Source organism: Tropicimonas isoalkanivorans (genome assembly GCF_900112335.1).
In the GTDB taxonomy this organism is placed as follows: Bacteria; Pseudomonadota; Alphaproteobacteria; order Rhodobacterales; family Rhodobacteraceae; genus Tropicimonas; species Tropicimonas isoalkanivorans.
Genome location: NZ_FOLG01000009.1, coordinates 1 through 55150 on the forward strand (window position 1 = coordinate 1; position 55150 = coordinate 55150).

Consider the following 55150-nt stretch of genomic DNA (forward strand, 5'->3'; position numbering starts at 1 on the left):
CCGTCGTCTGCTCGCCGTGATCAGCGGCCAAGCCGACCATCATCTGGGCAAAGATGCCTTTATCGCTCCAACGCTTCCAACGGTTGTAGAGCGTTTTGTGCGGGCCATATTCCCTCGGCGCATCTCGCCATCGTAAGCCATTGCGATTGATGAAGATAATCCCGCTCAAAACACGCTTGTCATCGACGCGAGGCTTGCCATGGGACTTTGGGAAGAAAGGCTCAAGACGCGCCATCTGCGCATCCGTCAGCCAGAAAAGATCAGACATGTTCACCGCTCGGTTTTCGGACCGTGAATCACGCCCCTACCCGGAAATCAATGGGTCCTGACCCTAGGCCCATAGCCGCCGGTCGCCCTCGACAAATGCTGCACTGCCGCATTCCTGAAAGCGGCCATTCGTCATGCACCGTAGCAAAGACCCGGCCAAGATGGTAGAGATGCGGGACAAAGCAGACGCTCAAGTCCGCAGGTTCAATCCCCATCATTCCTCAAACTTCTGAGCATCCATTATCTTAAGAAAGCGGAGCGCAGCGTTCTGAGCACCGGCGTAAGCTGTGCCATCGGTCGGCGGCGGCTGGGAGGGGGTTTGGATTTGATCTGCGGCACCGGAATCCCGTATGCTGAAGAAGACAGAACGGCCGGGGGAACAAGTGACAATCGACCAATTGGTGAAGTACATCAATGCCAGCACCCATCATCGTTATGTCTACCACTTCACAGACGAGGCGAATTTCAAGTCAATCGGAAAGCACGGTCTGCTTTCAAAGAACCGAATGCGCGCCGGCGGGTGGTGGCCTGCGGCCACAGGAGGGAACAATCTAAGCCACAGTCTGGATGATCATCGAGGAATCTCCGACTACGTCAGCCTGTGTTTCACCAGGAACCACCCTATGAAGTTCCTAGCAAATCGAGATGGTCGGCTACCCAATCCCCGATACTTAGGGATCAGTACAGAAGTACTCAGACTCCCCGGCGTCAGGGTGGCATTTGGCGTAGCGAACAAGAACGATGTTCAAATCCGTGATCTTGCGGACGCTATCCAGTACATGGACCTGGAGGTTCTTTACGCGCAGACGGATTGGCGGAACCCGGAAATCAACAGCCGACTGAGAGAGGCGGAGAAGATGGAACTTTTAATCCCAAACCACGTTCCTGTTGCTCTCATCCCCAAGGTGTTTTGATGGCAACGCGCCCCGTGTTCCTGCCAACCGAGGACGGCCCGCTTCTGGTTAGAGAGCGGAGTTTTGACTTCCCCTGGTCATCTGGGTTTGCAGAAATCCAGAAGAAAAAGAACGTCCGGGCGCTGCACGATGCTGCCTGCCGGGCGGGCATAGACGGCCTCTTGGAAATATCTTCAAAGTCCGACGAGGAACTAGGCCGGAAGCTCAGCGCATTCAGCCTGAAAATCGACATAGGCGGGCAGATGCTGCCGCTTGAGAGCGTGTATCAGGGGTCGAAGGTGTTCAGGGAATCCGGCACATTTACGGAGATCGTGAGCTTCGCGCCGCGAGAGGCCAAGCGGTTCATACGCGAGAATGCCCAAGGCGATCTCATCCGGTTTCACTTGTTCGATCGGGACTTCCCGCTGTCACCCAAGAACGCATTCTATGACTGGCTGTATATTCGGTCATTGGTGGCGCACAGCGACTGGATCCGTAGGAAGGTGCCTTATGAGGCCTTCACGGACATTGAGTTCAATCCCGAAAAACAAGTCAACTGCCAAGCCCGAGCCTTTGCGGAGTACCTGAGCCTACAGCATCGCTCGATGCTAGAGAGGGCGGCGGATGATTTCGACTACTTCGCATCGCTGCTCAGCCCAATCTAACGAGATGGATGCGGCGAACTGAATGCTGCGCGGCGCGCCCGGACACTGTCGTTCGACGGGTGGCGCAGAAATTCGTCCGCGCGATGCTCCGTATTTGGGACACAATTGCAGCTCGCGGCGCCTGCACCCTAATAGGAGCGAGCTCTGGCGTGGCTAATCGCACCACTGAACCCGACCTCGCCGCATCCAAAAGTGCGACCGGCATCCAGTCGTGCGCCACACGGAGGGTGACAATGTCGGCCTGTTCTCTCGGTCAAGTCTAACGTCCCAGCGAGGCTTGGCCTCAGCGATGATTAGGAGTTCGATGATGTCACCGCAACCACAAGGGCAGCGCATGCCGACACACCAGTCTTCACCGTCTTCGCGCGCCAGCACGAGATCACGACGCGGCATGGACTGAGGCAGACTGTCCCCTTCAATTATGATCAATCGCCGCGCGGGTCCGAACCGTGCCCAAACGTCGCGCCACCACTTCCGAATGTCCATCATCAATCCGCCCTCCGCGGCTTAAGTATTGGAAGGCCAAGCAGCGGCTCCATATTACCGCGCGCGAAGAGGTCAAGATTGGATCTGGGAAATGCTGCTTCCGCAGTGAACTCTTCTTCACCCGCAGCCAAGCTGAACTCTGTGCGGGCATAATTACCGTTGGGGTCCAAGCGGAAAGGATAAGCGCGCGCAATGAACTCATTCATCGCTGCCGTCGCGACCCGCATATTAAGCGTAATCACTGACGGGGCCTCTTCGATCATGCCTTTGATGTAACCCGCTTCGAGTTCGTGTTGGTGCGCACCAGGAGCAGTGTGGCGCAGGTACTCAGCGCGTAAGCTGGTGGGTGAGTACACTTGACGATCACGTAGCGTGGAACCGCCTGGCTGAACGTAATCCACACGACCGCATACATCTGCGATCGCCATTCCTCGTGTAGCTTTGCGGAGTGGGATCACCACGCCCATATCGAAGAGTGGAAGCAAGAACGCTTGGGCGATGAAGTCGGCCATCTGGCGAGCTTCAAGCGTATCAACGCAGCAGAATAGCACATCGGCCTGACTGGCCGACAGCACCGCCTCCCGGCTCGTGATGGATGCCGGTATGGCCATCGCGACACCTTCGCCGCGATAACTTGCGACGGCGGAAGCGAACATTTCGACCTTGAGCCGACGCTCCTCGGCATCAGCCCGGGTGGCGTTCAAAATTCGATTCAAATTGTGGGGTTCGATGCGGTCGAAGTCGATCAGGTCAACTCTGCCGAAGCCCAGACGGGCGGCTTGCTCACCTATGATCGAGCCAGTGCCCGACACCCCGATCACCACAGCACGCAGGCGCCCCAGCTCACGGGTCATACCGCTTGTGAATGCGACGGGCCGATCAGCGAATTTGGATGGTGGATGTTCGCCAGTCCAGATTAGGTCGATGTCATCACCGATCACTGACACGAGATTGATTGGCCAGCACGTTCCGTCCTGGGCGTACAGGCGCCCGCGCACCCGCCCATCCGGGATCATGATGGCGGAACCGTGAAGCGAGCCGAGGGCCTCAAACAGGCCAGGCATCACCCGAGCGTCGCTTTTGTCGTCAGCTTCGGAGAAGTCGAACAGGCCGCCAGGATGGGAATGGATCAAGATGAGGGACAGATTCTCCGCCTCGGCCAGATCGATCGCCTCTTCGATCCAAAGACCAGGCCAAACGATGCGGTCGGGTTCACGCAGCGCGCAGTCCTCATAAGGCACGAGGACTGCTTTGCGGACGAGCAGGCGCTGACGAGGGCCCGGCACGCGGGCACAGACAAGAATTGCCGCAGCTTCACAGCCATCGCCAGGGAAGAGATGCCGACGGACACAATCACGCGTCGCTCCGGCGAAGCTGAGCGTCCAGGTCGGCATCATTCCCCGACCTCCTTGCAGAGCGCCGACTCGACGAGCGCCAGATGCGTGACGACATTGTCGGACGAAGGATTCCACTCCGAACCCGGCCCACGATGGCGCGACCAGCCATTGTAGGGAACACCCAGAATCGTTGCCGGAATGTGAGTGCAATCGATCGCGCGGCCCGACACGAGCGCAAGCGCCGGATAGGTGTAAAACATATCGATCTGGGCTGCCGGGTAAGTCGGCGGGATCTCAAGGGCGAGGCGCGTCTGAGTAGCGCTGAATCCGGCCGGAACGGGATAGTGGTGGATGACCAGCCAACGCCTGCCCCCGTCATTCACGGTCTCCCACTCATAGCCGGTGCAATCGAGATAGGCTTCATCCACCTCCAGCACGTCGAAGTCCCGGCGAGGCGCCAGAGGCGCCTCGCCATTGTTAACTTCCTTCGGCGTCAGTCGGATCTTCTCGATGCCCGGGGTGCGCAGATCGACAACATCGGTCAACGCGACTTCGCGCTTCGCCTGACCAGCGACCTTCAAGAAAATGTGCCAGCTTTGGGCGACATCGAAGCCGGCCTTGATCATCGCGTCGCTCACGACGATGGTCGGCGTGTTGGACACGATGGTCACACCCTGAATATTGAGCTTCCAGGACGGCTTCCGGCCTACGAACGCCTCGACCCCGCACCCGTCCAGATCGACCAGGTCCTGATCACCTATCTCGCGATCGGGTTCATCAACACGCTCGAGGTAGACCGCGACGCCTGCGGGCAGCTGCCCGAGCTGGCGAACGATGGCGCCCGAGACGATACGGCAAGGCCACTGGAAGCGCTGACCGTCGATCGTGATGAAGTAGTCGCGATCAGTCTCGACGATCACGAACCGGCCATCGATACGTTTCAGGTCAACGGTCTCGCTCGGGCGAACATCCTCAAGCTCGCCGTTCGCAAGCACCTGCAGCACAACGGCGTGCTGCTTCGGCTTGAAGCCAGCCGCAGCGGCCAGCTGGGCGCCGGTCGGCGTCAGGTCGTCGATCAGCACGTTTCGGTAGGTCAGGGTCTCATCCGCAACCTCGATGCGGCGGCGCTTATCGCGATCCGCGGCGTCTTCGCTCAACTCAGTCATTTCACACTCCAATTTTTCCGGCCAATCGCCGATGCAGCTAAAATGGGAATGCATGCTAAGTCTGTCAAGCACTAACTTTGCTCGCTTGACGGACTTATCGACGTGGCCGATAATCTATACACCGGACTCCGTGTCCGGATCGCGGAGGAGCCCGCATGACCGATGGTGAAACTGATCAAAACGTCCGGCCGACCAACCTTGGCCAGATCATAAAAAAGGCCCGTACCGATCTTCAGATGTCGCAACGCGATGTCGAGGAGGCGACCGGCAAGGAGATTTCGAATGCCTACTTAAGCCAATTGGAGAGCGGAAAAATCACCAAACCCTCTCCGCACATTCTATACGCCCTCTCTACCGTCTTGGCGGTCCCTTACGAGACGCTGATGGAGCGAGCAGGCTATATCGTGCCATCGGCCCAACGCCCTGCCGACGTCAAACATGGGCGTGCCGCAACGTTCGCGGTAGATAATCTAACGGCCGATGAGGAAGCCGCCCTCTTGGACTACCTCGCATACCTACGCACCAAGAAGGGCTGATCATGCGGCGACCGGACGACTGTAGCTTAACCCCAAGTCAGCTCGCCCGCGTTCGCGCTGAGGCCGAGCGCGCGCTGCGAGAAGCGGGCGCGCTCGGGGTCTTCCCGACGCCCGTTGAGGCGATCATGACGGTTGCAAAGGTTAAAGAGGTCAAGGAAGACGTCCTCAACCCCAGTTTCATCGACAAGCTTCGGTCAAGTACTGAGCAGGCGGGCGGTGCCCTCAAACGGGCTTTGGGCAAAGTGATGGGTCTGTTTCACGCCAGCGCCGGTCTGCTCTTCCTGGATCAAACAATGATGGCGGTGAAAAAGCGCTTCGTGCGACTGCACGAGTCCGGACACGGCTTCATGCCATGGCAACGTTCGATGTATGCTTTGGTCGAGGATTGTGAGAATGCTCTGGATCCTGATGCGGCTGAGCTTTTTGATCGTGAAGCCAACGTCTTCGCTGCCGAAGTCCTATTCCAACTCGACAGCTTTCGCGACATAGCCGAGGGCGAAAAGTTCAGTATCTGGACGCCTGTCAAGCTATCGAAGAAGTTCGATGCGTCGATTTATGCGTGCGTGCGACAGTACGTATCCAAGAATCATCGCGCTTGCGCAGTCGTGGTGCTGAACATGCCCGAATTCGTTGAGGGCGATGGCTTCCGCGCCACCCTGCGACGTCCTGTTCAATCCGATAGCTTCACAACAATTTTCGGCGATCACGACTGGAAGCCTTTCTACACGCCCGACGATGATATCGGCGCACTGATACCGATCAACGGCCAAAGGTCTTCCGGGCAAAGGTCTCTTGTCCTGGTGGACCGGAACGGCGACCGCCATGAGTGCGTCGCTGAGTCCTTCACACAGACCCACCAAGTCTTTGTTCTCATCCATGTGACTAAGACGCTAGCCGCGCCGCGACCTATTTTCTTCAAAGCGGTTTAGACTGCCTCCGCACGCATCGCAGCAATGTCGCTGGCAGCTAGGCCTGGGGCGCCTTGGTCCGTTTTTAGTTGCCCGCCTCGGGCTTTAGCGGTTTACCTGCATACTTAGTGACAAAATCAACCTATCGCGCTGGGGCGGCATGGCGGAAATCAACTTCGCAACAGTGTTGCTTGGGGCTGAAGGCTTCACGGAAGGCAACGTCAACGAGACGTATCGTGGGCAGGTTTTGCTGCATGGCGGTGAGATAAGGCAGGCAATAATCAAGGATCTCGATCTGATCCAGCTCTGCAACGAGCTACTCGCCTTCTGCCTGGCCCGTTGGCTTGGCCTACCCATCCCCGACAGTTTCCTTGGGTTGGTCCGTCCCGACATACTGAGCGTGAACAAGGCACCAGCATTGCCCGATGGTTCCCGTTTGGTTTTCGTCAGCACCGATGTGAAGGTGCCGAACGTCACATTTCGGCTTCGCGCGTCTACACCGATTGGTCAACGTGCCATCATCGACCAAGTCTCGAAATGGCCAGACTTAGGCAAACTGTATGCATTTGACGCGTGGATTGCCAACATTGACCGACATTGCGGCAATCTTCTTTTCGGCAGTGTCGGGGATACTTGGCTGATTGATCACGGCCATTGCTTCACTGGACCGACTTGGGGGCCATCTGATCTCGACCCCGCCAAAGAGTTTGCCAGTCGGCTATCCGAGTGGATGACTCCTTTCCTGAGTGCAGATCAAAAGGATACACGACGCACAGAAGCGCAAGCGGTCGAGGCTGTGCTGGCAGGGTTTGATGCCGAGGAACCCACTAACTCCAGCCGCGTGGTGGATCTGATGCCGATGGATTATGTTGACGCGCTGAAGCAGTTCCTGACGCAGCGCAGCGCTCAGGTCACTTTCCATGCCAGCAAAGCGCTTAATGTGCCGGTGATGTTATGACCCTTAACCTGGACACCAGCCGCTTCCCATCACTGAAGGAGAGCGTCCGCGCTCATTGGGCACCGATCCTGCTTGAGCCAATTTCAGGATCTGATGAGAGATTTGTTATTGGTGTTGCTGCAGCGAATGCCACTGGATTTCACGTCGAGCTTGCGAACAACCATGACAAGCTGACATGCTTCTACGGCGAGAACGCGCCCACCATCGTCAACGCAATTACCTTGGCTGGCATGTGCTTGCGTGAGGACCTAGCGGAGCGGTCGATTGCGGCGCTGTTCTCCCCTGACCCTCCGGTTTCCGGTGTTACAATTGGAAGGTGTCGGGAGGCAGAAGGAACTAGCTTAGAGGCTTTGACCCAAAGCTGGATGGCTGCGCTCTCGTCTTTGTATTCACCTCGCACCAGCCATGATGTGCAGTCCTCGACTATCTTGGCGGTAGGTGATGCCGAGGGCCAACGGGCAGGAGACCGTCTTCCCTTTTTGGTATGCGATTTCGTCAAATCCCAACGCGAAGGCTTCGGCGAGTATTTCAGCACTGACATTAGAGAAGCGCGTGCCCGGCGCTCCAAGGGTGGAAGCCACCGCGTCGTCGTTGATTTCGCGGGACCTAGGCTGGTCGCCAATTTCGGGACACTGAAAGCTGGCGCCATCACGAACTCGGTGCATCTGATCAAGCGGCGTCTATGGGACCTAAAGGTCGAGCGAGATCGGGAGCCGCACAAAATCTTGGCTAGAGCACATGAGATGATCCTGCATCGCCCGCCGAAGGATGACCCGCAAGTTTCTGAACAACAGCAAGCCAACATCAGCGAGGCGCTGGAAGACCTTGAACAGCAGGCCGTTCAAGAAGAATTGCGCCTCCTTGCGCTCGATACAGTTCAGTCCATTGGCAACCGTGTTCTGCAATACGAATTGGCGGCATAGTTAAGCCACAAGGCAGTGTTGACACCTTGTCAATCCACAGGAAAGTGGCGCTCACGCCCACCTCGCCGCGTGCTACTTGAGGGACCGCTCTCCGGCTTCACTGAAGCTACCGTGCGGCGCCGCCGTCAGGCTGCTTCCCGCCCTTCGTGTCGTCCAGGCGGGTGCAGTCATGCTGAGGCTCGCTTGAGTGACCGCACAAGGCTGACATTGACTGTAGGCCAAGCCAGGAACAATGCGCCTTGGAAGACGAGCAAATCCTCCTCATCTGCTAGGCAGCTTCAGTAGCGCGGCGCCCGTAGCTTAACGCGGCCACCTACGCCCCTCGAGTCCCTCATCGACGTGCTTCTGCCAAGCCGCCTCGTCACGCTCATACTGTTCGAACTGACTATCCTCATAGGCTTCTGGGTCAGGCGGTGCCGGGATGTTCTCCGGATGGAACTTGTACACCATCTCCCTCGCGACCATCTCATCGACCAGACGCTTGTCGATCATGAGCCCGCGCTCCTGCGCATAGCCGATCGTTTCATTGATGATCTTTTCCTGCCTCGAAAGGGGTATGCCCTTGTAGTCGGTCAGGAGAACGCGAAGCATCCAGATCGTCGTGGACACGACCCGCTCATACCCTTCGCTTGAAGGGCGGCCGGTCAGGATCTCGTTCAGATCAACGCCGGTGTACATGTTGAGGCGAACCAGCGCCTCGGTCGGAATCGATCGCTTCCCGCTTTCATAGGCGTAGTAGCTCCGTGGCGTGATATCCATCATCTCCGCCATCTCGGTCTTCGTGAAGCCTCGCTTCTTCCTGAAGCGTTCGAGGTTGGCGTGGGGCTCCACCGCGAGCGCGGCCGCCAGGGCCTCTTCCTGGCTTTGGGCTTCCTCCTCTTCCTCGAAAGCACGGGCATACTCGTCCGGGTCGACCGGGGTGAACTTGAACGCCATTGTCACGGCCTCGCAGGATAGGAACAATCGTTCCGGCAATTGTGCCCGAAAAAAGAAAGCCTGTGAAGCCGTGCATTTGGCTGGTAGCATCAGCCCGACAGCGTATGAAACCGGAGGCACCGATGTCGGAACTCTTGATGGAAGGGAAAACCCCGGAGAACTGGGCGAAGCAGTTGCTCGAGCACGGTGTGCGGGTGTCGCCGCGCCTCATCCGCACGAGGGCGCGTGAGACCGGTAACTACTACCAGCTCGGCAACCTGATGCTCCTGTCTCCGGAGCAGATCGAGGCACTGCTGATGCCGGGGCGGCCCCAGGCTGACCAGAGAGCCTGAGGAGGCGAAGATGGCGGCAGAGAAGGCACGCATCACGCAATCCGAGCTGACCCGATACCTGAAGGCGTATCGGGATGCCGGGATCCCCATCGGGCGTTCAGAGATCAGCCGTGATGGCACCGTCGTCATCTACACGGCCACGCCGAAGGCGCAGGAGGAGGACAACCCGTGGGATCAGGCCTGAAACGGAGCCGCCAGTATCCCGGCGCGACCTCCTATTTCGACCGGCACGGCAAGCGCCGGTGGCGCTTTCGCAAGGGCGGCTTCTCGGCCGAGCTTGGATCGGATTACGGCTCCGAGGATTTCATCCGGCGATACGAGGCCGCGCTGGAGGGACACCGGACGCGCGGAGGCGTCGGCGCCGGCCGCGCGAAACCCGGCAGTGTCGGGCTGCTCATCTCGAAATGGTACCGGTCGCAGGACTTCCTGGCGCTCGAGGCATCGACGCAGCGCGTTTACCGCGGCGTGGTCGAGAGCTTCCGCCAGCAGCACGGCGACAAGCCCGTGCACCTGATGCAGCTCCGTCATGTGCAGGACCTTCTGGCTGCCAAGGCGGACACGCCTGCAGCGGCCAATAACCTGCGCAAGAGGCTGATCCAGCTCCTGGACTACGCGATCACGCTGGAATGGCGGACCGACAACCCGGCACGCGCCACGAAGCCCTACAAGATCGCCACAGAGGGCTTCCACACCTGGACCGAGGCGGAGATCGCAAAATTCATCCAGACGCATCCTGAGGGCACTGAGGCGCACAGGGTGATGACGCTGATGGCCTACACCGGAGCGGCCCGCGTGGATGCGGTGCAGCTTGGCCCCTGGAACATCAAGGATGGGCGATTTCAGTACCGTCGCCAGAAGACGAAGAAGACCAACGGACGCCTGATCTCGATTCCCGTGCATCCGGACCTGGCAGCGGTCCTGGCCAAGCTGCCGACCGACCGGCCCTACATCTCCACGAGGCGCGGTACGGCGCGCACAGCGGCCGGCCTGGGCAATCTCATGCAGCGCTGGACCCGGGAGGCGGATTTGCCCGCCTGCTCCTCTCACGGCCTGCGGAAGGCCTGTGCGCGGCGACTCGCGGAGGCAGGAGCGACCACGAACCAGATCGCGTCGGTGACCGGTCACAAGACGCTGGCGCTTGTACAGCACTACACGGCTGCGGCAGAACGCGAAGGATTGGCTGATTCAGCTTTCGAGAAGCTGCTCGCACGTCCGAATGGAGAACAAAATCTGGCGAACTTTCCTGATTGGTTCGCCAATATCGACACCAAGTCCCTTAAAGGAAAGGAAAACTGATGTTCAGTGGTGAGCCGTACAGGATTCGAACCTGTGACCCACTGATTAAAAGTCAGTTGCTCTACCAACTGAGCTAACGGCCCATCCGAGGCCCGGTGATTAAGAAACCTTGTCCGCATGGTCAAGCGGAAAAGTCACTTGCTCTTCAAAACCCTCACGGACCTGCGTATATGGCCCGCATCATGCGCGATGCACCTTCTTCCTCCGGCCTGCGATTCTTCAAGATGCATGGCCTCGGCAACGACTTCGTGGTCATAGACCAGCGGAGCGGCAGCGGCGTGGTGTCGCCCCACGTCGTGCGTGCGATTGGAGACCGCCATCGTGGTGTGGGGTTCGACCAGCTCGCACTTATCGAGACCGACACCCAGGCCGACGCGCGTCTGACCTTCTACAACGCCGACGGATCGCTGTCGGCCACGTGCGGAAACGCAACGCGCTGCGTCGCCCGTCACCTGATGGTGGAGACCGGGCGCACCGCAATTTCGCTGCGCACCGAGCGGGGCGTCCTGCAGTGCGAAGACGCAGGCGACGGCCAGACCCGGGTCAACATGGGCCAGCCGATGCTCGGCTGGGCCGACGTGCCGCTTGCGCGCGCGATGGACACGCTGGAACTGCCCCTACCGGGCGCCCCCACCGGCACCGGCATGGGCAACCCGCATTGCACATTCTTCGTGGAGGATGCGGAGGCAGTCGACTTGGCTACCTTTGGTCCTGAACACGAGCACCATCCACTGTTCCCCGAGCGCACGAACGTCCAGGTCGCACATCTCATCGGCCCCGACCATCTGCGGATGCGCGTGTGGGAACGCGGGACCGGCGTCACGCTGGCATCGGGCTCCTCCTCCTGCGCCACGGCCGTCGCCGCCGCGCGCCGCGGTCTGACAGGCCGTCATGTGCGGATCGACCTCGACGGCGGGACGATCGACATCGACTGGCGCGACGACGGTGTGCACATGACCGGTCCCACCGCCCACGTCTTCGACGGCACCCTCACCTCTGCTTTTCTCACCGGGGCCGCCAAATGAGCGACGCGCCCCCGATTTTTGCCACGCTTGGCTGCCGTCTGAACGCCTACGAGACCGAAGCGATGAAAGAGCTCGCGGCCAACGCCGGTCTCGGTCAAACCGTCGTCGTCAACACCTGCGCCGTCACGGCAGAGGCCGTTCGCAAGGCGCGGCAGGAGATCCGGCGCCTGCGCCGCGAACATCCCGACGCGACCCTCGTCGTGACAGGCTGCGCCGCGCAGACGGAGCCGCAGACTTTCGCCGCGATGAGCGAGGTCGACCGCGTTATCGGCAACGCGGAGAAAATGCGCGCAGACACATGGCGTCGCATGGCGGGCCCCGATTTCGTGGGCGAAACCGAGAAGGTGCAGGTAGACGACATCATGTCCGTGCGGGAAACCGCGGGCCACCTGATCGACGGTTTTGGCACCCGGTCGCGCGCCTATGTCCAGGTTCAGAATGGCTGCGACCACCGCTGCACATTCTGCATCATTCCGTTCGGTCGCGGAAATTCCCGGTCGGTCCCGGCAGGCGTCGTTGTGGACCAGATCAAGCGCCTCGTCGAGCGCGGCTACAACGAGGTCGTCTTGACCGGCGTCGACCTCACCTCCTGGGGCGCGGACCTCCCGGCGCAGCCGCGATTGGGCGACCTCGTCCTGCGTATCCTGAAGCTCGTCCCCGATTTGCCGCGCCTGCGCATTTCTTCCATCGATTCTATCGAAGCAGACGCGGCGCTCATGGAAGCTATCGCCACGGAAACGCGGTTGATGCCCCACCTACATCTGTCCCTGCAGGCCGGCGACAACATGGTTCTCAAACGCATGAAACGCCGCCATGCCCGAGAGGACGCCATCCGTTTCTGCGAGGAGGCGCGTGGATTGCGCCCCGACATGACGTTCGGGGCGGACATCATCGCCGGCTTCCCGACCGAAACCGACGAGATGTTTACGCGCTCCCTCGATCTGGTGCGCGAATGCGATCTGACATGGCTTCACGTCTTCCCATACTCCCCGCGACGCGGCACGCCGGCGGCGCGGATGCCCCAGGTCCATGGGACACATATCAGGGAACGTGCCGCCCGCCTACGCGAGGCGGGCGATGCACAGGTTGCCCGCCATCTCGTCCGGCAGATCGGTCAAACGCACCGCGTGCTTCTGGAGGCCCCACGGATGGGGCGCACCGAACATTTCGCAGAAGTCGCCTTTACCGCCGATCAACCGGAAGGAAGGATCGTCTCGGCCCAGATAGCCGGACATGACGGCACGCAGCTACTCGCTTGAGCCTTCCGCCTTGCGTTAATCAATTCCGCCACGTCCCGGCCGCACTCTGCCCCCTTCGCAACCGATGGCAGGCGGCCTATCTTCAGTTCAATAAGTTCCGGAGGTTCCATGCAACTTTACCACAGTCCAGCGTCGCCATTCGTGCGCAAGGTGATGGTCACCCTGCACGAGACGGGGCAGACCGCCGACGTCGAAATCGTCCCGGCAAAAGTCACGCCCATGGACGCCACGAATGCCGCCGTCTCCTGGAACCCGCTTGGGAAGATCCCCACGCTGGTCCGGGACGACGGGCCAGCCCTGTTCGACAGCCGGGTCATCTGCCGGTTTCTCGATGCCCGCGCCGGGGCAGCGCTCTATCCAAGCAACCGGCTGTGGGAAGTAATGACGCTCGAGGCGCTCTCCGACGGCATCATGGAGGCCGCGGTGCTCATGGTCTATGAATCGCGCTGCCGCCCGCAGGAGAAGATCCATGACTTCTGGGTCGAGAGCCAGTGGGCCAAGGTCGCTCGCGCCCTCGACGTGCTGGAAGCGCGCTGGAGCAGCCTACTCGCTGGTCCGCTCCACATCGGTCAGATTGCCACGGGCTGCGCGCTCGGCTACCTCGACTTCCGCCATGGCGGGCGCGATTGGCGCGCGGGTCGCGACGCGCTTGCAACGTGGGAAAAAGGTTTTGCGGCCCGGCCCTCGATGCAGGCGACCTTTCCCACCGAGCGGCCGGCGCCGGCCTAACCCTGCGTCTCCTCGATACCGATCGGTTTGTGCCGCCGCAGAACTTCGCGCGCCTCGGGGGCTGCATCCGCCGAGGTGATGACCTTCACCTCGCCGCGGTCCCGATCGAGATAAACGACCTCGCTCGGAAATCCGGTATCGATCAGGTCTTCGTGGGCATTACGGGCCGTGTCCGCCGAAGCGAACTTGCCGGTCAGCGTCTTTGTCATCACCCCCTCCATGACAAGCGAAATACCCCGGAATGATAGCACAAAACGCCCCCGCCCGCCATTGGCGCGACCTGTCCGTCTCGGTGGCCGAAATACCCCCGCCGGAGGCAGCGGGGCACTGCCCCGCTTCCCGCGCGGCGGTCAGAAACTGTAGCTGACGCCGATGTTGAACGCATTGGTTGTGATGTCGGTTTCCATCTCGCCACCGTTGTCGAGGTCGATGTCGTGGGAAGAGTACGACCCCTTGTACTCCCCGAAGAGCGCCCAGTTCTCGTTCAACTCCCAGGATGCGCCCGCCACCCAGATCGCGGCTGGCCCCGTCACCTGGTATTCGAACGTGTCGCTGTCACCGCGCTCGACATCGACGTGGGGCATCGCGAAGCCCAAGCCGCCACCGACATACGGCGTGATCCGTCCGCTCGCCCATTGGCCCGGCCAGCGGTAGAACACGTTCGCGGTAAAGAGGTTCATCCCATCGGTCAGTTCCAGATCGTCAAATCCGTGTTTCTTACGATCGGAGTCGGAGGCGTAGACCTTCGCGTGGTTGAATTCGAGGCCATAGCCGATGCGTTCGCTCCGCCACCACGTTGCGCGGAAGCCGTAGTACGGCGGCATGTCGGCGGATTTGCCTTCCCAGTCCACCGTAAAATCGAAATCGTTCTGGCCATCGTCGCCCTTTGCCTTGGAGTCTACGGCTTCCTGAAAACCGGTGTAAAAACTGAGTTCCACCTCGGCCGGGGCAGGCGCGGCGACGACTGTGGACGACAGGGCCAGAAGCGCAGCAATTTGGCGATTCATGCTCGTGATTCCCTCTTGCAAGTTTTCGGGCTCAAATCACGCCTGTTCCTCGGGAGGTACAAGCGATTCCCGTCCAAACGGGCCGTCGCAACCGCCCGCCAGACAGGCTCCGACAGCTTTTCACATGCGAAAAATGTGATAACTCATCCACTTTGCGACACCGCGCCGCACCTGCGGGAGTTTGCCGACTGGACCAATCCAAGCCATCCAACTAACTAGTCCTCCAGACCGGTCGCGGCTACCCGCGACCCGAAATTCGTTTGAAGCACGCTACGCCAGCAAAAGGGAGATTGCTCGTGTCCCAAGCAGAAGACCACGACGGCACCCGTCGCGACTTCCTCTATTACGCGACCGCGGGTGCGGGCGCGGTCGCCACGGGCGCCGCTGTCTGGCCCCTGATTAACCAGATGAACCCTTCCGCCGACGTCCAGGCGCTCAGTTCCATCCAGGTCGACGTCAGTTCCGTACAGGAAGGGACGCAGATCACGGTGAAATGGCTCGGCAAACCGGTGTTCCTGCGCTTGCGCACGGAGGCCGAGATCGAGCAGGCCCGATCCGTCGAGATATCCGAGTTGGTCGACCAGGTCGCGCGCAACGCCAACATTGACGGCGCCGCGCCCGCGACGGACGAGAACCGCGCGCTGGACGAGTCCGGGGCCTGGCTGGTGATGATGGGCGTTTGCACCCACCTGGGCTGCGTGCCGCTGAGCGATGCGGGCGACTATGTCGGCCCCAACGGCATCGGCGGCTGGTTCTGCCCCTGCCACGGGTCGCACTACGACACCGCGGGACGCATCCGCAAAGGGCCCGCGCCGCAGAACCTGCCGGTTCCGACCGCGTCCTTCGTGGACGAAACCACGATCAAGCTCGGCTAAGGGAGACAAAGATGGCTGGAATTCCCCACGACCATTACGAGCCGAAGACCGGCGCCGAGAAGTGGGTCGACAGACGCCTCGGCGTGCTCGGCCTGATGTACGACACACTGATGATCCCCACTCCCAAGAACCTCAACTGGATGTGGATCTGGGGCATCATCCTGGCTTTCTGCCTTGCGCTGCAGATCGTCACCGGCATCGTGCTGGCGATGCACTATACCCCGCACGTGGACATGGCCTTCGCCTCCATCGAGCACATCATGCGCAACGTGAACGGTGGCCATTTCCTGCGCTACCTGCACATGAACGGCGCATCGCTCTTCTTCTTCGCGGTCTACCTGCACATCTTCCGGGGTCTTTACTACGGCTCCTACAAGACTCCGCGCGAGATCACATGGATCATCGGCATCCTGATCTACCTGTGCATGATGGGCACCGCCTTCATGGGCTACGTGCTTCCCTGGGGGCAGATGTCCTTCTGGGGCGCGACGGTGATCACCGGCCTCTTCGGTGCCATCCCCTTTATCGGCGAAAGCATCCAGACCTGGCTGTTGGGCGGACCGGCGGTGGACAATGCCACGCTGAACCGCTTCTTCTCCTTGCACTACCTGCTGCCCTTCATCATCGCGGGGCTGACGATCGTGCACATCTGGGCCTTCCACACCACGGGCAACAACAACCCGACCGGCGTTGAAGTGCGGCGCGAGTCCAAGGAAGTCGCCAAGAAGGACACGCTGTCGTTCTGGCCCTACTTCGTGATCAAGGACTTCTTCGCCCTGGCGCTGATCCTGGTGGTCTTCTTTGCCATCGTTGGCTTCATGCCCAACTTCCTCGGCCACCCTGACAATTACATCGAGGCCAACCCGCTCCAGACCCCGGCGCACATCGTTCCCGAATGGTACTTCCTGCCCTTCTACGCGATCCTGCGGGCCTTCACCGCGGATGTCTGGGTGGTGATGTTCGCCAACTGGATCACCTTCGGACTGGTGGACGCGAAGTTCTTCGGCGTGATCGCCATGTTTGGCGCGATCATCGTCTGGGCACTGGTCCCTTGGCTCGACACATCGTCGGTCCGCTCGGGACGCTACCGCCCGATGTTCAAATGGTGGTTCGCCATCTACTGCATCGACTTCGTCGTGCTCACCTGGGTGGGGGCCATGCCTGCCGAGGGGATTTATCCCTACATCGCGTTGGCAGGAGCTACCTACTGGTTCGCCTTCTTCCTGGTGATCCTTCCGCTCCTGGGCGTGCTGGAGAAACCGGAAGCACAGCCTGAAACCATCGAAGCCGACTTCGATGCCCATTATGGCAAGCCCAAAGACGACGCGGCCGCCATGCCGGCCCCGGCCGAGTGACAGAAAGGATCGTTTCGAGATGATCAGAAAAATCGCACTCACCGCGGCCGCGATCCTCAGCCTCTCCGCCGGCGCCTCGCTGGCGGCCGAGGGCGGGCACACCCATGACGTGCCGTTCTCCTTCGAGGGGCCGTTCGGCACGTTCGACCAGATGCAGCTTCAGCGCGGCCTCAAGATCTACACCGAGATTTGTTCGGCCTGTCACGGACTTCGGTACGTCCCGATCCGGACGCTCTCCAACGAGAGCGGACCGGGCCTGCCGGAGGATCAGGTTCGTGCCTACGCCGAGCAGAACTTCGAGGTGTTCGACACGGAGCTTGACGATTTCCGCCCGGCCGTGCCGACGGACCATTTCCCGGCCAATACCTCTGCCGGCGCACCGGACCTCAGCCTGATGGCGAAGGCCCGTGCGGGCTTCCACGGCCCCTACGGCACCGGTCTGAGCCAGCTCTTCAACGGGATGGGCGGCGCGGAGCACATCTACTCCATCCTCACCGGCTACACCGGCGAGGAAAAGGAAGAGGCCGGCACCACCTTCTACGAGAACACCGCGTTCTCGACCGGCTGGATCTCCATGGCACCCCCGCTCTACGGCGATGACGTTGAGTACGACGACGGCCACGCGACCTCGCTGCATCACGAGGCTGAGGATGTGGCCGCCTTCTTGATGTGGGCTGCCGAGCCGAAGTTGATGGCACGCAAGCAGGCCGGCTTTGTCGGCGTGCTGTTCCTCACCATCCTCACGGTGCTGCTCTACGTCACCAACAAGCGGATCTGGAAGCCGGTGAAGAAGAAGAAGAAGGACTAACAGGCCTGCTTTTAGAGATTGTGAAGGCGCCCTCCGGGGCGCCTTTTGCTTTTTGGGGTCGACCAGCCTCCGCAGTGCGGCTTGAGCGTTACGGGAAGGTTGATACCATGCTGTTCAAGCCCGCCAATGACGGGCATTGCCGAAAGGACGCCGACCTTGTTCCGCACCATTGCCGCCCTTAGCCTTCTGGCCGCCACTCCCGCCGTCGCACAGACCGGACCAGCCTTCGATTGCACTAAGGCCGAGAGCGTCGCCGAGGAACTGATCTGTTCCGACCCCGCGCTCTCCGCACTGGATCGGCGTGTCGCCGACCGCTACGCCGCGGCGCTCGAAACCGCGCGTGGCCTGGACGCGGGCGCAGAAGCTGCCGAGGATGAGTTGCGGGCATACCAACGTGGGTGGATCAAGGGGCGGGACGAGTGCTGGAAGGCCGATGACCTGCGCGACTGCGTGGAAACTGCCTACCTCCGCAGGGAAGGGGAACTCGTAGCACAGTGGCTGCTCGAGACGCCCACCGGCATCGCCTTCTGGGCCTGTGACGGCAATCCGGCCAACGAGGTCGTCACCTACTTCTTCGACACCGAATTGCCGAGCGTCCGGTTTGAGCGGGGGGACAGCATCGACACGGGCTTCGTCACGCGCACGGCGTCCGGTGCACGCTACGAAGGCAGCTTCGGACGGTCGATCTGGATGAAGGGAGAGAACGCCACCTACCGAGAGCCCGACCCCGACGGCACCGAGTACACTTGCACGGTTGCGCGGCAGGAATGAGCCGGCCCCACGTAGCCGGCATCGGCAAAGATTGACCTAGCGACAGGTCGGGCGATTTCAGCCGCGCCCCTACGTGACAATTCCCCGGCATCATGCGCATTTGACGGTATGAACCCCTCGCGCGCGATCCTTCAAAAACTGGGCTCGGTGGCCCTCTTCGTCCTGATGCAGAGTCTCATCAAGGCGACGACAGGACATGTTCCGCCAGGCGAGGTAGTCTTCTTCCGATCCTTCTTTGCCCTCCCCGTCATTCTACTGTGGCTCCATCTGGACGGCGGCCTATCCAGCGGTCTGCGGACGGCGAGCCCCATGGGCCAGTTCTGGCGCGGTCTCATGGGCGTCACGGCCATGGGGCTGGGCTTCGCGGCGCTCGGCCTGCTTCCGCTGCCGGAAGCGACGGCCATCTTCTACGCCGCGCCGATCCTCGTCGTCATCTTCGCCAACATGTTCCTCAACGAACGGGTCGGGGTCTTTCGCCTTTCCGCCGTCGCCGTAGGAATGGTCGGCGTGTTGATCGTCTTGTCCCCGCGCCTGACCGCCGCGGCGGACGAGGGGCTCGGTCATGCGGAGGCACTCGGTGCGATGCTGGCGCTCATGTCCGCCGTCTTTGCGGCGCTCGCCCAGATCTTCGTCCGCAAACTCGTGGCGACCGAACGGGCCGCTACGATCGTGCTGTACTTCACCATAACTGGCACGGGCCTGTCGCTCCTCACGGTGTTTTTTGGATGGGTCGTGCCGACTCCGCGCGAAGCCGTCTACCTGATTCTGGCGGGGCTCGCCGGAGGCATGGGTCAGGGGCTGCTTACCTCGGCCTACCGGTATGGCGACGCATCGCTGGTCGCGCCATTCGACTACGCGTCCATGATCTTCGCCGTCGCAATAGGGTACCTGGTTTTTGCCGAAGTCCCGACCGGCACCACGATCGCTGGCGCCGCCATCGTGGTCGCCGCCGGTATCGCGATCATCCTTCGCGAGCACCATCTGGGACTGCAACGCGCCCGCCAACGGAAAGCGTTGACACCCGGCGGGCAATAGGGCCGACCCGAGCGACCCTGTATCACATGGTCAAATGCCACGGCCAAGGTTGCAAAAAAGGACGCGCAGCGGCATCCTGATGACAAAACGTTCCGAGGTTTTCGACAAGCCCCGTCCTATCGCGCAGTGAAGATTGATCTTTGCGGTTCAAGGAGGACGGAGATGACACTTTCTGCCTGGAAACGCACGCTGCTCTGTTCGGTGGCCTGCTTTACTGCCCTTGGGGTCACGGCCTCTGCGGAGCAAGGCGTCGGAATCGCCAACACTGCAACCGAAGACAAGATCGCGGTGGGCATGGCCGAACGGCCCTATTCGCCGTACGCCGACCGCAACTTCCCCGACCGTCCGCTCTTTGGGGATACGCACCTGCACACCGCATTCTCGATGGATGCGGGTGCGTTCGGCGCACGCCTCAACCCGCGAGACGCGTACCGGTTCGCGCGGGGCGAGCAAGTGACGTCCAGCACTGGCCAGCCGGTGCGGCTCTCACGCCCGCTCGACTTCCTCGTCGTTGCCGACCATTCCGACAACATGGGCTTCTTCCCGGACCTCTTCGCCGGCAAGGCCGACCTTCTGGCCAACGAAACCGGCCGCAAGTGGTACGACATGATCATGAATGGTCAGGGTCAGGCCGCCGCGATGGACATCATCGTCGCGTTCTCCCACAACACGTTCCCCGAGGAGCTGATGTATTTCCCGGGGACGCAAGGCTACAAAAACGCCTGGCAGACGACCATTGACGCCGCCGAGGAGTTCAACGATCCCGGCCGCTTCACCGCGTTCATCGGCTACGAGTGGACGTCCAACACCGACGGCAACAACCTGCACCGCAACGTCATTTTCCGCGACAACGGCGACAAGGCGAGCCTGGTGCAGCCCTTCACGGTCTATCCACCCTACGGCAGCGACAATCCCGCTCACCTCTGGGAATGGATGGCGAACTACGAGGATAAGACCAGCGGCAGCGTTCTGGCCATCACGCACAACGGCAATCTGTCCAATGGCATCATGTTCCCGGTGGAGAAGACCTTCGGCGAACCGCTCGATGCCACCTACGTAGAGACCCGCGCGAAATGGGAACCGCTCGCGGAAGTCACCCAGACCAAGGGCACCGGGGAGGCGCACCCGTTCCTGTCGCCCAACGACGAGTTCGCGGACTTCGAGCTGTGGGACAAGGGCAACCTGGATGGCAGCACCGCCAAGACCAATGACATGCTGCAATACGAGTACGCCCGAGAAGCGCTCAAGAACGGCCTGAAGCTGGAGAAGGACCTCGGCACCAACCCTTACAAATTTGGCATGATCGGCAGCAGCGACGCCCATACCGGGCTCGCAGCGATGGAGGAGGACAACTTCTTCGGCAAGACCGTCCCGCAGGAGCCGAGCCCTGAGCGGGTGAAAGCCGCCTTTGTCGATAACAAGGAAACCGGGGTGACGATCTACGACTGGGAGGTCGGCTCCTCCGGCTATGCCGCAGTCTGGGCGGACGAGAATACCCGCACCTCGATCTGGGACGCGATGAAGCGCCGCGAGACCTACGCCACCACCGGCCCGCGCATGATCGTGCGGTTCTTCGGTGGCTGGAATTTTGAGGATGCCGACGCGCAAAACCGTCAGCCCGCCTCAGTCGGCTACGGCAAGGGCGTGCCCATGGGCGGCAACCTGCCCACCGCGCCCGAGGGCGCCACGGCACCCAGCTTCCTCGTTGCGGCAATGAAGGACCCGATCGGCGCGAACCTCGACCGCATCCAGGTCGTGAAGGGGTGGATGGACGCGTCCGGCGCGCTCCAGGAAAACGTCTACGATGTCGTCTGGGCCGGCGACCGCACGCCGGACGCGACGAGCGGCAAAGTGCCGGAGGTTGGGAGCACGGTGGACGTGGCAACGGCTACTTATACCAACTCTATCGGCGAGCCCGAACTCATCACAGTTTGGACAGACCCGGACTTCGATCCTGCACAGCCTGCGTTCTATTACCTTCGTGTGCTGGAAATCCCGACCCCGCGCTGGCCGGCCTATGATGCCGTCCGTCTCGGGGCCGAGCCGCCGGAGGATGCCACGATGACAATCGTGGAGCGCGCCTATACGGCGCCGATCTGGTACACGCCGAAAGGGTGATACCCCCCCCGCGCCCGCCTCGAGGCACCGGGCGGGCGCAATTGCTCCTCGCTACGATCCAGCGCACCCCTCGCTTGGGCCAACACCTTGAACCGGATTGCGACCTGTCCTAGGCCATGCATCGAAGGTCTCGCACCGCCCCACGGAGCCAGCCCCGCCGATGCCACACCGCGCCACAGCCCTTTTTGCAGCAGCCCTGGCCCTGCCCGTCCCTGTGTCCGCTGGCGACCTCATGCCGGTCGGCGGAATGGCCGGATTTTCCCTGGATGCCGCTGATCGTGCGCATGGCGGTGTGAGCACCCTTCTTGGCCATGCATCGACGGACATTCGCGACGGAGCAGTCGGGTTTCAGGCCGACGCAGCGGGCGCCGTATCCTTGGACGGCGACGACGGCTACGCAGGGCTCGCGGCGCGCCCGTACCTGCGCGTCGCCCCGAATGTCTTTGCGGGCCTCTACGGCGCTGTGGGCCTCGAGAGCGGCGCGAGCTACACCCTTGGCACGGAATTCGCTTATGCGCCGGCCCGCGGGTTCGGCGTGGACCTCTTTTTCAGCGACACCGGCGGCAGCCAGTTCGACGAGGGCCACGTCACCAACAAGTCGGTGGATCTGTTCCGCACGACACCCTCCGGTGCACGGTACGGCATCGAAGGCCGAAAGGAGACGCTCAACCGCCCCGGCACATCGGATTCGGATTTCTACGCCTACGGACTGCACGCGGAGATCCCCTTTCGCACGCAAGACCGAGCGATGTTTACCGCCTCTCTGGGCCAGATCCGGTACGACGCCCGCGACGAAACCTATGGCGAAGCGTCCATCGGCCTCCAATGGCTGCTCGGTCCAGTTCCGCGCCGTCCGACCTTCGGCTACCGGCACGGCGTCCTGCCCGGCCTGATCCACAACATCCACTGACCCGCTCCGGCGCCCCGCCAGCGTGGATAGGCCAAAGCGACAGCCCCCTTGAGCCGCTGCCACGGCCCCACTAAACGGGGCGGACAAAGGAGCCCGCGATGTCCCTGAATACTTTCGGCCACCTCTTCCGCGTTACCACCTGGGGCGAAAGCCACGGCCCGGCGCTTGGCGCCACCGTCGACGGCTGCCCCCCGGGGATCCCGGTCTCCGCCGAGGCCCTGCAACACTGGCTCGACCGCCGCCGCCCCGGCACCAGCCGCTTCACGACCCAGCGGCGGGAGCCCGACGCGGTGGAGATCCTCTCCGGCACCTTCGAGGGCGAAACCACTGGCACGCCGATCCAGCTGATGATCCGCAACACCGACCAGCGCTCCAAGGACTACGGCGACATCGCCCAGAAATTCCGCCCCGGCCACGCGGACATCACCTACTGGCAAAAGTACGGCATCCGGGATTACCGCGGCGGCGGCCGCTCCTCCGCCCGCGAGACGGCCGCCCGCGTTGCCGCCGGCGGCATTGCCCGCGCCGCCCTGAGTGCTTTGGCCCCCGGCCTCCGGATTACTGGCTACATGGTTCAGATGGGTGAAAAGGCGATGGACCGCGCCCGCTTCGACCTCTCGGAGGTCGAAAACAACCCGTTCTGGGTGCCCGACGCTACCGCCGCCAACGAATGGGCCGACTATCTTGACAGCATCCGCAAATCGGGCAGTTCGGTCGGTGCCATGGTCGAGCTGCGCGCCTCCGGCGTTCCCGCCGGCCTCGGCGCCCCCGTCTACGGCAAACTCGACACGGACCTCGCCGCGGCCTGCATGTCCATCAACGCGGTCAAGGGCGTGGAGATCGGCGAAGGGATGGCTGCCGCATCGCTGACCGGCGAGGCCAACGCAGACGAGATCACCATGGGGCCGAACGGCCCCGTCTTCAGCTCAAACCACGCGGGCGGCATCCTCGGCGGCATCTCGACGGGGCAGGACATCGTCGTCCGATTCGCGGTCAAGCCTACCTCTTCCATCCTGACCCCACGCCGCACCGTCACAACAGCAGGCGAGGAAACCACGATCGTCACCAAGGGTCGCCACGACCCCTGTGTCGGCATCCGCGCCGTCCCAGTGGGGGAGGCCATGATGGCCTGCGTCCTGCTCGACCACCTTCTTCTGCATCGCGGGCAGGTGGGCGACGGCCCGCGCGGCCAGATCGGCTGATCCCGCGCAATCCTGCCGGATCGGAAGCAACCGCCCGGCTTCTTGTGTCCGCAAATATCCTCGGGGGGGAGCGCGGCCACGCCGCGCGGGGGGGCAGACAGCCCCCCTCCTCGGTCATCAGACGCGACCGCCTATCCCCGAGGCTGATCCTTCTGCGCCGATGACGCCTGCCGCGACAGCTGCACGGCCAGGATACCGGCCATGATGATGACCACGCCCACCGCATCCAAGGGTCCGAGCCGCTCACCCAAAAGGAGCGCCGCCACCGCCACGCCGAAGAACGGGTTCAGGAAGTGGAACGTCGCCGCCTTCACCGCGCCAATTCTGCGCACCAGCAGGAACCAGACCATCGTCGCAATCAGTCCTGGCACGATAACCGTATAGGCAAAGGCCAGAACGAACCCCAAAGACCAGTCGATCCGCCATGCCTCAAGCAGCAACGACGCAGGCATCAGCACCGCCGCCCCCACCAGCATCTGCAGGCCCACGATCATCAGGACGTTTCCGCCCGAAGATGCCCCCCGCACGGAGAGCGTGGCGAAGGTAAGCGCCAGCACGCCGACGAGGCACAGACCGATACCGACGGGATCCGCACCGCCAGCCTGCAAACGACTGCCCATGATCAATGCCACGCCCGTGAACCCAGCCAACAGTCCCACCACGCCCAGGGCGCGCATCCGCTCGCCGAGCACCGCCCAGCTCGCCACCGCCACCAGCAGCGGCATGGTGGAGGCGATGATGGCGGCAAGCGACGCTTCTATCGTCTGCATCGCCACAAAGAACAACCCAAGGTAGAGCGCATTCTGGCAGATGCCGAAGACCACCGTCAGCCGCGCCTGGCTCGTGGTCAACCGCCAGGATTGCCCCTGCGCACGGGCTAATGCCACGGCAAGAGTCCCGGCGATCAGAAAACGAAGGGCAGAAATGCCCAACGGCGGCGCATGAGCGACGATGATCCGCGCCGACGTAAAGGCCGACGACCACATGAAGGCAAACGCCAACCCCATTCCAAGCGCACGCAGATCCATCGCTATTCCCCAGAAGCCCGTCTCGCCCACCTGCCACAGGCAATCCCCGGTGAACAGCGAGAACAGGCGATATCCGGAGAGGCCCGCTCGCCCGCGTCGCGTCCGTCTGGCGCAGTCGCGACCGGTCCCGGCCTAAGGACACCCCACAAAAAAAGGACCGTCCCGGGGGGACGGCCCTCTGGCACAAGCGCAGAAACGTGGAGGGCGTCAGCCGTTCACGGAGTCCTTCAGCGCCTTGGCAATCGTCATCTTCACCACCTTGTCGGCGTCCTTTTCGATCATCTCGCCGGTCGCCGGATTACGGACCTGACGCGCGGGGCGCTCGCGGCAGAAGATCTTGCCGACACCGGGCAGCGTCACCGCGCCGCCATTGGCGACTTCGCGGGTGATGATATCGGTGACCGCGTCGAGCGCGGCAGTGGCGGTCTTCTTGTCGGCTTCCATCGCGTCGGCGATGGCGGCGACGAGCTGCGTCTTGGTCATCGGTTTGGTGGCCATATATGGTCTCCTCGTTGTTGCCCTCTGTCTTGGGGCTTGTCGTACTGATTCTACGTCATGTGGTCTCAGCTCACAACGTTTTGTGGCCGACCTTTCAAGAAAACAAGGGCTTTTGTGCAGGGAATCCCGGATCAGAGGAACGCTGTTTCCTCGAAACTACGCAATTTCCGCGAGTGTAGCCTTTCGAGCGGCATCTCCCGCAACAGTTCCATCGCCCGGATGCCAATGAGCAAATGGCGCGCGACCTGCGTTTTATAGAATTCGCTAGCCATGCCCGGAAGCTTCAATTCGCCATGAAGCGGCTTGTCGGAGACGCAGAGCAGCGTGCCGTAGGGGACGCGGAAGCGGAACCCGTTGGCTGCGATCGTGGCGCTTTCCATATCCAGCGCAATGGCACGCGACTGGCTCAGCCGCTGCACAGGGCCGGACTGGTCGCGCAACTCCCAGTTGCGGTTGTCCACTGTCGCCACGGTGCCCGTTCGCATGATCCGCTTGAGCTCATAGCCCTCGAGCTGGGTGACCTCTTCCACCGCATCTTCCAGCGCCACCTGCACCTCCGCCAGCGCCGGGATCGGCACCCAGACGGGCAGGTCGTTATCCAGCACCTTGTCCTCCCGCAGGTAAGCATGGGCCAGCACGAAATCTCCCAGGGCCTGCGTGTTCCTCAACCCCGCGCAGTGGCCCACCATCAGCCAGACATGGGGGCGCAACACGGCGATGTGGTCCGTCGCCGTCTTCGCGTTGGACGGCCCCACCCCGATGTTGACCAACGAGATCCCGGCGCCGTTCTCCCGCTTGAGGTGGTACGTCGGCATCTGCGGCAGCTTCAGCGGCGCTGGTAGCTCGCCGTCGGACGTCGTGATCTCCACATTCCCGGGGCCGACGAACGAGGTGTAGCCGTTCTCCGGGTCCTTCAGGGCTTCCCGGGCATAGGCTTCGAATTCCTCCACATAGAACTGGTAGTTCGTGAAGAGCACATGGTTCTGGAAATGCTCCGGCGCCGTCGCCGTGTAGTGGCTGAGCCGCGCAAGCGAATAATCCACCCTCTGTGCCGTGAACGGCGCCAGCGCCCGCGATCCGTCCTCGTAGAGGAAATCGAAGTCGTTGACGATATTGTCGTGCGTGGTCGCCAGATCCGGTGTGTCGAACACGTCGCGAAGCTGAAACTGCATCGTCCCTTCTTGCGGCACCGCAAGGCTCGCGTCGTTCAGAACGGCGAAATGCACGGGGATCGGTGTGTCGGACGCGCTGATCATCACCGGCACGCGGTGTGTCTCGATCAACAGACCAACCTGCTGAATAAGGTAGCTTCGGAAGAGGTCCGGCCGGGTGACGGTGGTAGAATAAGTCCCCGGTTCCGGCACATGACCGAAGGCGAGCCGGGAATCGACCGGGGCGAAGCTTGTCGTGGTCAGTCGAATTTCGGGATAGAACGCGCGGTAGCGATGAGGTGGCTGCCCGGACCGGATTACCTCGTTGAACTTCTCCGTCAGGAAACGCGTCGCCGACTGGTAGAGCGCGATCAGCCGGTCCACGGCAGCCGCGGCGTCGTCAAACGTCTCAGCTTGCGGCACTTCGGGAGTGATGATCGGGATCACGCGTCCAAAGCGGGTCATTCCAACACCTCCTCGATGACCGGCACCAGTTCGAATGTACGCACATCGACCAGCCCCTTGTCTGAAATTCTGAGCTCCGGGATCACCACAAGCGCCAGCAGCGAGTGCTGCATGTAGGCGTTGTTGAGCGTGCACCCGGCCTTCCGCATTGCCGCCCCGAGTGCCTCCGCCTTTGCGGCGACCCGTTCGGCCTTGTCGTCCGACATCAGCCCTGCGATGGGCAGCTCCACCAGCGCCTGCTCCTCGCCGTCCGCAAAAAGAACCACACCGCCGCCGACCTCGCCCAGCCGGTTGGCGGCAAGCGCCATGTCCTCGCGAGACGTGCCCACGACAATCATGTGGTGGCTGTCATGGGCCACAGTCGATGCCATGGCCATCGGACCGCTGTAGCCGAACCCCTGCACGAACGCGTTCACCACGCCCCCCGTGCCGCGGTGCCGTTCCACCAGTGCGATCTGACAGACCTCGCCCGTGGCCTCCACCAGCCCGTCCGCAACGGGCAGCTCGGCCGACAGCGCTTTCGTCGGCGCCTGGTTCTCCACCACGCCGATGACCTTCGCGCGAACGTGGTTCGCTCCCGACGGCGCGGCGATCTCAAAATCCGCAGCCGTCAGCGTCTTGCCGAGGTTAACGGAGCTGCGCGCCGCATCCGGCCATTCCAGATGGGGGCAGTCCACCGCGATCTGCCCATCCTCCGCCACCACTTGGCCGCGGGCGATGACCACCTCGATCGGCAATTCGCGCAGATCGGACGACAGGATCACGTCCGCCCGCCGCCCCGGCGCGATGCTCCCCAACTCCCGCTCCAGGCCGAAGTGGCTCGCCGTGTTGACCGTCGCCATCTGCAAGGCCACCAGCGGGTCGCAGCCGCAGGCGATAGCATGGCGCACCACCCGGTTCATGTGGCCTTCGTTCACCAACGTGCCCGAATGGCAGTCGTCGGTGCAGAGGATGAAGTTGCGCGGGTCCAGGCCCCGCTCCGTCACCGCCGTGATCTGCCGCTCCACGTCGTACCAGGCCGAGCCCAGGCGCAACATGGCCCGCATGCCCTGTCGCACCCGCGCGATCGCATCGTCCTCCGCCGTGCCTTCGTGGTCGTCGGCCGGCCCGCCGGCGGCGTATGCATGAAACGGCGGGCCGAGATCCGGTGAGGCGTAGTGCCCGCCCACCACCTTGCCCGCGGCTTGCGTCGCCGCCATCTCCGCCAGCATCTTCCTGTCGCCCGCGATCACGCCGGGAAAATTCATCATCTCCCCCAGCCCGACGATCCCCGGCCAACCCATCGCCTCCGCCACATCGTCGGGTCCGAGTTCGACCCCCGTGGTCTCCAGTCCCGGCGCGGACGGCGCACAGGACGGCATCTGGGTGAAGATGTTGACCGGCTGAAGCATCGCCTCGTCATGCATGAGCCGCACGCCGGCGAGGCCCATCACGTTGGCGATCTCGTGCGGGTCGGTGAACATGGTCGTCGTGCCATGCGGGATGACGGCACGGGCGAACTCCGCAGGCGTCAACATGCCGGACTCGATGTGCATATGTCCGTCGCAGAGGCCCGGAAGCATGTAGCGCCCCTTTGCTTCGATCACCTGCGTTTCCGGCCCGGTACAATGCCCCGCATCCGGCCCGACATAGGCAATGCGCCCGTCGGCAATGGCGAGATCGTGGTTCGGCAGAAGCTCCCGGCTCTGCACATTCACCCAGACGCCCTGTCGGATCACCATGTCGGCCGCTTCGCGTCCCGACGCTACGGCGATCAGGCGGGGGGCGGCCTCGGCCCAGCTCTTCAATGCAGTCTCCGTCATGCGCCACCCTTTCCCGGTTTTTCCCTGCGATGCAAGAGAGCGTCCTACCCGGTATTGCCATAGCCCGAATGCCCCTATCCTGACGACAGGGACATGACATCAGAAGGACCGACCATGCACGACGATACAGACCTGGACCGCTTCGTCGCCGCTCAGGACAAGGCGGGCGCCTGGGCGGAGGCGATGGCCGAGATCGACGCGGGCCGCAAACGCAGTCACTGGATCTGGTTCGTCTATCCGCAGCTGCGCGGCCTGGGACGCAGCCACATGGCCACGTACTACGGCATCGCGGGCGCTGAGGAGGCCCGCCGCTACCTCGCCCACCCCGTTCTCGGCCCCCGTCTGCAGGAAAGCTTCGCCCGCCTCATGCCACATGCAGCGCAACGTCCCGAGAACGTGCTGGGAGAGGTGGATGCCATGAAGCTTCGCTCATCCGCCACGCTCTTCGCCGCCGTAGCCTCGGATCCCCGCCCATTCGATTCGGTTCTGGAAGCATTCTTCGGCGACGAGCGCGATCCGGCGACGCTTGAGCGACTCACGCGAACCGCGTGAAAGGCCGAAATCACTCTCTCTAAAGGTGTTCCCCGAGCCGGCGCACCAGATAGATTTTCCGTGCAGGCAATATAACGATTTACCGCCGCATCTCCTGCAAATAATTGATCTGGCTCATTTTCAAAACTGGCTCTTGGATATAGGATAATCACAGGGAGCCCGCCGGATACTTCTACCCGACGATGATGTGAGTGGATGGCTCTCCAAGTGAGCGCCCCTGCGATTTCAGGGGCGCTCCGTATTTCAGAGGCCCGCTTCAGGTACCTAAACAAGCCCAAAGGCGCGGTCACATCTCATCTCTTGTGACAATCCTTGCGGCGTCCGATAACGACGCCATGACCCGGACACTGCTTTCCCTTGGCCACGGCTACTCCGCCCAGGCCCTCGCCCACGCCCTGCAACCACAGGGCTGGCACATCTTCGGCACCACACGGTCGCCGGAGAAAGCTGACGCTTTGGAAACCGAGGGCGTCACTCCCCTGCTCCTGCCTGGCGCCGACCTCGCAGATGCGATCAGCCAGGCCACCCATGTCCTCGCCTCTGCCGCGCCGGACGATGCAGGCGACCCCTTCCTGCCGCAGGTCGCGGACGCGATTCTGGCCGCCCGGCCCAAGTGGATCGGATACCTGTCCACGACCGGGGTCTACGGCGACCACAAGGGCGGCTGGGTCGATGAGACCACCCCCCTGACGCCCGCAACCCGCCGCGGCCGCCTGCGCGTCCTCGCGGAACGCCAGTGGCAAACCTTCGCCGAAGACGCTGGCCTGCCACTCATGATCTTCCGGCTGGCCGGCATCTATGGCCCCGGACGCGGCCCCTTTGCCAAGGTCCGTGCCGGAACGGCCCGCCGCATCGTCAAACCGGGCCAGGTCTTTTCCCGGATCCACGTGGAGGACATTGCCCAAGTCCTTGCGGCCTCCATCGCACAGCCGCGCGCCGGCGCCATCTACAACGTGTGCGACGATGATCCGGCCCCGCCGCAGGATGTCATCGCCCACGCCGCCCACCTGCTCGGCCTGCCTGTCCCGCCGGAAGAAGACTTCGAAACAGCGGAGATGAGCCCGATGGCCCGCAGCTTCTACGCGGATAGCAAGAAGGTCCGGAACGATCGGATCAAGTCCGAGCTCGGCGTCGAGCTGCGCTATCCGAGCTACCGCGACGGCCTCGCGGCGTTGCTTGCAGACGCGCCCTGACTTCTTGTGTCTGAAAATATCCCGGGGTCCGGGGCAGAGCCCCGGTTCCGCCGCTGACACCGGGTGCCCCCGATCAGGCCCCGCACCGGATTGTCACGCCCGCGCCGCGTCCATTCGAGCCACGCCCAGAACGTCAAGCACCTTGGCCTCGATATTCTCGGAATTCATACCGGCGACGGCGTACATGTCCCGCGGGCTTGCCTGGTCGATGAAAATGTCCGGCAGGACCATGGAACGGAAGACCAGGCCATGGTCGAACACGCCCTCTTCGGCCAGCAACTGCGCGACGTGGCTTCCGAATCCGCCGATCGCGCCTTCCTCGATTGTGATCAGCGCCTCGTGGTCCCGCGCCAGTTGCAAGACGAGATCCCGGTCGAGCGGCTTGGCGAAACGCGCGTCCGCGACGGTGGGGGAGATCCCTCGCTTCGACAGCTTTTCCGCCGCCAGTTCCACTTCCTGCAGGCGCGTCCCGAACGAGAGGATCGCCACACGCTTGCCGTGACGCATGATCCTGCCCTTGCCGATCTCCAGGACCTCGCCGCGTTCCGGCATGTCGACGCCGACGCCCTCGCCCCGCGGGAAGCGGAAGGCGATTGGCCCGTCGTCGTGCGCCACAGCGGTCGCAACCATGTGTTTCAGCTCGGCTTCGTCCGCCGCCGCCATCACCACGATCCCCGGCAGGTTGGCGAGGAAAGCGATGTCGAAAGCCCCAGCATGGGTCGCGCCGTCCGCGCCGACGAGGCCCGCCCGGTCGATCGCGAACCGTACAGGCAACCTCTGGATCGCCACGTCGTGCACCACCTGGTCATATCCGCGTTGAAGGAACGTGGAGTAGAGCGCGCAGAAGGGCTTCAGCCCGCCGGCCGCCTGCCCGGCGGCAAAGGTTACCGCGTGCTGCTCGGCGATGCCTACGTCGAAACAGCGGCTCGGGTAGCGCTCGGCGAAAAGGTTCAAGCCGGTGCCATCCGGCATTGCGGCCGTGATCGCGGTAATCCGGTCATCCTCCGCGGCGTGCTGCAGAAGGCTCTCGGCAAAGACGCTGGTGTAGCTCGGCGCGTTGGAAGGGGCCTTCTTCTGCTCACCGGTCCGCACGTCGAACTTCGACACGCCGTGGCCGCGATCCGTGGCCTCTTCCGCCGGCGCATAGCCCTTGCCCTTTTCCGTGATTGCATGGATCAGAACCGGCCCGTCCGCCCGCGCTTTGACCATCCGCAGAACCGACAGCAACATTTCCATGTCATGCCCGTCGATGGGGCCGATATACTCAAAACCCAGCTCCTCAAAGAGCGTGCCGCCGATGGTGACGTGCTTGAACACGTCCTTGGCCCGTTTCGCACCCTCGTAGAAGTGGTGCGGCAGCAAGCTCAGGGCGCCCTTGGCGGCGGCCTTCAGATCCTGGAACGGCGCGCCTGCATAGAGACGGGACAGGTAGGAGGACATCGCGCCCACCGGCGGAGCGATGGACATCTCGTTATCGTTCAGAATCACGATCAGCCGCTTGTCCAGATGGCCAGCGTTGTTCATCGCCTCGAAGGCCATGCCGGCGCTCATTGCTCCGTCGCCGATCACGGCGATGGCGTCGCCCACGCCTGTCTCCGGCGCACCGCCCAAATCCCGCGCGGTGACAAAACCCAGAGCGGCCGAAATCGAGGTAGAACTGTGGGCCGCGCCAAAGGGGTCGTAGGGCGACTCCGACCGCTTGGTGAATCCCGACAGTCCGCCCTTCTGCCGCAGCGTTCGAATGCGGTCGCGCCGGCCGGTCAGGATCTTGTGCGGATAGCACTGGTGGGACACATCCCAAACGAGCTTGTCGCGCGGCGTATCGAAGACGGCGTGGATCGCCACGGTCAACTCCACCACCCCGAGGCCGGCTCCCAGGTGCCCGCCGGTCTCGCTCACCGCGCTGATGGTCTCGGCTCGCAACTCGTGGGCGAGCTGGTCCAGTTCGTCATCGCTCAGGTGCTTGAGGTCCGCCGGGCTGGCCACACGATCCAGCAGGGGTGTCAAAGGTCTTACCATGGCTCGGCCCTCCTGTGGCCGCAGCTTGCCGGACCGCGTCGGCGGACCGTCACTTTTCGCGGGCGATAACGAAACGCGCCGCCGCCCGCAAGGTTTCCGCCGTCGCACCATAGGGCGCGAGGGCCGCCTCGGCCTCCTCGACCAGCGCTTCGGCCCGCGCCTTCGCCCCGTCCAGTCCGAGCAGCGACACAAAGGTCGCTTTCCCGGCCTCGGCGTCTTTTCTCAGGCGCTTGCCGGCGGTTCCGGCATCGCCCTCCACATCCAAGATGTCGTCCGCGATCTGAAAGGCCAGCCCGAGCGAGGTGGCATAGGCGGAAAGCGGCGCGGGATCGGCGCCGGCAAGCCGCGCCCCGGCCTCCGCCGACCAGCGAATCAGGGCGCCTGTCTTGTTGGCCTGGAGACCAGTGATCTGGTGCAGCGTGAGCGGCACCTTTGCCGTTTCCGCGGCAATGTCCTGAGCCTGCCCCAGCACCATGCCGCGCGCACCAGCCGCCTCGGCCAGGGATGCGACAAGCGCGATCCGCCGGCCTGCATCCGCCGCACACTCCGGCCTCGCGAGCAGCGCGAAGGCCAACGCCTGCAGCGCGTCAGCGGCTAGAATGGCAGTAGCCTCGTCCCACTTGACGTGCACGGTGGGCTGGCCGCGGCGCAGGTCGTCGTCGTCCATCGCCGGCAGGTCATCGTGCACCAATGAATAGGCGTGCACCGCCTCCACCGCCGCAGCCGCCCAGACGGATTGCGCCGCGGGGACGTCGTGAAGCCGTGCGCTCTCCATCACGAGGAAACCGCGCAAGCCCTTGCCGCCAGCGACCGCATAGCGCATCGCGGCGATGACCGCGTCGTCGCCATAGCCCGCGAGTTCCGCGGCGAGGCAATCCTGCACACGGCCGGACGCCGCCTCCAACGCTGCCTTGAATGTCATTGCGGATCGAGCGGGGCCGTGCCGGTCGGATTGCCTGACGCATCCGTGGTGATCGTCGCAACCTTTTCTTCGGCCGCTTTGAGCTTTTTTTCGCAATGGGCCTTGAGCGCTTCTCCGCGCTCGTAAAGCGTGATCGACTCCTCCAGCGGCACTTCGCCCTTCTCGAGCTGCACGACCAGCTTCTCCAATTCGGCCATCGCCTCTTCGAAGCTCATCTGCTCCACCGGCTTGTCGCTCATCTGCCCCGCTCCATCAGAACCGTCACGTGCGCCGCCACACTGGCTGCAAGCGCCTGCAGATCATAGCCGCCCTCGAGAGTCGAGACCACGCGCCCGCCGCAGTGGGTTTGCGCAAGGTCGCAGAGCTGACCCGTGACCCAGGCGAAGTCCTCCTCCCGCAGTTCCAATTGCGCCAGCGGGTCATCCCCATGCGCGTCGAATCCGGCCGAGATCAGCAGCAGTTCGGGGCGAAAGTCATCCAGGGCCGGGAGGACCTGCCGCTCCATGGCTTGCCGGAACTGCATGCTGCCCGCACCCGGCGGCAGGGGGACATTCATAACGTTGCCATGGGCGCCGGTCTCATGCGCCGCGCCGCTGCCCGGGTAGAGCGGCATCTGGTGGGTCGAGGCGAAGAGCACGCGCGACTCGTCCCAAAGGATGTCCTGGGTGCCATTGCCGTGATGGACGTCAAAATCAACGATCGCCACCCGGCTCAGCCCATGGTGGTCCAGCGCGCGCTTCGCCGAGATGGCGATATTGTTGAAGAGGCAGAACCCCATGGCGTGGGACCGTTCGGCATGGTGCCCGGGCGGGCGGATGGCGCAAAACGCATTGGCCACCTCCCCTGCAATCACCGCATCCACCGCCGCGATGTTGGCGCCGACCGCCCTCAGAGCGGCCGACATTGAGCCGGCCATCACGAAGGTATCGGCGTCGAGCGCCACGCCGTCCGCGTTCTGCGCCGCGGCTTCTATGCTCGCCACGTGTGCTTCGCCATGGGCCCGCAGCAGGTCGGCCCGCTCCGCGACGGGAGCCTCACGTCGATCCAGAGCATCGAAGGTCGCGTCGCCGAGCGCGGCCGTGATCGCCTCCAACCGCTCCACCCTCTCAGGATGCCCCGGCGGAGTGACGTGGCCAAGGCACTCGCTATGGGTGAAAAGCGCGGTCGTCATGGGCAAGATCCTCCCTTTCGTCTTCTAAGGCAGCACGTCGCAATGGCACGAGAACGAGAGCCGCGTCGGCTCAGTCAGGTGCGAGCATGTACCCGGCACCGCGGACCGTCTGCAGATAGCGGGGCTGGCGGGGATCACTCTCGATCTTGCGCCGCAAGCGGGTGATCTGCACGTCCACCGCCCGCTCCTGCGCCTGCCCGCCGTCGCGGCCAAGTTCCTCCACCAATTGCGTCCGGCTCAGCGCGGAACCGGCATTGGCGGCAAAGATCCGCATCAGCTGCGCTTCTGTCGCTGTGAGCCGCACGGGCGCCTCGCCGCGCCACATCTCCGCCCGCTCGATATCGTAGCGCACCGGCCCCAGGTGCAATACCTTTGGCCCGGCATTCACCGGGGTGTCGGCAGGCATCCGCCGCAGGATGGCATTGATCCGCAACAGCAATTCCCGCGGCTCGAAGGGCTTGGCGAGATAGTCGTCCGCCCCCGCCTCCAGCCCCGCGATCCGATCCTCGGTTTCGCCACGCGCCGTCAGCAGAAGGATCGGGGTCGTGAGCGTTTCCCGCAGCGCCGCCGTCAGAGTCACACCATCTTCTCCCGGCATCATCACGTCGAGAACGATGAGGTCGAACTCAAGGCCGGAGAGCAGCCGGCGCGCCTGCGCCGCATCGCGCGCCCCGCTCACGAGGAAGCCATGGCGCACCAGAAACTTCTGAAGCAACTCCCGAATCCGCGAATCGTCGTCGACGATAAGAAGATGCGCATCTACATCGCTTCCGTTGGCGGGCAGATCGGTCATTGCCCGGTCTCCGCCAGCCGCTGGTAGCGTCGCCGCATCTCGGGATCCATCATCGCCTCAAGCACCTCGCGGAAGCCGGCCACGGCGCCCGGCCCGGCGATGCGGAACGCCTCCCGCATACGCGCCTGCTGCACCTCGCTCAGTGCCCGTTCCAGCGTCTCGCCTTCTTCGGTCAGGAACAGATGGCGTTCTCGCTTGTCGCGGGTGCCGACCCGGCTCTCCACCAGACCGTCTTCGATCAACGTCCGGAGCACACGATTGAGCGACTGCTTGGTCACGCCGAGGATCGCGAGCAAATTGTTCACGGTGGTGCCATGCGCGCGCCCGATAAAGTGGATGGCACGATGATGCGCCCGGCCGTAGCCACGCGTCTCCAGAATGCGGTCCGGATCGGAGGTGAACCCCTTGTAGGCAAAGAACATTGCCTCGATCCCTTTCCGCAGTTGTTCGTCCGTCAAATAGAGCAGCGTTTCGCCACGCTGCCCACCTCCGCTGGACCCTTCCGACATGCCCGAACCCAATGCTACGACCTGTTATTCACATTTTATGTCAGCCTTGTTGACATTGCCAGAGCCAAATGCTAGCTCCGACCAGAAATTGCGCAACTTTACGTCCGGTTCGGCCATAAATCGCGCAATTTTCGGAAACTTTCCAAGGGAGAACGGAAAATGGCTGGCGCCTACGACGATCGCGACGGGGTCATCTGGATGGACGGGCAACTCGTGCCCTGGCGCGACGCAAAGGTCCACGTACTGACTCACGCGTTGCACTATGCCTCCTCCGTCTTCGAAGGCGAGCGGTGTTACAACGGCAAGATCTTCAAGGGTGTCGAACACTCCGAACGCCTGTTGCGGTCCGGAGAATTGCTGGACATGGCGATCCCCTACACCGTCGAGGAAATCGAGAAGGCGAAATACGCCATGTTGGAGGCGAACGGCTGGAGCGATGCCTATGTCCGCGTGGTCGCCTTCCGCGGCGCCGGCGAAGACATGGGGGTGAGCTCTTCGCGAAACCCGGTGCGGATGGCCGTCTCTGGCTGGGAATGGGGCGCCTATTACGGCGACGCCAAGACGAAGGGCGCAAAGCTCGACATCGCCAAATGGAAACGCCCGAGCCCGGAAACGATCCCGACTGCTGCTAAAGCCGCCGGCCTCTACATGATCTGCACCATGTCCAAACACGCGGCCGAGGCCAAGGGTTGCTCCGACGCGATGTTCTTCGACTATCGCGGATACGTAGCCGAGGCGACCGGCGCCAACGTCTTCTTCGTGAAAGATGGCGAGGTGCACACGCCGGACCCTGACTGCATTCTGAACGGCATCACGCGGCAAACAGTGATCGGGATGCTTCGGGAACGCCAGGTCGTGGTGCACGAGCGCCATATCCAGCCCGAAGAGCTAGAAGGCTTCCAGCAATGCTGGCTGACCGGCACGGCGGCCGAGGTGACTCCCGTCGGGCAAATCGGCGACTACAATTTCGAGGTCGGTTCCCTGACCCGCGATATTGCGGATGCCTATGAAAAGATGGTGCGCGCCTGACGCGCCCCGACACGCGTTAACCTCGCGTTGATATCAGTGGGCGCACTGTGGCGGCATGACCCATGCTTCCGTGCGCCCACCCCGGATCCCCTTGCTCGTCTTGTTGATCGTGGCAATCGCCACGCCCGCCACGATGACTCTGAGCTACTACCAGATCACCGGGGATCCCACGTTCCGCCCCCTCGCAATTACACTCGAGCGCCTGGTCGTCGGGGGGATCGAGGTTCACCAGAAAGCAGTCCGGGCGGACATCGTCAGCGATGGCTCCCCCGCAAGCGTCGACGAAGCCACACGACTCGGTGACGGCGTTCGCGCCGCATTTCGGGCCAAGGGCACGGAGGCGGTGATCCGCTTTGAAATCCGCCCTTATTCCGGTCCGCCCACGGTGACCTTTTTCGTGCGCGATGCGTCGTTCGGTCCGTATTCAAAAGGTACGGCGGCGCAGGGTGTCCGCGCCGCCATTACCACTCTGCAGCTAAGTCGGTCGGATCCAGCAGCCGCGCGCCGCCACCGCTGGTGAGGCCGCCCCGAGCGACAGGCCCTATGCCTTGAAACCGCGGTCGATCTTGAGGAACGCCATATACCGCAAGGCCGGATTGTGCGGCCCCTTCGCACGACGCGCCAGCGTCAGACTCGCCGGATGCGAGCCCTCCGGCGCCAAACGACGGCTCACGCCGGTATAGGCGGCGAGGCGGCTGTTTTCGCGGCTTCGGTTACGGTCGAGTATATGTTTGCCCATGGTCTCCTCCGTTTATTGTAGCGATCAGTCCTCTCCTGAACCGCAAAGGTAACAGATGTCAGTCCAGTGCCAAATGACTTGTCGCAAGTTCCTAGGACTGGCTCCGGCTCGACAGGCGCTCGACTGCCCATCGCGCCGCGTCGGCAACGGCCGGATCCGAGTCGGCACGTAGGGCCTTCGCGGGGTCCATCAATGAGCGATCTTCGGAATTGCCGATGGCGTAAAGAACGTTACGTACGAACCGGTCCCGACCGATGCGCTTGATCGGGGAGCCTGAAAAACGTGCCCGGAACGAGGCATCGTCCAATCGGACGAGATCCCGCAAATCCGGCGCGCTCAGGTCGTCGCGCGCGGCATAGCGCATATCGCTCGCGTCCACGGCGAACTTGTTCCACGGGCAGGCTGCAAGGCAGTCGTCACAGCCATAGATCCGATTGCCCATCCGCGCCCGCAATTCCACGTCCACCGGCCCGCGATGCTCGATCGTCAGGTAGGAGATGCACCGCCGCGCGTCCATCCGGTAGGGACCTAGAAAGGCCTCGGTCGGGCAGGCATCGAGACACGCCCGGCAGGACCCGCAATGGTCAGTCTCCGCGACATCCTCCGGCAGGTCCAGAGTGGTGAAGATCGACCCCAGGAAGAACCAATTCCCCAGGTCGCGACTCAAAAGGTTCGTATGCTTCCCCTGCCAGCCGAGTCCGGCTGCCTGACCGAGCGGCTTTTCGGCCAAGGGCGCGGTGTCCACGAACACCTTCACCTCTCCGCCCGCCTCGGCAATCAACCAACGTGCCAGCCGCTTCAGCCGCTTCTTGACGATGTCGTGGTAATCCTTGCCGCGCGCATAAACGGAAACGTTTCCCACATCCGGGCGCTTCAAGTTCTCCCGCGGATCCAGATCCGGCGAATAGCTCTCCGCGAGCACCACGATCGACCGCGCCTCCGGCCAAAGTTGCGCCGGGTCGCCACGCCACCCCATGCGCTCCGCCAACCACGACATCTGTCCGTGCAGCCCCTGCCCGATGAACGCCGCCAATTCTGCCGGCACATGCCCGATCGCATCCGGGCGGCAAACCCCCATCGCCGCGAACCCTTCCGCGCGGGCCTGCGCCTCGAGCCGCACTTTCAGCCCCCTCACGAACCCGCGTCTTCTTGTTGGCGAAAATACCCCCGGGGGGAGGCCCGGCGGCACGCCGGGACGGGGGGCGGCCCGCCCCCCTCCCCGGCAGCCACGTCAAAAATCCAGATCGGCATACTGCACCGACGGCTTGAACCCGGGCACCTGGTCAGCCAGCAGGTTACGGAAAGCCGGGCGCGATTTGATCTTGGCGTACCAGTCCTTGACGTTGGCGCTGCGGTGCCAGTCCACATCGCTGATATAGTCGAGCGCAGAGATATGAGCCGCGGCAGCGAAATCGGCCAACGTCATCATGTCCCCGGCCAGCCATCGGCGTTGCTCCAGCAGCCAATGCATGTAGTCCAGGTGATACTTGATCGCCTTAGCGCCCGCCTTCACGTTGCGGCTCTCCGGGTAGCCTTCCTTGGTGATTTTCTTGTTCACCCGCTCGTAGAGCAGCTTCGTCGTCACCTCTTGGTGGAACTTGTCGTCGAACCAGGCGCAAAGCCGACGCACCTCGTAGCGCGACTCAGGCTTGCGCGGCAGCAGCGGCGGTTCGGGCACCGTCTCCTCCAGGTACTCGCAGATTGCCTGGCTTTCAGCCATCGTGCGGCCGCCCATCCGAAGCACCGGCACCTTCCCGGCAGGGTTGCGGCGCAGGAAGTCTGGATCCTGCTCCCAGTAGCGCTCCTCCACCAGCTCCACTTCAATCTTCTTCTCGGCCAGCACCAGCCGGACCTTGCGACAAAAGGGTGAGAGGGGGACGTGGTAAAGTCGGTTCATCGCGCTGCATATCCTGTTGGGCAGGAGTGTCCTTTCTTGAACCGCCGCCGGATCATTTTCAATCCTCGAAACAATCCGCTCGGCCGTCGGCTTCGATCGTCGCGGCCCCATCGGCGATGGAGGACGCGCGGCGGCGGAGCCAGTCGCCGGGGCGGGCAGCGTCCCGGCGTTTCGGATCGGGAAGAACAGCAGCGATCCGGGCAGCCTGAATGGCGGTCAGGTCCCGCGGGGCGGTGTCGAAGTAACGATGCGCGGCGGCCTCGATTCCGAAAACGCCCTCGTCCATCTCCGCCACGTTGAGATAAACCTCGAGAATCCTCTTCTTCGGCCAGGCGATCTCGACCACGGGCGTGATCACCGCCTCCAAGGCTTTCCGCAGCCAGCTTCGTTCCTGCCAGAGAAACACGTTCTTCACGGTCTGCTGCGTGATCGTGGAGGCACCGCGCTGCGCGCCGTCATCCAGCGCTTCCCGGATCGCCACCATATCGAAGCCCCAATGCAGGCAGAAATTCGCGTCCTCCGCCGCCACAATCGACCTCGGCGCATAGGGCGACATGTTCTCGATCGCCACCCACTGCCGGTCCACCTCGCCCAGCCGGCGCTTCTCGGCCCAGATCGTGTGGGTGGTCGGCGGATTGACGAAGCGGAAGAGCACCACCACCAACAGAAGCAAGATCGGCGGGATCAGGATCAGGCGCCAGAACCATCGCCGGATGAACAGCACAGCACGGACCAGCCAAGGCTCCTGCCTTGCCTGCGTCTTCTTCGCCCCGCCCTTCTTGGCCGGCGCTGCCTTTTTCATCGTTCTGCTGGCCACCGGAATTCCATGACGTCGCCACGCGCACCCGTCAAGCGGTGAGCCCGCCCCATGCACCCTTCCCGGCAAAAGCCTGTGCCTGAGTGCGGATCGGGCAACAGGCCAAGAGCTGTGCCATACCAAACGCGAGCGGGCCCTTTCGGAGCCCGCCCGGTTTCATAGCGTCGGCACCCGTAAGCGCCGCGCGGCCCCCACCTCATTCGGCGGGAATGGCGCCTTCTTCCACGGTCAGGGGATGCGGGATGTGTACCAGCATCTCTTTCGGGCAGACCTGCACAAAATTGCGCAGCTCGAGGTCCCAATGCTGCAGAATGTCGGCAGCCTTCAGCGATCCCGTCTCGGCCGCATGGCGTTCGATCAGCCCGCGTAGCTGTGCCTCCCAGTGGGGATGGCTGACCGCGCAGGTCACCAACGTCTCCTTGTTCATCAGCTGCAGGGCCATGCCATCGGGGTCGTAGACATAGGCCATTCCACCCGTCATGCCGGCCCCGAAGTTGGCGCCAATGGTACCCAGAATCACCGCCACGCCGCCCGTCATGTACTCGCAGCCGTTGGACCCGACGCCCTCGATCACCACCTTGGCGCCCGAGTTGCGCACTGCGAAGCGCTCGCCCGCCCGCCCGGCAGCGAACAAATAGCCGTCGGTTGCGCCATAGAGCACCGTGTTGCCGATGATAGTGTTGGCGTCCGCCTTCAGCGGAGAGTTCATCGGCGGCCGCACCACGACGGTCGCCCCCGAAAGCCCTTTGCCGACATAGTCGTTGGCATCGCCCGCGACCTCCAGCTTCAGCCCCGGCGCACCGAAGGCCCCGAGCGACTGCCCGGCGGACCCCGAGAGCTTGACCGTCAAGTGGTCGGGCTGCAACGCATTGTTCATGCCGAACCGCTGCACGATGTGGCTGGACGTCCGCGTGCCGATGGTCCGCTGTGTGTTCTGGACGGCATAGGAGAGCTGCATCTTCTCCCCGTCCTTCAGGAAGCGGTCTGCATCCTTGACGATCTGGGCGTCCAGCGTGTCCATCACGGCATTGCGCGGTTTGTTTACGTCATAGACGATCTCGTGCGCGCCATCGACGGTGATGAGCAGCGGGTTGAGATCCAGGTCGTCAAGATAGGCGTTGCCGCGGCTGACCTGGGCCAGAAGATCGGCGCGCCCGATCACGTCCGCCAGGCTGCGCGCGCCCAGTTCCGCCAGGATCTCGCGCACTTCCTGGGCGTAGAAGGTGATGAGGTTCACAACCTTGTCCGCCGTGCCGGTGAACTTGTCTCGCAGGCTCTGGTCCTGAGTGCAGACCCCCACCGGGCAGGTATTGGACTGGCACTGGCGCACCATGATGCACCCCATCGCAATCAGCGCCGCGGTGCCGATGCCGTACTCCTCGGCTCCCAACATGGCCGCGATCACGATGTCGCGGCCCGTGCGCAAACCGCCATCGGTGCGGAGGGTCACGCGCTCGCGCAGCTTGTTCATCGCGAGCACCTGGTGCGCTTCGGTCAGGCCCATTTCCCATGGCAGGCCAGCATACTTGATCGACGTAGCCGGGCTCGCGCCGGTTCCGCCGTTGTGGCCCGAGATAAGGATCACGTCAGCCTCCGCCTTGGCGACGCCAGCGGCAATCGTGCCGACGCCGGAGGAGGCAACCAGCTTCACCGTCACCTTGCAGCGCGGGTTGATCTGTTTGAGGTCGTAGATCAGCTGCGCCAGGTCCTCGATCGAGTAGATGTCGTGGTGTGGCGGCGGCGAGATCAGCGTCACGCCCTTGGTCGAGTGCCGCAAACGCGCGATCAGGTCCGTGACCTTGAGGCCCGGAAGCTGGCCACCTTCACCGGGCTTGGCCCCCTGCGCCACCTTGATCTCGAGTTCCTCGCAGTGGTTCAGGTACTCGGCGGTTACGCCGAAACGGCCCGAGGCGACCTGCTTGATCTTGGCCGACGGGTTGTCGCCGTTGGGCTCCGGCACGAAATGCGCCGGGTCCTCGCCCCCCTCGCCGGAGTCGGACTTGGCCCCGATCCGGTTCATGGCAACGTTCAACGTCTTGTGCGCCTCCGGGCTGAGGGCGCCGAGCGACATCCCGGGCGTCACGAACCGCTTGCGGATCGAGGTGATGCTTTCCACCTCCTCGATGGGGACGGGCCGGCCGAGGGGCTTGAAGTTCATCAGGTCCCGCAGGTGCACCGGCGGGTTGGCATGCATCTTCTTCGAATACTGCTTCCACAGCTCGAAACTGCCGGTGTTGCAGGCGGTCTGCATCATGTGCATCGACTGCGCGCCCCAGGCGTGCGTCTCGCCGGACTTCCGAGCTTTGTAGAAGCCGCCGATGGGCAGGATGTCGGTCCCGCCGAGCCAGCCCTGGGCGTGGACCTTCTCGGCCTTGCGCTGAATCCCGGCGATGCCGATGCCGGAAATGCGGCTGATCATGCCGGGGAAATACTCCGCCACCATTGCACGGGAGAGGCCGACCGCTTCGAAGTTCAGCCCACCGCGATAGGACGCGATTACCGAGATCCCCATCTTGGACATGATCTTCAGGATGCCGGCATCCACCGCTGCACGGTACTTGGAGACCGCATCGGTGAGCGACATTTCCAGCAGGCCGCGATCGATCCGGTCGGCAAGGCTGTCTTCGGCGAGGTACGCGTTCACGATGGTCGCGCCGCAGCCAATCAGAACCGCGAAGTAATGCGGGTCGATACATTCGGCCGACCGTACGTTCAGCGAACAGAAAGTCCGCAGGCCCTTCCGCGTAAGCCAGGAGTGTACTGCACTGGTGGCAAGGATCATCGGCGTCGGAACCTTTTCCGGCGACTGGTGATGGTCCGTCAGAATGATGTGCCCGGCCCCAGAACGCACGGCCTCCTCTGCCTCGTCCCGGATCCGCTGCAACGCCTCGCCAAGGGCATTGTGGTGGCCGTCGGCAGGGAAGGTGCAGTCGATTTCGACCATCGGCGCGTTGAACGCCTCGACAAGGTCGTTGAACTGCGCGTTGCCGACGAAGGGGCTCTCCAGCGTGATGATCTCGGTCTGGCTGCTGTCCTCGTCCAGCACGTTCTTCAGGTTGCCGAAGCGCGTCTTCAGGCTCATGACCCGATATTCCCGCAGACTGTCGATCGGCGGGTTGGTCACCTGGGAGAAGTTCTGCCGGAAGTAGTGGCTGAGCGGGCGATACTTTTCGGACAGCACCGCCGGCGGCGTGTCATCGCCCATGGAGGCAATCACTTCCTTGCCGTCCTCGGCCATCGGCGCAAGGATCTGCTCCAGATCCTCCACCGAGTACCCTGCAGCAATCTGCCGCCGCCGCAATTCCGCGCCGGTGAAGAGCGGCTTCTCCGTCAGGCCGGACAACGCTTCGTCAAGCTCGGTGATCTTGCCCACCCATTCGCCGAACGGCTGGGACGCCGCGAGGCGGTTCTTGATCTCCGTGTCGTGGTAGAGTTTGCCCTCCGCCATGTCGACGGCGATGAGCTGGCCCGGTCCGAGCGCGCCCTTCTCGACGACCATGGCTTCGTTCGTCGGCACCATGCCGACTTCCGACCCCGCGATCAGCAGCCCCTCACCCGTCACCACGTACCGCATCGGCCGGAGGCCGTTCCGATCGAGCCCGCCGCAAACCCAGCGGCCATCGGTCATCGCGAGCGCCGCGGGGCCGTCCCACGGCTCCATCACGGAGTTCACGTAGGAATACATATCGCGCCAGGCTTGCGGCAGCTCCACCGCCTGCTTGGACCAGCTTTCGGGCACCAGCATCGTCTTCGCCATCGGCGCGGACCGGCCGGCGCGGACCAGCATCTCGAACACGGAGTCCAGTGCACCGGAGTCCGACGAGCCCTGCGGGATGATCGGCTTGATGTCGTCCGCAAGCTTGCCGAAGGTCGCGTGCGCCATCCGGATCTCGTGGCTCTTCATCCAGTTGACGTTGCCCTTCAGCGTGTTGATCTCGCCGTTGTGGGCAAGCATCCGGAAAGGCTGCGCCAGCCACCATTGCGGGAAGGTGTTGGTGGAATAGCGCTGGTGATAGATGGCGAAGGCGCTGACGAAACGCTCGTCCTTAAGGTCGGGATAGAACTCCGCAACGTCCTGCGCCAGGAACATGCCCTTGTAGATCACCGACCGGCAGGACAACGAGCAGATGTAGAAGCTCGGTACGCGGGCGGCGGCGGCAGCCTTTTCGATGCGGCGCCGGATCACGTACAGCTCGCGCTCGAACGTCTCCTCGTCCACGCCTTTCGCATTGGAGATCAGGATCTGCTCGATCTCCGGCCGGGTGGCGTTGGCCTTCTCGCCCAGGCAGTTGATATTCACCGGCACATGGCGCCAACCATAAATATAGTAGCCCATGCGCAGGACTTCGCTTTCCACGATCGTCCGGCAGGTCTCCTGCGCGCCGAAATCCGTTCGGGGCAGGAACACCTGGCCCACGGCGATCAGCCGGTTCACATCCGGCTCGTGACCGGTGCGGCGGATCTGATCATAGAAGAACGGCACCGGGATCTGCACGTGAATGCCCGCGCCGTCGCCCGTCTTGCCGTCCGCGTCGACTGCTCCACGATGCCAAACCGCTTTCAGCGCGTTGATGCCGTCCTCGACGACCTTTCGGCTCCGCTGGCCGTCGATGGCCACCACGAGGCCAACGCCGCAGGAGGAGTGCTCGTCCTCTGGGCTGTACATGCCGTTCTCGGCCAACCATTCGCGCTTCGCGGCTTCGGCCTCGGCCCATTTTTCATCATAGGTCGTCATTGCGCATCTCCTGTGGTTGGGCAGCGGGGGCAGGCGTGAAGCCGATGTCCTCCGATGCGGTGCATTCGTATTGCGGCGTCATGACGCCGAAGCCTTTTTCGCCCGGCCGGATGAACCGTACCGGGCTCAGATCGTTGTCGCGTTCCTCGATGCCCTCGCGATAGGTGTCGGGGCCGAGGAAAAACAGGCGTTCATCGCGCATCACGTACTGGTTGCCGGAGACCGAATAGACCTCCTCGCCCGAGACGGCGTCCATCGCGGCGGCGGAGAACTCGGTTTCCAGCAGCGTCTCCCCGTCGATGACCACTTCCCGGCCGGTGAGCGTATCCTGGCCCTGGTGCACGACGTCGCGTTCCCCGTCCGGCCCCGTCTCGCGCATTGTGAACGCGTACCTGTCGCTCCCCGTCTCCAGAAGCTCGGTCAGGGACGCGGGGTCGGGACCGGGCTCGAGAAGGTATTCGCGGCTGCCGTCGCTGAAATATCGACTGTCCAGCCACTGGAATTCGCTGTCGTAGACGGACATCGAAAACGGCCCCTCGAAATCGTAATGGACCTCCCAGACGTTGCCCTCGCTGTCCGCCGCGCAGCGCCAGTAATGCGACACGCCGCAGCCCTTCATCTGAACTGTCAGGAAGCCTTCGCAGCCATCGGGCACCTCGACGCTCGGCGCCGCGAACATAGGGCCGGCGGCAACGAGAGCCACCGTGCCTGCAACAATAAAAATGCGAGCCCTGCGCGTCATTTTTGAATCCTCGATCACAGCCGTCGAACCCGTGCCGCCGCCTATTCGGCGGCAACGCTGGCTTTCTGCATAGCGAACCGCTCAAGGATCGCCTCAGCCGCCTCGCGCCCGTCGCGGATCGCCCAGACCACGAGGCTCGCGCCCCGGACGATATCCCCCACGGCATAGACCGCCGGTATCGTCGTTTCGTGCGTGCGGAAATCCGCTTTCACCGTGCCCCAGCGGGTCACTTCCAGCGCCTTCTCGCCCCAGAGGGTCGGAAGTTCCTCCGGCTCGAAACCCAGAGCCTTGATGACGAGGTCCGCATCCTCGACGTAGTCGGCGCCCTCGATCACCTCCGGGCTTTGCCGACCAGACGCATCCGGCGCGCCCAGACGCATCCGTTGCACCATGACACCCGTGACCGGATCGCCGGCGAAGCCTTTGGGGGCTGTCAGCCATTCGAACACCACGCCTTCTTCCTCGGCGTTCTGTACCTCGCGCTGCGAGCCCGGCATGTTGGCGCGGTCGCGGCGATACAGACACTTCACGCTCTCCGCCCCCTGACGAATTGCCGTGCGGACGCAGTCCATCGCGGTATCGCCGCCGCCGATGACCACAACCTTGCGTCCAGCGGCGTTCAACTCGCCATTGTCGTACTCCGGTACGGCGTCGCCGAAGTTCTTGCGGTTCGACGCGGTGAGAAAGTCGATCGCGCGCACGATTCCTTTGGCACCGGAGCCCGGGCCCTGCAGGTCGCGGCTCTTGTAGACGCCCGTGGCGATCACCACGGCATCATGCTTCTGGCGGATCTCCGCGAAGGTAATGTCCTCGCCCACGTTGCAGTTGAGTACGAAGGTCACGCCACCGTCCTCGAGCTGCTTGTTGCGGCGGGTCACCACGTCCTTCTCCAGCTTGAAGCCGGGGATGCCATAGGTCAGCAGGCCACCAGCGCGGTCATAGCGGTCGTACACCGTCACCTGAACACCGGCCCGCCGCAGGCTGTCGGCCGCTGCAAGCCCGCCGGGCCCCGCGCCGATCACGGCCACGCTTTCGCTGCGCTCCTCGGCCGGCGCGATGGCCTTTACCCAGCCGCGCTCCCAGGCGGTATCCGTAATGTATTTCTCCACCGCGCCGATCGTCACCGTGCCGTGGCCGGACTGCTCGATGACGCAGTTGCCCTCGCACAGGCGGTCCTGCGGGCAGATGCGACCGCAGATCTCGGGAAAGGTGTTCGTCAGCTGGCTGAGGTCGTATGCCTCCTGCAGCCGGCCTTCCGCGGTCAGCCGAAGCCAGTCGGGAATGTTGTTGTGCAGCGGGCAATGGGACTGACAATACGGCACGCCGCACTGGCTGCACCGGCTGGATTGCTCGGCCGCCTTCGCATCCGCGAACTCGCCGTAAATTTCGTCGAAGTCGTGGGCCCGTGCGTCAGCGTCCCGCTTTTCGGGCATTTGCTTGCCCACCTTCACGAACTGAAGCATTCGCTGTTTGGCCACTGGCTTGCCTCCGTAAATCGCGTTCGCGGCTGATTACATCCCCTGTAGAGAGAAATAAAGTCATAAAGAGTGACCTAAATAAAGGAATTTTCGGTGGCACGGTAGGTCCCGCTGCGCAATTTGCCCCGAATTAGGTAAGTGTAGCTTCCATAAATCAGGCCTTTGCAATGGAAATCATCGGGTTAGGATGCGCGCAAAAATCACAGAGGCACGGTCCGAATGACGCTCCTGCACATCCTCCTCGTCGCGATAATACAGGGGGTTACCGAGTTTTTGCCGATTTCCTCCTCCGGGCACCTGATTCTCCTCCCAAGCCTGAGCGGCATGGAAGACCAGGGGCAGGCGATCGACGTTGCGGTCCATGTCGGCACGCTTTTCGCGGTCGTCACCTATTTCTGGACCGACGTGCGGGAGGCCGCAGGCGGGCTGGGACGGCTGGTTAAGGGCAAGGTGGATACATCCGGCGCCCGGTTGGCCCTGATGCTGATCGTTGCAACGATTCCCGTGATCCTTCTGGGCCTGATCCTCGACGTGACTGGGCTGGACGACGCGATGCGCAGCGTCGCCCTGATTGGTTGGACCATGCTGCTTTTCGGCATTGTTCTTTATTGGGCGGATCAGAAGGGCGACGAGCGGATGGATGACCCCGACTGGACCATGAAGGACGCGTGGATCATGGGCCTTTGGCAAGCGTTGGCCCTGATCCCCGGCACGTCACGCTCCGGTATCACCATCACCGGTGGGCGGTTGCTAGGCTACACCCGCCATGGCGCAGCAAAACTGTCGATGCTGATGTCCATCCCGACGATCATGGCCTCCGGCCTGCTCCTGGGGGCGGAGGTTGCGGCGCGCGGCGATGCGGGCCAGATCCACGACGCCGCCATCGCGGCGGTCTTCGCATTTCTGTCCGCTCTGCTGGCCCTGACACTGATGATGCGCCTGCTGCGCAGCGTAAGCTTTACGCCGTACGTCATCTACCGGATCGTGCTCGGACTTGCGTTGCTGGGCTACGCCTACCTTTGAGGTCGGCGATCAAACCTTCAGGTTGCGCGCGGACTCGGCAAGTCCCGCGTACTGGCCGCCGGCACGGAACCGCCACAGGTACTCCGGCAGAACAGCCTCCATGGACATGGGGGTGATACCCAGGTCCGCAAAGCCCTTGGCGCCGTCGCTCACCACGTTGTTCCGGGCAAGGTTGGTGACCTGATCCACCGTCAGCGGCGCCTCGATCAGTCCGAAGCTCACCTTCTCAGCCAGCCCAAAGGCCCGCGCCATCAGCTTGGCCTGGCCGAAGGGCATGTTGAAGATCAGCCTCCGGCGCCGGATGACCTTGAGCATCGTCTGCATCAACTCCCGGAACGTGTCCACGTCGGGCCCGCCCAACTCGTAGATGCCCGGCTCCGCAGCGCCGGTCGCCCCAAGGACGGCGGCCTTGGCCACGTCATCCACGTAAACCGGCTGGAACTTCGTGTCCGCGCCGACGATCGAGAGGACCGGCGTAAGGCGCGACATCGCGGCGAAGCGGTTGAAGAACTCATCCTCCGGCCCGAAAATGACCGACGGTCGCAGAATGACGGCTTCAGGCATGTGGCGCAGCACCGCCGCCTCGCCTCCCGCTTTCGTGCGGGCGTAGTCGCTGTCAGAGTCGGACGACGCGCCGATGGCCGAGATGTGGACCATTCGCTCCACGCCCTCCGCCTTGGCCAGCCGAGCGATCCGTTCCGCGCCTTCCAACTGTATCGCGTCGAACGTGTTCTTGCCGCTCTCCGCCAGCACGCCAACGCAGTTGATGACGGCGTCCGCGGTATGTAGCGCCGCTTTGACCGACGCCTCGTGACGAATGTTGCAAGGCACCGGTTCGACCTGACCGACTTCGCCGTACGTCCGGACGAAGAGGCATTCGTCTGGTTCGCGCGTCGCCACACGGACCCGCCAGCCGTCGCGGGCCATCCGGCGCGCAATGTACCGCCCCACGAAGCCGGAGCCGCCGAAAATCGTGACGAGCTTGGACATAAGGGATCCCTCCGTTCGGTGCCTGGGCTTCGAAATAGCGCCAGCGGGTATTCCCCACAAGCCGCGATTGCGTCGCGGCCGCAGCACCTGCCGGAACCGGGACCGCTTCCCGCAAAATTTCAGCGATATGCCGTTGACACCCCCCGGAGCCGGATATAATCACCGCGCTCACGACACCGGCCCAGGTGGCGGAATTGGTAGACGCGCTAGCTTCAGGTGCTAGTGTCCGTATGGACGTGGAGGTTCGAGTCCTCTCCTGGGCACCATTTATTCCTGATATTGGGTGGTGTTCTAGCATCGTTTTACCTTTGGTCTCCATTTGTGCTGGTTGACGGATGGTCGCGGGAAATTCTTGACCCAACTGTTGCCCATGCTGCTACGACGCGATTACGATCTTCGGCATGGCCACAATCATAAAAACGAAGTTCGGTTGGCAGGCTCAGGTGGCGCGCAAGGTCGGCGGTGAAACCGTCCGCAAGGCTCAGACCTTCAAGAGCAAGCGCAAGGCCCAGGTGTGGGCGCAGGAGTTTGAGGTCGGCTTGTCCAAGGGGACGGCCAGCACCGACACCCTCGCTCAGGTATTCGACCGCTACGCCCGCGAACGCTCCAAGGGTAAGAAGGGCGAGCGATGGGAAGTCATCCGGCTTGAACGCTTCAAGCGCGACCTGGCTGACGACAAACCATTGGGGGAATACACCCTCGGAGAGATTACTCGCGCCGATCTCGTGGCATGGCGTGACGCCCGTCTTGGCGAGGTCCAGCCCGCCAGCGTGAAGCGGGAAATGAACCTGCTCAAGCATGTGTTCGTCACCGCCGTGGACGAATGGGAGCTTATCCCGGTCAACCCCATGGCGAAGGTAAAGCGACCAGCCAGTGCCCGACGCCGCAAGCGGCGCGTCCTGCCCGACGAAATCGAGAAGGTCAGTGCCGCGCTTGATCTCGGGTCCGAACCGTGGGTCAGCGAAAAGCAGATCACCGGGGCCGCGTTCCTCTTTGCCATCGAGACGGCCATGCGCTCGGGCGAAATCCTCAACATGCGCAACCGGGACATAAGCGGCAGCGTCGTGCATCTGCCCGAGACGAAGAACGAACACGCCCGCCACGTCCCCATGACGGCGCGCGCGGTCGAGATTTTGGAGAAGGTCAGGGGCAACAGGACCGAACCGGATCAGCACCCCTTCGCCATAGACAGCGACAGCAGGGACAGCCGGTTCCGCCTGGCCGTGAGGAAAGCAAAGGTGGATGACCTGCATTTCCACGACTCGCGGCACGAGGGGATCACCCGCCTCGCTCGGCGGCTGGAAATCCTCGATCTTGCGCGGGTGACAGGTCATAGGAACCTTAACGAGTTGTTAACGTACTACGAAGCGTCCGGAGATGAGCTGGCGGAACGGCTCAATGCCTCCACCTCCAACGACGAAATCAAGTAGGGCTTGCCGTCGCCGCCCGAGTAGCGGGTGAAACGGCCGTCCCCGAGCCAATTGCGAATGGTCTTCTCGCTCTTGCCCAGCCGGTGAGCGACATTCGGCACCGGCAACCATACCTCCGGTTCGACTGTCGTTTGCATGGCCTCGCGAACCACCTCCGCGATGATGCTGCGGAGTTCATCCGGCGATATGACGATGACGGAGTTCATTGCTACTCGGCTTCCTCCCGGTACTCGGCGTTCAAGGCGTCGTAGGCATCGACCCCGAGGCGTTTGCAGACGTCGAAGAACACTTGGGTGGCGTCGAAAACGATCATAGCTGCGGGGCGCCCCAGTTGGCTGCGGAGGGCGACATAGGGATTGGTCTTGCCGTTGTCCCACAGCGCGATTGCCATCCTGTCACCGTGAACGGCAACAAGCGTCCGGCCGTGCTTTGTGTGGTACGGGAAGCCCGGTGCCCTCTCGCCGGGGAGCCCCGGCACAGCGCCGTGGCCTACGTGGGCAAATCCGGTAGCATACCGGAAACCAGATTCCAGGCGAACGCCCAACGCCTCCAAGTGGTATGCGACGGCGAACTCCATCACAGTATGGAAACTAAACCTCGCATGCTTGCCGGTGGCTTTGCCCGTGCCGCTATGCAGCGCGGTAGCATAGCCCCGGTTGATATGGGTGCGGAGCGTCTGCGGGTTCTTCCCGAGAACCTCTGCTATCTCTGCCAATGTGAAATTCCGATCAGTGAGCATGTGCTCCCCCGTGTTACTTTGTTCCACTATGGCTCAAAGGATGGGGGAGCACAAGCCGTTTATTTCATACCGGATTAAATTGCTGGGCACTTGGTCCAGCCATCACGCCTTGTAGGGCTGATGCATGGGGCTGAACTGGGCCGCGATGTCCTTGGCCCTGCGGGTCTTGCGCTCGATGTCGGCAAGTCCCTCCCGCGCCCGAGAGACGAGCCAATAGAGCACATCAGTGTCAACTGCGCCGTCCGTGAAGACTTCACCGGACGCCATAGCGCCCAACAGTTCCAGTGTGGCGTGAACCGCGTAGGCCTCTTCGTCAAGATCGCCCACCAGGCCGCCCATGAGGTCCGCGATCTCGCGCAGCGCCTCCCCTTTCTTCTTCGGCAGACTGGCCTCATAGGCTTCCTGACGCTGCCTCAGCTTCGCGACCTTCGCCGCGCGGTGGTCGTAGAGCGACTTGGTGACTATCACGTCACCCCGCACTTCGCGGTTCTCCCAATCGGCAACGGGACGGGGGGCTTCGGTGTTATCGCTCATGCCGCGTCCTCCGTGATCGGTTTCCCGACCTGCCGTTCAAGCTGGTGAATGCGCTCGATCAGTTCGCCAGCCATTTCGTCGGCTTCTTCCAGCATGCCGCCGATGCCCCGGTCGTTGAGCGGGTGGCATTCGTTCTCGTTGGTGAAGGCGTACCGGGTGACACGGATCACGTCGCTGAGCCGGTAGGCGAGTTCTGTAGGGGTGCGCTGCGTCATGCCGCGCCCTCCCGACCGAACACCGGCAGTTCCGCCTCGCGGACAACGCTGTCGAACAGCGCCGCCCCAACCGGATCGGGCTGGCGATAGTCGCCGTCTCGGTAGCACAAGCCATGGGCGATGCGGCGGAGGTCGTTGTAAGTCACCGGGCGGCGATATGCGCGCCACAGGCGAAGACGCTGCCAACGCGCGCGTATCCCGCCCCCGGTAAGGTAGGTCACCCCTTGAATGGTTATCTGCTTTGTCATTGATGGTTCTCACTGGTTTGGCCTGTCACAGCCGATCCCGGCGGCGGGCCGGTAGCCGGGGAGTGACAACCTGCCAGTGAGACAGGTCGGACGCTTTTAAGGTTTCCCTCTGGACAGCACGCCCGTCCCCGGCCAATATGAGCCGGTTAGGAGCCGCGCCGCCAAGCGCGTCCTGTGTAGCCGAAAGGCTACGTCAACCCCGCCGATCCGCGCCAACGGATTGGCACCACGCCAATGGTAGAGGGTTGTCACTGGTCCGGGTTGTCACACCCACCGACACATTGCCCAGCATGACGAACATGGTCAACCCCCTCGGGGGAACGACCGTATCCTCGGAATTCCGAAGATGGGGTGGTAACGGTTACCACTATCGGCCCCACACGCGCGGGGGAAGGACGAAAGTGGGGAAATTCCCCACTTTTCACAGCGCATCGGCCCCACACGCGCGCGGGAAGGACACGACCTTATTCCCGTCGAGAAAAAGGTTCCTACGCCCATCGGCCCCACGCGCGCGGGAAGGACACGGTAGTAACGTTGTCGGGCTCAACCTTACTTCATCGGCCCCACACGCGCGGCGACCGGCGCTCGGTTCAAATAGCAAGCTCACTTGAAACGAATGCAAGTGAGGTGGCCTCTAACGATTTTCGGCCATAGAAAGACCTTACGAAACGATATATCGAGCTAGGAGGTCATTATGAACTATGCCACCGCCGAAGCGGTCCGAGCGACTATCAGGGATCTCACTCTTTTGATCGAGGCTAAAGCGGGGGCACATCGAATTGCCTATCAGTTGCTTGTGCAGTGTATCTCACAGGTCGCTGAACAAGACCTGGCGCCCGAAGTCGTCCGCGCCCTGGATTCACTTAGGCAAAGCGCGGCACTAGGTTCTGAGGACGGGGATGATTTGCGACAGTTATTGGCTGAGGAACTCGGCCTGTTGATAAATGATCTGACGGACAAAGACTGACCCTGAACCGCATCGGCCCCACGCGCGCGGGGATATTCGGGGAAGAGTGGCCAACTTGGCCACTCTCTTGCCGTGTGCTGGCAGCATCTTTCTCAGCCTCAAGCCTTCTTCATGCCACGCTTCACGGCTCGCGTGATACGGCTGCGAATGCGCCGCTTGTTCGCCCGGTAAGCCGGGTAGAAAAACGGCTGTGCTGTGATGCGGCCGACACCCTTGCCGGTCTTCTGAAACCGCGGTGACGTACCAAACTCGAACCACGCCGCCGCAAAGTCATCGCCCCGGGCGTAGATGGTGGCGCCGATCTTGTCGTGCTCGCGCCCGGCCACACGCCCGATACTGATTGCCCCCTTTGGGGCTTTTCCCCACGTCCATCCGATCTCAATATCGCCCGGCAGCGGGTTCAGAACCCGCATGTCCCGAACGACTTCTTCTGCCGATGCCTCTATCGCAGCGGTAACTTCCATGCGCACCTTCGCCGGAATATCTCGCATGCGTTTCCGGAACGCAGCAACGCCCTTGACCATGGTTCGCCTACCCGATCCTCCGGGGGTCTTTCTTGATGCGACCGACGCTACGCGGGAGCTGATTGCGGTCGTACTGACCGAGGCCACGAACCACGCCGCTCTCGACCATGCTTTCGATCTCCCGGTTGACCCGTGCTCCGTTCACTGTGACATTGATATTCATATCCCCGCCAGCGCCGCTCTGACGGCGCGTGTGATCGATAACCGTCTCGTTTGGGTGCAGGAGAGCCGGGAACCCGCCCTTGCCGTCCAGGCCCCCTGTCCGTGAACCTGAGCCTGTGTAGCCGCCGCCGTCGAAGGACAGCATCTTGCCCAGCATCGCGACGGGATTGTTGCCGCCGCCCATCCCGGACACGCCGAGGAAGGCCTGCATCATCTGGACGCGGGCAATCTCCATCAAGAGTTCCCCGACCGCCTCTTTCGCCGACTTCGAGCCGTCGATGACACCCATGAAAATGTCCGACAACGCGCCCACCCCGCGTTCTGCGGCCGCTTCAATCTCATTCAGCTTTCCCGCCGCTTCCTCCGCCGACGTCCCGGCCGTCACGTAGGCTTGCGCGAGCCGGTTGATTTCGGCTTCCAACTCCGGGGTGATCTCCTTCCCGGCCTTCTGCGCCGCGTGCAGGAGGTCCGCCTTGGTGCGGGCGAGGTCGATAGCCGCCGCATAGTTGCCGCCGCTCACCGCGACCGCCGCCAGTGCAGCCGCCTCGGCATTTAGGGCCGCAGTCTTGTCCCGGATAGCCTCCGCCTCACGCGCATAATCGTCGGCACGAGAACGGCCACCACCGCCACCCTTGCCACCACCGCCGCGAGACTTGGGCGCATCGGGCACCCCGAAGCTGGCATCGACGCTCGGTCGTTGTGGACGAATGGAGGATTCGGGAGCGAACTCGCCCGGACGGATCTCCACGGGAATGCCGCGTCCACGTCCATTCTGCGGCCCCACAGGCAGGGATGCGCCCATACCCGCAGCCTCCCGGATCGCACTACCAAGCGCCGCCGCCACGGTCAGAACCTGACCGATCACGCTGCCGAGTGCCTGCACCTGCGAGATTGCGTTTGTGAAGTCCACCTTATCGGCTTCGTCCAGCGCCTCGAAGGCACCCAGGGCGTTGGTCTGAACCACGCCAAGTTCCTCGGCGA

The 55150-nt window shown here is 63.0% G+C and carries 59 protein-coding genes and 2 tRNA genes (1 of these 61 cut by a window edge); 28 read left to right on the forward strand and 33 right to left on the reverse strand.

Going from position 1 to position 55150, the window contains the following annotated elements; translation table 11 throughout:
* The coding region (locus BM075_RS14335; RefSeq protein ID WP_143089878.1) for a transposase at positions 1-268 on the reverse strand (268 nt) is incomplete at its 3' end.
* A 349-nt stretch (positions 269-617) separates the two neighbouring features.
* Between BM075_RS14335 and BM075_RS14340 the strand changes: the two genes are divergently transcribed.
* Positions 618-1181, forward strand: a complete 564-nt coding sequence (locus BM075_RS14340; RefSeq protein ID WP_093361391.1) for a DarT ssDNA thymidine ADP-ribosyltransferase family protein — start codon at positions 618-620, stop codon at positions 1179-1181.
* Entirely contained in the window at positions 1181-1825 is a 645-nt protein-coding gene (locus tag BM075_RS14345) for a DarT1-associated NADAR antitoxin family protein (protein WP_093361392.1), read from the forward strand. Before BM075_RS14340 ends, BM075_RS14345 begins: the two co-directional genes overlap by 1 nt.
* 153 nt (positions 1826-1978) lie before the next feature.
* On the opposite strand, the gene BM075_RS25190 is transcribed toward BM075_RS14345, so the two are convergent.
* Genes BM075_RS25190 through BM075_RS14360 form a run of 3 tightly spaced genes read right to left on the reverse strand, consistent with a single transcriptional unit; the run spans position 1979 to position 4868 of the window.
* Positions 1979-2314 (reverse strand): ubiquitination-like system serine protease family protein, encoded by a 336-nt coding sequence (locus BM075_RS25190; protein ID WP_425445196.1) that lies wholly within the window; start codon positions 2312-2314, stop codon positions 1979-1981.
* Positions 2314-3708, reverse strand: coding sequence for a ThiF family adenylyltransferase (locus BM075_RS14355; RefSeq protein WP_093361393.1), 1395 nt, complete (start codon positions 3706-3708; stop codon positions 2314-2316). Before BM075_RS14355 ends, BM075_RS25190 begins: the two co-directional genes overlap by 1 nt.
* Positions 3705-4868, reverse strand: coding sequence for a multiubiquitin domain-containing protein (locus BM075_RS14360; protein ID WP_218152860.1), 1164 nt, complete (start codon positions 4866-4868; stop codon positions 3705-3707). The genes BM075_RS14355 and BM075_RS14360 overlap by 4 nt, the downstream gene beginning before the upstream one ends.
* A 101-nt stretch (positions 4869-4969) precedes the next feature.
* On the opposite strand from BM075_RS14360, the gene BM075_RS14365 reads away from it, so the two are divergent.
* The 4 genes from BM075_RS14365 (at position 4970) to BM075_RS14380 (ending at position 8139) form a co-directional block, all read left to right on the forward strand.
* Entirely contained in the window at positions 4970-5350 is a 381-nt protein-coding gene (locus BM075_RS14365) for a helix-turn-helix domain-containing protein (protein ID WP_093361395.1), read from the forward strand.
* 2 nt (positions 5351-5352) lie between these two features.
* Positions 5353-6279, forward strand: a complete 927-nt coding sequence (locus BM075_RS14370; RefSeq protein WP_093361396.1) for an ImmA/IrrE family metallo-endopeptidase — start codon at positions 5353-5355, stop codon at positions 6277-6279.
* Between the two features lie 139 nt (positions 6280-6418).
* A complete protein-coding gene (locus BM075_RS14375) occupies positions 6419-7216 on the forward strand; it encodes a HipA family kinase (RefSeq protein WP_093361397.1) in 798 nt (265 codons plus the stop codon).
* Positions 7213-8139 (forward strand): hypothetical protein, encoded by a 927-nt coding sequence (locus BM075_RS14380; RefSeq protein ID WP_093361398.1) that lies wholly within the window; start codon positions 7213-7215, stop codon positions 8137-8139. Before BM075_RS14375 ends, BM075_RS14380 begins: the two co-directional genes overlap by 4 nt.
* 300 nt (positions 8140-8439) lie before the next feature.
* On the opposite strand, the gene BM075_RS14385 is transcribed toward BM075_RS14380, so the two are convergent.
* Positions 8440-9075, reverse strand: coding sequence for a helix-turn-helix domain-containing protein (locus BM075_RS14385; RefSeq protein WP_177208360.1), 636 nt, complete (start codon positions 9073-9075; stop codon positions 8440-8442).
* Between the two features lie 122 nt (positions 9076-9197).
* On the opposite strand from BM075_RS14385, the gene BM075_RS14390 reads away from it, so the two are divergent.
* From BM075_RS14390 to BM075_RS14395, 3 genes are read left to right on the forward strand one after another with little or no spacing between them, the layout of a single operon-like run.
* The gene (locus BM075_RS14390; protein WP_088652986.1) at positions 9198-9407 is read left to right on the forward strand and encodes a hypothetical protein; all 210 of its coding nucleotides are present in this window, start codon (positions 9198-9200) and stop codon (positions 9405-9407) included.
* 10 nt (positions 9408-9417) lie between these two features.
* Positions 9418-9591, forward strand: a complete 174-nt coding sequence (locus tag BM075_RS24450) for a hypothetical protein (protein WP_158965043.1) — start codon at positions 9418-9420, stop codon at positions 9589-9591.
* A complete protein-coding gene (locus BM075_RS14395; protein WP_093361400.1) occupies positions 9576-10703 on the forward strand; it encodes a tyrosine-type recombinase/integrase in 1128 nt (375 codons plus the stop codon). Before BM075_RS24450 ends, BM075_RS14395 begins: the two co-directional genes overlap by 16 nt.
* Positions 10704-10710: 7 nt before the next feature.
* Here BM075_RS14395 and BM075_RS14400 read toward each other — a convergent pair.
* Positions 10711-10786, reverse strand: a tRNA-Lys gene (locus BM075_RS14400).
* A gap of 87 nt (positions 10787-10873) precedes the next feature.
* Between BM075_RS14400 and dapF the strand changes: the two genes are divergently transcribed.
* From dapF to BM075_RS14415, 3 genes are all read left to right on the forward strand, one after another.
* Positions 10874-11728, forward strand: a complete 855-nt coding sequence (gene dapF / locus BM075_RS14405; RefSeq protein WP_245758858.1) for a diaminopimelate epimerase — start codon at positions 10874-10876, stop codon at positions 11726-11728.
* On the forward strand, positions 11725-12987 hold the full coding sequence (gene mtaB, locus BM075_RS14410; protein WP_093361401.1) for a tRNA (N(6)-L-threonylcarbamoyladenosine(37)-C(2))-methylthiotransferase MtaB: 1263 nt from the start codon (positions 11725-11727) through the stop codon (positions 12985-12987). The genes dapF and mtaB overlap by 4 nt, the downstream gene beginning before the upstream one ends.
* 108 nt (positions 12988-13095) lie before the next feature.
* Complete coding sequence (locus tag BM075_RS14415; RefSeq protein WP_093361402.1) at positions 13096-13716, forward strand: glutathione S-transferase; 621 nt, start codon at positions 13096-13098, stop codon at positions 13714-13716.
* On the opposite strand, the gene BM075_RS14420 is transcribed toward BM075_RS14415, so the two are convergent.
* Both BM075_RS14420 and BM075_RS14425 read right to left on the reverse strand, forming a co-directional pair.
* The gene (locus BM075_RS14420) at positions 13713-13925 is read right to left on the reverse strand and encodes a hypothetical protein (protein WP_093361403.1); all 213 of its coding nucleotides are present in this window, start codon (positions 13923-13925) and stop codon (positions 13713-13715) included. The genes BM075_RS14415 and BM075_RS14420 overlap by 4 nt on opposite strands.
* Positions 13926-14066: 141 nt before the next feature.
* Positions 14067-14723 carry an outer membrane protein gene (locus tag BM075_RS14425; RefSeq protein WP_093361404.1) on the reverse strand — a complete coding sequence of 219 codons (657 nt, stop codon included), beginning with the start codon at positions 14721-14723 and terminating at the stop codon, positions 14067-14069.
* A 296-nt stretch (positions 14724-15019) separates the two neighbouring features.
* Between BM075_RS14425 and petA the strand changes: the two genes are divergently transcribed.
* The 8 genes from petA (at position 15020) to aroC (ending at position 23797) form a co-directional block, all read left to right on the forward strand.
* Positions 15020-15598, forward strand: a complete 579-nt coding sequence (gene petA, locus BM075_RS14430; RefSeq protein WP_093361405.1) for a ubiquinol-cytochrome c reductase iron-sulfur subunit — start codon at positions 15020-15022, stop codon at positions 15596-15598.
* A gap of 11 nt (positions 15599-15609) precedes the next feature.
* The gene (locus BM075_RS14435; RefSeq protein ID WP_093361406.1) at positions 15610-16953 is read left to right on the forward strand and encodes a cytochrome b; all 1344 of its coding nucleotides are present in this window, start codon (positions 15610-15612) and stop codon (positions 16951-16953) included.
* Positions 16954-16972: 19 nt separating this feature from the next.
* Entirely contained in the window at positions 16973-17761 is a 789-nt protein-coding gene (locus BM075_RS14440) for a cytochrome c1 (RefSeq protein ID WP_093361407.1), read from the forward strand.
* Between the two features lie 156 nt (positions 17762-17917).
* Positions 17918-18532 (forward strand): MliC family protein, encoded by a 615-nt coding sequence (locus BM075_RS14445; RefSeq protein ID WP_245758859.1) that lies wholly within the window; start codon positions 17918-17920, stop codon positions 18530-18532.
* Between the two features lie 108 nt (positions 18533-18640).
* Complete coding sequence (locus BM075_RS14450) at positions 18641-19567, forward strand: DMT family transporter (protein ID WP_093361409.1); 927 nt, start codon at positions 18641-18643, stop codon at positions 19565-19567.
* Between the two features lie 162 nt (positions 19568-19729).
* Positions 19730-21685, forward strand: a complete 1956-nt coding sequence (locus tag BM075_RS14455; RefSeq protein ID WP_093361410.1) for a DUF3604 domain-containing protein — start codon at positions 19730-19732, stop codon at positions 21683-21685.
* Positions 21686-21932: 247 nt separating this feature from the next.
* A complete protein-coding gene (locus BM075_RS14460; protein WP_143089880.1) occupies positions 21933-22595 on the forward strand; it encodes a hypothetical protein in 663 nt (220 codons plus the stop codon).
* 98 nt (positions 22596-22693) lie between these two features.
* Positions 22694-23797, forward strand: coding sequence for a chorismate synthase (aroC, locus tag BM075_RS14465; protein ID WP_093361412.1), 1104 nt, complete (start codon positions 22694-22696; stop codon positions 23795-23797).
* 131 nt (positions 23798-23928) lie between these two features.
* Here the strand turns inward: aroC and BM075_RS14470 are convergent, their stop codons facing one another.
* The 4 genes from BM075_RS14470 to ade all read right to left on the reverse strand — a co-directional run bounded on the left by BM075_RS14470 (position 23929) and on the right by ade (position 28741).
* Positions 23929-24825, reverse strand: a complete 897-nt coding sequence (locus BM075_RS14470; protein WP_093361413.1) for a DMT family transporter — start codon at positions 24823-24825, stop codon at positions 23929-23931.
* 207 nt (positions 24826-25032) lie between these two features.
* Positions 25033-25323, reverse strand: a complete 291-nt coding sequence (locus BM075_RS14475; protein WP_093361414.1) for an HU family DNA-binding protein — start codon at positions 25321-25323, stop codon at positions 25033-25035.
* A gap of 131 nt (positions 25324-25454) precedes the next feature.
* A complete protein-coding gene (locus BM075_RS14480) occupies positions 25455-26939 on the reverse strand; it encodes an AMP nucleosidase (protein ID WP_093361415.1) in 1485 nt (494 codons plus the stop codon).
* On the reverse strand, positions 26936-28741 hold the full coding sequence (gene ade / locus BM075_RS14485; RefSeq protein WP_093361416.1) for an adenine deaminase: 1806 nt from the start codon (positions 28739-28741) through the stop codon (positions 26936-26938). Before ade ends, BM075_RS14480 begins: the two co-directional genes overlap by 4 nt.
* A gap of 114 nt (positions 28742-28855) precedes the next feature.
* Here ade and BM075_RS14490 point away from each other — a divergent pair, with 114 nt between their 5' ends.
* Both BM075_RS14490 and BM075_RS14495 read left to right on the forward strand, forming a co-directional pair.
* Positions 28856-29293, forward strand: a complete 438-nt coding sequence (locus BM075_RS14490) for a DUF1810 domain-containing protein (RefSeq protein WP_093361417.1) — start codon at positions 28856-28858, stop codon at positions 29291-29293.
* A 335-nt stretch (positions 29294-29628) separates the two neighbouring features.
* On the forward strand, positions 29629-30486 hold the full coding sequence (locus BM075_RS14495) for an SDR family oxidoreductase (protein WP_093361418.1): 858 nt from the start codon (positions 29629-29631) through the stop codon (positions 30484-30486).
* Between the two features lie 93 nt (positions 30487-30579).
* On the opposite strand, the gene dxs is transcribed toward BM075_RS14495, so the two are convergent.
* The 6 genes from dxs to BM075_RS14525 form a co-directional block, all read right to left on the reverse strand.
* Complete coding sequence (gene dxs / locus BM075_RS14500) at positions 30580-32505, reverse strand: 1-deoxy-D-xylulose-5-phosphate synthase (RefSeq protein ID WP_093361419.1); 1926 nt, start codon at positions 32503-32505, stop codon at positions 30580-30582.
* A 49-nt stretch (positions 32506-32554) separates the two neighbouring features.
* Complete coding sequence (locus tag BM075_RS14505) at positions 32555-33427, reverse strand: farnesyl diphosphate synthase (protein ID WP_093361420.1); 873 nt, start codon at positions 33425-33427, stop codon at positions 32555-32557.
* The gene (locus BM075_RS14510) at positions 33424-33666 is read right to left on the reverse strand and encodes an exodeoxyribonuclease VII small subunit (RefSeq protein WP_093361421.1); all 243 of its coding nucleotides are present in this window, start codon (positions 33664-33666) and stop codon (positions 33424-33426) included. The genes BM075_RS14505 and BM075_RS14510 overlap by 4 nt, the downstream gene beginning before the upstream one ends.
* Entirely contained in the window at positions 33663-34598 is a 936-nt protein-coding gene (locus tag BM075_RS14515) for a histone deacetylase family protein (protein ID WP_093361422.1), read from the reverse strand. Before BM075_RS14515 ends, BM075_RS14510 begins: the two co-directional genes overlap by 4 nt.
* Positions 34599-34668: 70 nt before the next feature.
* Entirely contained in the window at positions 34669-35391 is a 723-nt protein-coding gene (locus BM075_RS14520) for a response regulator (protein ID WP_093361423.1), read from the reverse strand.
* Positions 35388-35900: a MarR family winged helix-turn-helix transcriptional regulator gene (locus BM075_RS14525; protein ID WP_093361424.1), complete on the reverse strand. Its 513-nt coding sequence runs from the start codon at positions 35898-35900 to the stop codon at positions 35388-35390. The genes BM075_RS14520 and BM075_RS14525 overlap by 4 nt, the downstream gene beginning before the upstream one ends.
* Positions 35901-36059: 159 nt before the next feature.
* Between BM075_RS14525 and BM075_RS14530 the strand changes: the two genes are divergently transcribed.
* Positions 36060-36929 carry a branched-chain amino acid aminotransferase gene (locus BM075_RS14530; RefSeq protein ID WP_093361425.1) on the forward strand — a complete coding sequence of 290 codons (870 nt, stop codon included), beginning with the start codon at positions 36060-36062 and terminating at the stop codon, positions 36927-36929.
* A gap of 55 nt (positions 36930-36984) precedes the next feature.
* A complete protein-coding gene (locus tag BM075_RS14535) occupies positions 36985-37449 on the forward strand; it encodes a hypothetical protein (RefSeq protein ID WP_093361426.1) in 465 nt (154 codons plus the stop codon).
* A 21-nt stretch (positions 37450-37470) separates the two neighbouring features.
* On the opposite strand, the gene BM075_RS14540 is transcribed toward BM075_RS14535, so the two are convergent.
* The 7 genes from BM075_RS14540 to BM075_RS14570 form a co-directional block, all read right to left on the reverse strand.
* Positions 37471-37668, reverse strand: a complete 198-nt coding sequence (locus BM075_RS14540; RefSeq protein ID WP_093361427.1) for a hypothetical protein — start codon at positions 37666-37668, stop codon at positions 37471-37473.
* Positions 37669-37759: 91 nt separating this feature from the next.
* Positions 37760-38803, reverse strand: coding sequence for a tRNA epoxyqueuosine(34) reductase QueG (gene queG, locus BM075_RS14545; protein WP_093361428.1), 1044 nt, complete (start codon positions 38801-38803; stop codon positions 37760-37762).
* A gap of 96 nt (positions 38804-38899) precedes the next feature.
* Positions 38900-39565 carry an FtsZ-binding protein FzlA gene (gene fzlA, locus BM075_RS14550; protein WP_093361429.1) on the reverse strand — a complete coding sequence of 222 codons (666 nt, stop codon included), beginning with the start codon at positions 39563-39565 and terminating at the stop codon, positions 38900-38902.
* Positions 39566-39623: 58 nt separating this feature from the next.
* Complete coding sequence (gene mtgA, locus BM075_RS14555) at positions 39624-40367, reverse strand: monofunctional biosynthetic peptidoglycan transglycosylase (protein ID WP_093361430.1); 744 nt, start codon at positions 40365-40367, stop codon at positions 39624-39626.
* A 211-nt stretch (positions 40368-40578) separates the two neighbouring features.
* Positions 40579-45117 carry a glutamate synthase large subunit gene (gltB, locus tag BM075_RS14560; RefSeq protein ID WP_093361431.1) on the reverse strand — a complete coding sequence of 1513 codons (4539 nt, stop codon included), beginning with the start codon at positions 45115-45117 and terminating at the stop codon, positions 40579-40581.
* On the reverse strand, positions 45104-45859 hold the full coding sequence (locus BM075_RS14565; RefSeq protein WP_093361432.1) for a hypothetical protein: 756 nt from the start codon (positions 45857-45859) through the stop codon (positions 45104-45106). The genes gltB and BM075_RS14565 overlap by 14 nt, the downstream gene beginning before the upstream one ends.
* 41 nt (positions 45860-45900) lie before the next feature.
* Positions 45901-47337, reverse strand: a complete 1437-nt coding sequence (locus BM075_RS14570) for an NAD(P)-dependent oxidoreductase (RefSeq protein ID WP_093361433.1) — start codon at positions 47335-47337, stop codon at positions 45901-45903.
* A gap of 219 nt (positions 47338-47556) precedes the next feature.
* Between BM075_RS14570 and BM075_RS14575 the strand changes: the two genes are divergently transcribed.
* Positions 47557-48360, forward strand: a complete 804-nt coding sequence (locus BM075_RS14575; RefSeq protein ID WP_093361434.1) for an undecaprenyl-diphosphate phosphatase — start codon at positions 47557-47559, stop codon at positions 48358-48360.
* A 9-nt stretch (positions 48361-48369) separates the two neighbouring features.
* Here BM075_RS14575 and BM075_RS14580 read toward each other — a convergent pair whose 3' ends face one another.
* Positions 48370-49350, reverse strand: coding sequence for a complex I NDUFA9 subunit family protein (locus BM075_RS14580; protein WP_093361435.1), 981 nt, complete (start codon positions 49348-49350; stop codon positions 48370-48372).
* A gap of 179 nt (positions 49351-49529) precedes the next feature.
* Here BM075_RS14580 and BM075_RS14585 point away from each other — a divergent pair.
* Both BM075_RS14585 and BM075_RS14590 read left to right on the forward strand, forming a co-directional pair.
* Positions 49530-49616 (forward strand) — tRNA-Leu (locus BM075_RS14585).
* 177 nt (positions 49617-49793) lie between these two features.
* A complete protein-coding gene (locus tag BM075_RS14590) occupies positions 49794-50780 on the forward strand; it encodes a tyrosine-type recombinase/integrase (protein WP_177208361.1) in 987 nt (328 codons plus the stop codon).
* Here BM075_RS14590 and BM075_RS24190 read toward each other — a convergent pair.
* The 5 genes from BM075_RS24190 to BM075_RS14610 all read right to left on the reverse strand — a co-directional run bounded on the left by BM075_RS24190 (position 50711) and on the right by BM075_RS14610 (position 52516).
* Positions 50711-50986 (reverse strand): MerR family transcriptional regulator, encoded by a 276-nt coding sequence (locus BM075_RS24190; RefSeq protein WP_143089881.1) that lies wholly within the window; start codon positions 50984-50986, stop codon positions 50711-50713. The genes BM075_RS14590 and BM075_RS24190 overlap by 70 nt on opposite strands.
* 2 nt (positions 50987-50988) lie before the next feature.
* The gene (locus BM075_RS14595) at positions 50989-51519 is read right to left on the reverse strand and encodes a hypothetical protein (RefSeq protein WP_093361437.1); all 531 of its coding nucleotides are present in this window, start codon (positions 51517-51519) and stop codon (positions 50989-50991) included.
* A gap of 102 nt (positions 51520-51621) precedes the next feature.
* Positions 51622-52053 carry a hypothetical protein gene (locus BM075_RS14600; protein ID WP_093361438.1) on the reverse strand — a complete coding sequence of 144 codons (432 nt, stop codon included), beginning with the start codon at positions 52051-52053 and terminating at the stop codon, positions 51622-51624.
* Positions 52050-52268 (reverse strand): hypothetical protein, encoded by a 219-nt coding sequence (locus tag BM075_RS14605; protein ID WP_093361439.1) that lies wholly within the window; start codon positions 52266-52268, stop codon positions 52050-52052. The genes BM075_RS14600 and BM075_RS14605 overlap by 4 nt, the downstream gene beginning before the upstream one ends.
* Entirely contained in the window at positions 52265-52516 is a 252-nt protein-coding gene (locus tag BM075_RS14610; RefSeq protein WP_093361440.1) for a hypothetical protein, read from the reverse strand. Before BM075_RS14610 ends, BM075_RS14605 begins: the two co-directional genes overlap by 4 nt.
* Before the next feature lie 694 nt (positions 52517-53210).
* Here BM075_RS14610 and BM075_RS14615 point away from each other — a divergent pair.
* Entirely contained in the window at positions 53211-53483 is a 273-nt protein-coding gene (locus tag BM075_RS14615; protein WP_093361441.1) for a hypothetical protein, read from the forward strand.
* 98 nt (positions 53484-53581) lie between these two features.
* Here the strand turns inward: BM075_RS14615 and BM075_RS14620 are convergent, their stop codons facing one another.
* A complete protein-coding gene (locus tag BM075_RS14620; protein ID WP_093361442.1) occupies positions 53582-54007 on the reverse strand; it encodes a hypothetical protein in 426 nt (141 codons plus the stop codon).
* Positions 54008-54014: 7 nt separating this feature from the next.
* Positions 54015-55150, reverse strand: the end of a protein-coding gene (locus BM075_RS14625; RefSeq protein ID WP_093361443.1) for a hypothetical protein. It continues 1171 nt past the right edge of the window; only the last 1136 of its 2307 coding nucleotides appear in the window; its start codon lies beyond the right edge, outside the window; its stop codon occupies positions 54015-54017.

Excerpts from the sequence above, each read along its gene's own strand:
- BM075_RS14340 (WP_093361391.1), top strand. The coding sequence starts at position 618 with ATGCTGAAGAAGACAGAACGGCCGGGGGAACAAGTGACAATCGACCAA.
- BM075_RS14345 (WP_093361392.1), top strand. The coding sequence starts at position 1,181 with ATGGCAACGCGCCCCGTGTTCCTGCCAACCGAGGACGGCCCGCTTCTG.
- BM075_RS25190 (WP_425445196.1), bottom strand. The coding sequence starts at position 2,314 with ATGATGGACATTCGGAAGTGGTGGCGCGACGTTTGGGCACGGTTCGGA.
- BM075_RS14355 (WP_093361393.1), bottom strand. The coding sequence starts at position 3,708 with ATGATGCCGACCTGGACGCTCAGCTTCGCCGGAGCGACGCGTGATTGT.
- BM075_RS14360 (WP_218152860.1), bottom strand. The coding sequence starts at position 4,868 with ATGCATTCCCATTTTAGCTGCATCGGCGATTGGCCGGAAAAATTGGAG.
- BM075_RS14365 (WP_093361395.1), top strand. The coding sequence starts at position 4,970 with ATGACCGATGGTGAAACTGATCAAAACGTCCGGCCGACCAACCTTGGC.
- BM075_RS14370 (WP_093361396.1), top strand. The coding sequence starts at position 5,353 with ATGCGGCGACCGGACGACTGTAGCTTAACCCCAAGTCAGCTCGCCCGC.
- BM075_RS14375 (WP_093361397.1), top strand. The coding sequence starts at position 6,419 with ATGGCGGAAATCAACTTCGCAACAGTGTTGCTTGGGGCTGAAGGCTTC.
- BM075_RS14380 (WP_093361398.1), top strand. The coding sequence starts at position 7,213 with ATGACCCTTAACCTGGACACCAGCCGCTTCCCATCACTGAAGGAGAGC.
- BM075_RS14385 (WP_177208360.1), bottom strand. The coding sequence starts at position 9,075 with ATGGCGTTCAAGTTCACCCCGGTCGACCCGGACGAGTATGCCCGTGCT.
- BM075_RS14390 (WP_088652986.1), top strand. The coding sequence starts at position 9,198 with ATGTCGGAACTCTTGATGGAAGGGAAAACCCCGGAGAACTGGGCGAAG.
- BM075_RS24450 (WP_158965043.1), top strand. The coding sequence starts at position 9,418 with ATGGCGGCAGAGAAGGCACGCATCACGCAATCCGAGCTGACCCGATAC.
- dapF (WP_245758858.1), top strand. The coding sequence starts at position 10,874 with ATGGCCCGCATCATGCGCGATGCACCTTCTTCCTCCGGCCTGCGATTC.
- mtaB (WP_093361401.1), top strand. The coding sequence starts at position 11,725 with ATGAGCGACGCGCCCCCGATTTTTGCCACGCTTGGCTGCCGTCTGAAC.
- BM075_RS14415 (WP_093361402.1), top strand. The coding sequence starts at position 13,096 with ATGCAACTTTACCACAGTCCAGCGTCGCCATTCGTGCGCAAGGTGATG.
- BM075_RS14420 (WP_093361403.1), bottom strand. The coding sequence starts at position 13,925 with ATGACAAAGACGCTGACCGGCAAGTTCGCTTCGGCGGACACGGCCCGT.
- BM075_RS14425 (WP_093361404.1), bottom strand. The coding sequence starts at position 14,723 with ATGAATCGCCAAATTGCTGCGCTTCTGGCCCTGTCGTCCACAGTCGTC.
- BM075_RS14435 (WP_093361406.1), top strand. The coding sequence starts at position 15,610 with ATGGCTGGAATTCCCCACGACCATTACGAGCCGAAGACCGGCGCCGAG.
- BM075_RS14440 (WP_093361407.1), top strand. The coding sequence starts at position 16,973 with ATGATCAGAAAAATCGCACTCACCGCGGCCGCGATCCTCAGCCTCTCC.
- BM075_RS14450 (WP_093361409.1), top strand. The coding sequence starts at position 18,641 with ATGAACCCCTCGCGCGCGATCCTTCAAAAACTGGGCTCGGTGGCCCTC.
- BM075_RS14455 (WP_093361410.1), top strand. The coding sequence starts at position 19,730 with ATGACACTTTCTGCCTGGAAACGCACGCTGCTCTGTTCGGTGGCCTGC.
- BM075_RS14460 (WP_143089880.1), top strand. The coding sequence starts at position 21,933 with ATGGCCGGATTTTCCCTGGATGCCGCTGATCGTGCGCATGGCGGTGTG.
- aroC (WP_093361412.1), top strand. The coding sequence starts at position 22,694 with ATGTCCCTGAATACTTTCGGCCACCTCTTCCGCGTTACCACCTGGGGC.
- BM075_RS14470 (WP_093361413.1), bottom strand. The coding sequence starts at position 24,825 with ATGGATCTGCGTGCGCTTGGAATGGGGTTGGCGTTTGCCTTCATGTGG.
- BM075_RS14475 (WP_093361414.1), bottom strand. The coding sequence starts at position 25,323 with ATGGCCACCAAACCGATGACCAAGACGCAGCTCGTCGCCGCCATCGCC.
- BM075_RS14480 (WP_093361415.1), bottom strand. The coding sequence starts at position 26,939 with ATGACCCGCTTTGGACGCGTGATCCCGATCATCACTCCCGAAGTGCCG.
- ade (WP_093361416.1), bottom strand. The coding sequence starts at position 28,741 with ATGACGGAGACTGCATTGAAGAGCTGGGCCGAGGCCGCCCCCCGCCTG.
- BM075_RS14490 (WP_093361417.1), top strand. The coding sequence starts at position 28,856 with ATGCACGACGATACAGACCTGGACCGCTTCGTCGCCGCTCAGGACAAG.
- BM075_RS14495 (WP_093361418.1), top strand. The coding sequence starts at position 29,629 with ATGACCCGGACACTGCTTTCCCTTGGCCACGGCTACTCCGCCCAGGCC.
- dxs (WP_093361419.1), bottom strand. The coding sequence starts at position 32,505 with ATGGTAAGACCTTTGACACCCCTGCTGGATCGTGTGGCCAGCCCGGCG.
- BM075_RS14505 (WP_093361420.1), bottom strand. The coding sequence starts at position 33,427 with ATGACATTCAAGGCAGCGTTGGAGGCGGCGTCCGGCCGTGTGCAGGAT.
- BM075_RS14510 (WP_093361421.1), bottom strand. The coding sequence starts at position 33,666 with ATGAGCGACAAGCCGGTGGAGCAGATGAGCTTCGAAGAGGCGATGGCC.
- BM075_RS14515 (WP_093361422.1), bottom strand. The coding sequence starts at position 34,598 with ATGACGACCGCGCTTTTCACCCATAGCGAGTGCCTTGGCCACGTCACT.
- BM075_RS14520 (WP_093361423.1), bottom strand. The coding sequence starts at position 35,391 with ATGACCGATCTGCCCGCCAACGGAAGCGATGTAGATGCGCATCTTCTT.
- BM075_RS14525 (WP_093361424.1), bottom strand. The coding sequence starts at position 35,900 with ATGTCGGAAGGGTCCAGCGGAGGTGGGCAGCGTGGCGAAACGCTGCTC.
- BM075_RS14530 (WP_093361425.1), top strand. The coding sequence starts at position 36,060 with ATGGCTGGCGCCTACGACGATCGCGACGGGGTCATCTGGATGGACGGG.
- BM075_RS14535 (WP_093361426.1), top strand. The coding sequence starts at position 36,985 with ATGACCCATGCTTCCGTGCGCCCACCCCGGATCCCCTTGCTCGTCTTG.
- BM075_RS14540 (WP_093361427.1), bottom strand. The coding sequence starts at position 37,668 with ATGGGCAAACATATACTCGACCGTAACCGAAGCCGCGAAAACAGCCGC.
- fzlA (WP_093361429.1), bottom strand. The coding sequence starts at position 39,565 with ATGAACCGACTTTACCACGTCCCCCTCTCACCCTTTTGTCGCAAGGTC.
- mtgA (WP_093361430.1), bottom strand. The coding sequence starts at position 40,367 with ATGAAAAAGGCAGCGCCGGCCAAGAAGGGCGGGGCGAAGAAGACGCAG.
- gltB (WP_093361431.1), bottom strand. The coding sequence starts at position 45,117 with ATGACGACCTATGATGAAAAATGGGCCGAGGCCGAAGCCGCGAAGCGC.
- BM075_RS14565 (WP_093361432.1), bottom strand. The coding sequence starts at position 45,859 with ATGACGCGCAGGGCTCGCATTTTTATTGTTGCAGGCACGGTGGCTCTC.
- BM075_RS14575 (WP_093361434.1), top strand. The coding sequence starts at position 47,557 with ATGACGCTCCTGCACATCCTCCTCGTCGCGATAATACAGGGGGTTACC.
- BM075_RS14580 (WP_093361435.1), bottom strand. The coding sequence starts at position 49,350 with ATGTCCAAGCTCGTCACGATTTTCGGCGGCTCCGGCTTCGTGGGGCGG.
- BM075_RS24190 (WP_143089881.1), bottom strand. The coding sequence starts at position 50,986 with ATGAACTCCGTCATCGTCATATCGCCGGATGAACTCCGCAGCATCATC.
- BM075_RS14595 (WP_093361437.1), bottom strand. The coding sequence starts at position 51,519 with ATGCTCACTGATCGGAATTTCACATTGGCAGAGATAGCAGAGGTTCTC.
- BM075_RS14600 (WP_093361438.1), bottom strand. The coding sequence starts at position 52,053 with ATGAGCGATAACACCGAAGCCCCCCGTCCCGTTGCCGATTGGGAGAAC.
- BM075_RS14605 (WP_093361439.1), bottom strand. The coding sequence starts at position 52,268 with ATGACGCAGCGCACCCCTACAGAACTCGCCTACCGGCTCAGCGACGTG.
- BM075_RS14610 (WP_093361440.1), bottom strand. The coding sequence starts at position 52,516 with ATGACAAAGCAGATAACCATTCAAGGGGTGACCTACCTTACCGGGGGC.
- BM075_RS14615 (WP_093361441.1), top strand. The coding sequence starts at position 53,211 with ATGAACTATGCCACCGCCGAAGCGGTCCGAGCGACTATCAGGGATCTC.
- BM075_RS14620 (WP_093361442.1), bottom strand. The coding sequence starts at position 54,007 with ATGGTCAAGGGCGTTGCTGCGTTCCGGAAACGCATGCGAGATATTCCG.